We start from the raw sequence: 57671 nt of genomic DNA, 5'->3' as shown, positions 1-57671 counted from the left end.
GTGGTAGTAAAGTATCCCCCATTTTAATCCTTCCAAATATAAGGTTTGGAAGGATTATTATTTTATAAACTTTATGAAAATGAATTATTCCAAATTGTTTTTAGGGGAAAAAAATTCCTTAATGGTTATGCTTGTTAGAAGTTTCAAAAACTCACCTATTTCCTCTGCTTCTTCATCAGAAACAGGTTTATCTTCCTTTTCCATAATTTTCTTTATATTTTCAAGGTCTAACCCTTCTATTTCTATAAAACATGCATTAGTAAGCATTTCATAATTGTACCTCGTTTTTTTTCTCTTAGCCACAATAACAGGAAACAGGTTAAGTAATAAGACCTTAACAATAAAATTCGATTATTGTTCACATTTCATTAGAGCCGATAAAACTGATTTTGACTTATACGGTAACTGCACAGTAGTGTACGAATATTGACTTAATACTTTCAAATATTAAATAGCAAATAATTACACCATACATTAATTTAAATTGCTTTACAATCAAATTATAAACACATAAATATTATAAAAGAAACGCACGTATTGAATGGATGTTATTAGTAAAAAATATATAATGAATAATTAATAAGGAAATTAAATATTTCGCGACGTAGGGAAAAAATATTATATTTTTAAGATTGCTGATATCACTGGACCTGATAGTTTACGAACCTTAGTAATATATTTTTACCATGATAAAATCAATTTATGATACTATAGTAAAACGTATTGAAATTCAAGAGTACAAAATTACACTAGATAAGGAAAAGGCAATTAAAGAAGCTAACCAAATGACTTTTGTCCTCCAAGAATTACTTAATGAAACTAAAAATCTTGTCGCAGAAAAAGGATTTATTGATAAAAAACAGGAGATTAATTTTTTCAAGAACATTAAACCTCAGATTCTTGGAAAACTTATATACTACAATAAGATTTATAGGATTGAAACATCTTGTCCTGCCAAAGGTGGCGAGTTTTACAAAACGTATTTTGAAAATGAATTAGATAAATTAAACAAAGAGTTTAAAGAGCATTTCGTAGATTCAGATTTCTACCGATATATTAAATCAGGTCGAGAGGATCTTGATGAAAAGTATTTCTCGCTGGGGAATATAGATATTATGGAAGGCTTGAATAGTTTTGTATTTGAAATTGATCCACATTTTTCTACATACTACGATTACAAAGTTGCCCATATTATCGCAGATGAACTTTTATATAACTACATAAGAAACAGATTAAATCCTGAATCTGAAGGTCAATCGACGTCCTTAACTTACATAAATTATGATGATATGTTCTGGACCGATTCCAAAAATGCTTTGATAGAACTAATTTATGCTTTATATGCAGCAAGGTCTTTATCAAATGGAAGATTGGCTATATCAAAAATTAGTGCAATAACAGAAACACTATTTCAGATCGAATTGGGAGATTTCCATCATGCATTCCATCGCATGAAAGTTAGAGCCGGAAGTAAGACAGCATTTTTAGATTATCTAAAAGTAAGTTTGGAAGAATATATGAATAAAAATCTTTAATCATTCAAAATAACGGACAACCAAATGGTTGTCTTTTTTTTGCCAAGATCTGCCAAGGTCTACCAAGTTTCCTAATTTTTCTAGATCATTGGTGATACCTTTTATAATGAATTTTAGCAGTAATAAAAAAAATAAATATTTTTCATTTCTCTTGGTACTGCTGCCGTAAACTTGGCTGATTATATTTTTTATGTCGAAGAAATTTGTATCAGAACAAATAATTATGATCAGATATGAATATTGACAGATTAGAATTTATAGCCTGGATGGAACGAATCATGGATCGATTTGATTTGATTTCCCAAAGTGTAAGAGAAATGAAAAAAAATAATAATGCAATTGATGGAGAAGAATTACTTGACAATCAAGATCTACTTCAAATGCTGAAAATTAGTAATCGTTCTTTGCAACGATACAGGTCCGAAGGTAAATTACTCTATTACACTATTAGCGGTAAACTGTATTACAAATTGTCGGATGTTCACCAATTTATTCGGGACAGTTTCAATACTCCAACCAAACGTAAAAGGAAAATGACAGACGAATAGTTCCTTCTAATTCCAACATACAGGTTCGTATCAATATATAAAATACCTTGATCTGAGATTTTATAAAGTATTAATGTTATGAGCAATAATCAATCACCAACGCACAAATCAGATCAGGTAAATGATTTAACGGATACATTACTTGTGCATGATAAGGAGACCAATAAAATTATGGCTGTAAAGGGTATTAAGAAAAAATCTGGAGAGAAGGATGAATTAGAAACGGTAGATCCGACAAAAAGAAAGGAAAATTCATTTTTGAAAATTAATAAAAATGAAGATATGCTTTCCAATTTTTTAAGGAATTTCTTTAGCCAGATTAGTAATCCTACACGGTTTAATTTTTTTAAAGTCCCGATTCAGAGTGCGGTACTGATAGCAAAAAAAATGCAACAGTTTGTTAATTCCGCAAAACTTGAAGGAGCAGATCTTTTGAAAGGTCTTAAAGAAATTATAAACCCACAAAATAGTAATAATACTATGGCACAACAAGAAAACAAACCTGAAAATAGCAACCGCTATTCAGTGGACAAAATTGACTGGAAGAGTCTTCAAAATTTTGGTTGGACACGGGAAGATTTCGCCGAAACTGGTCTACTTGATTCTCTATTAAAAGGATTCAAAACAGCCGAAATGCTTCCAATATCAGTAAAAGTCGGAAATCAAAAACTCGATACAGAAGGCAAACTTTGGCTTGAAATGGGCAAAAATGGTAAGGCTGTCTTTAACATGCTTCCAAAGAAGAATGAAATAGAATTGGATAAACCGTTTTTTGGCCATCAATTTACAGATGAAGACAAGGCTAACTTGTTGGAAAAAGGAAACATGGGACGAGCTGTTAATCTGACGGAAGACGGTAAAACTCATCTGCCTCATTTAATAAGCCTTGATAAGGATACAAAGCAAGTGGTTGCTTATTCAGTAGCAAACATTCAAATTGATGATGTGATCAAGGGAGTGACAATTTCACCGGAGCAAAAAAAAGAGTTATTGGAGGGGAAATCAATATACCTTGAAGGAATGCTTTCAAAGCGTAATTCTTTGTTTAACGGAGAAATTCAATTTAATGCATTTAAAGGCCATATCGAGTTTCAGTTTGATAAAGGTAATGCTAAAATGCAAAATCAGGTAAATTCTCAAAGTCAATCCACTGAGATACCTAAAGTTTACAGAAGGAAAGAGTTTACATTCGACCAGTACAATAAGATTTCAAACGGCGAAACAGTATATATTACTGATTTTAAAAATGATTCAGGAAAAGAATATCCTGGATATGTTTGGCTTAATAAAGAGAGTGGGAAGTTAGACTTTAATTTTAAAAATCCCAATAATCTTAAGCAAAAGTCAACCCCTGCAGAAACTCAAAAAACGGAAGTTGCAGTTAATTCTGAGGGTAAAACAAATGTAGCTACAAAGAATATTAACGAGCCATTAAAGTCAGGACAAACATCACTTCGCAATAAAACGCAGCAGAATAAACAAAATGGGGTATCTAATGCTCCTAAAAAAAGAGGTCGCAGAGCATCATAAAAATCTAAAATATGAAAGCAGTAATAGCAGAAAAACCAAGTGTCGCCCGCGAAATAGCATCTCTTCTAGGGGCTACAGAAAAGCATGATGGATACCTCAAAGGCAATGGGTATGTGGTCACCTGGGCAATAGGTCATTTGATTTCCTTAGCAATGCCATCAGATTATGGGATAACAGGCTTTAAAAAGGAAAGTTTACCAATTTTACCAGATCCATTCAAACTTACAGTAAGGAAAGTAAAGAAAGATAAAGGGTATCTGGATGATCCAGGTGCAGTAAAGCAGTTGAAAATTATAGAAACGATTTTTGAAGAATGTGAAAGCATTATCGTTGCTACCGACGCCGGAAGAGAAGGTGAACTCATATTCAGGTATATCTATGATTATTTGAAATGTAAAAAACCATTTGAACGGCTTTGGATTAGTTCATTAACAGAAAAAGCCATCCATCAAGGTTTTGCTAGTTTAAAGCCAGGATATGATTTTGACGGATTATTCTTTGCCGCCCAAGCCAGAAGCCGTGCTGATTGGCTGGTAGGAATAAATTCAACGCAAGCACTTTCATTGCAAGCCCAAAATGGCATTTATTCTTTAGGGAGAGTTCAAACTCCGACATTGAGTTTAATTTGCAAGAGATACATAGATAATAAAAATTTTAAAGTTGAAACCTATTGGCAATTAGAACTTAAATATTCAAAAGATGGAATGAACTTTTCTAGCATCTCCAAAGATAAATGGAAAGATAAAGATAAAACGTTGGAGGTCATGAAATCCATCGAGCGTGTTGGAAATTCAGTTGTAAATTCTGTAACTACTCGTAATTCAAATGAACAGCCACCATTACTTTTTGATCTTACTGCTCTGCAAAAAGAAGCCAACAAGAAACTAGACCTTACAGCGGAAGAAACCTTATCGATTGCTCAAACCCTATATGAAAAAAAGTTCATTACATATCCTAGAACTGGCAGCAAGTATATTTCTAACGATATCTGGCCGGAAATACCAGATTTGGTAAGAGCGCTGGAAAATCGAGAAGGATATAAAGAACGAATAAACAATGTTAAATGGGGTCGATTTAATAAAAGGATCGTTAATGATCTAAAGGTTACTGATCATCATGCATTATTGATAACAGAAAAAATTCCTTCTGCTCTTTCAACTAAGGAAAATGCAATTTATGATATGATTGCCCTAAGACTCCTTGAAGCCATTTGCTATCAATGCACTAAAGAAATTACAGACATAAAACTTGAATCCTTACATTATGAATTCAATTTGAAAGGAGCACGAGTTATAGATCCCGGCTGGCGTGCGATACAAAATCATTTTCAAGATGAGGACACGCAGGAGGAAGTTTTAATGGACATTCCAATTTTAAAAGAAGGTGATTCACTCACTATTAAAGAAGGAAGTATTTTAGAAAAGAAAACTCGACCACCGGCACTGTATACTGAGGCTGGTCTTTTATCAGCAATGGAAAATGCAGGTAGACAGATTGAGAATGAAGAAGAACGAAAATCGCTTGATAATATTGGTATTGGTACTCCTGCCACGCGAGCAGCAATAATTGAAGTTTTATTTGATCGGAATTATATTTTACGAGACAAAAAAAATCTAATCCCTACCCAAAAAGGACTTCAAGTTTATGAACTTGTAAAGGAAAAGAAAATCGCTGATGTATCAATGACAGCCCAATGGGAATTAGCTCTTCAAAAAATAGAAAACAACGAATTGGATTCACAGGTATTCCAAAAGGAAATGGAGGATTACGCTAAAAGTATCACTTCGGAATTATCATCTACAACTATAGTAGCCAATACTCCAGCTTTAAAATGCCCAAAATGCAAAAATCATAATTTAATTTTTAATGATTATGTTGTTAAATGTCCTGATCAAAATTGCCAATGGATTCAATTTAAATCTGTTTGTGAGGTTACACTTAGTGATAAAGAAATAGAGAACTTGATTTTAAAAAAGAAAACATCCCTTATACGAGGAATGAAAAGCAGGTCCGGGAACAAGTTTGATGCGTATATTTTACTAGATGAAGATGGGAAGACATCATTTGATTTTGCAAAACCGAAAAAAAAGAGAAAATAATACAGTTTAAATGGTGGCTAAAATGTCACCATTTTATTTTTTATTCAAATTTCCGTGAAATTTTAAACGTAATGTTAATCAATGGTAGCACAAATCTAGCGGTGCTAATTCCTGAATTAGCACATTAAAGTGTTGCTTCACAATGAAATACAACTTTACATTTGTCTTGTTCACGATATGATTTTTCAATTGAAGGAAGCTTGTGAAATGAAGCCGAAAAGAAATAATTAAAGCATAATCCTTCAAAAATTAACAAATAAAGTAAGCCATGCGAAATAAAAGACTAATTATAGATATTGTTGTTCTGCTACTGGTGATATTGTTTCTTTATACAGCAGTGAGCAAATTTGTGGATTTTAAGGGTTTCACTTATGACTTAAATAATCAACCATTCCCAAACAGTTTAACCCCGATTCTGCGATGGTTAGTTCCACTTACTGAAATAGGAATAGTTTTAGGACTCATATTTGAAAAAACAAGGTTACTGGCATTATACGCATCATTAATTTTAATGAGCTTATTTACAATTTATACAGCGCTAGTTCTGTTTGATGTCTTTGAGTATGTGCCATGTTCATGTGGAGGTGTCATCAAAAATCTAACATGGCCACAACATTTAATTTTTAACCTTTTTTTCGTTGTAATCACTTTACTAGCTATTCGAGTAAACAAGAAAAATTCGTCCAATCATTTACTTTATAACCAGTTACAATAATTTAGATCAGTATAAGTGAATTAAAAATTATTGGGTCCAAAATAAGGGGAAGCTGAAAACCTTCAAATCAGAGTAAGCAACAAATCAAAAACTTTTTATTATGAAAAATTTTAAATTATTATTAGGTGCGGCAGTACTATTTGCCGTTGGAAGCGCTTTTACTACTAGCAACAAAGCTTTTGCAGGAGAATATGTGTTAATCGCTCCAAATACTTACGAGCTCAAAACAAATCGACCTGCTGGAGAATGCCGAGAAATGCCAAGTCAAATTTGTGATTATACCAAAATTAATCCATCTGGCAGTAATACAGATCCAAATAACTTCACTCCTAATACGAGAAATGCCCAATGGGTTGAAGGTGAAGAATAAAAAATATTTAAGGTGCTATCATAAATAGCACCTTAAATTTTTAGTGAATTTATTATTTCAATCTCTCTTATTTTAGAGTGCCTAGACGGATCTAAACTTGGGAGCTTTCCAAATTTGATATAATCAAAACTGTTGGATAGTCTTGGCCCGGAATAACCGATATATACACATGTTCTTGACCATTACATTAGTATATCGAGTTAGACCTCCTTTATGAGAATATTTTAAACTTCTAACGGACTGTAACTTTCCCATATTAATCTCTTTGTCACTATATTCCCCATCGTATCTTGAAGTGAAAAATTAAAAGTCGTACTAGCTACTAAAGAGCTATTTTGATATTTTTTCAATAAATCATTACAATATGATGATGCCACCGAAATTCGAGTAAACTAGAAAAATTATCCAATCATTTAATTTATAACCAGTTAGAATAATTTATATCAGTATAAGTGAATTAAAATTATTAGGTCCAAAATAAGGGGAAGCTGAAAACCTTCAAACCAGAGTAAGCAGCACACCAAAACTTTTTGTTATGAAAAATTTTAAATTATTATTAGGAGCGGCATTAATATTTGCCGTTGGAAGTGCTTTTACAGCAAGTAATAAAGCTGTTGCAGGAGAATATGTATTACAAGGTTCAACCTACGTACTGAAATCAACTTTACCCCCGGGTCATTGTGAACAATCGCAAAATATTTGTGATTATACAAAAACAAACCCTTCTGGTAACAATACAGATCCCGCAAATTTTACTCCAAATCAAAGAAATGCCTCTTGGATCTCGGAGTAAACTAAAGTTAACGGGGGCAGCAGCCCCCGTTACTTTCTATTCCAAAAAAAATCATAATTAATTGTCGCTGTAATTTTTATTTTAATATTCACAAAGCACTATTAATCAATTGAATAAGTTCAGATTTATGCTTTTCATCATATGGCCTAGGAGGTTTAGTACTAATTATTTTTCCTTCCTTATCGATTAGAATTAATGTGGGATACCCAACAATATTATAATGGCGGATTATTTCTGCATTTGAACCTAATCCATTCGTAAATAGATCAACACTACCTTTATGAGTATATTCTAAGGTTCGGAGTGAATTTTTCCATTTTTCCATATCTTTATCCACATTTACACTAATGAATTGTATGTTACTATTGTTACTATAATAGTTTACAATATCTGTCATCTGATTATTTAAAATCTTACACCCTCCACAACCTGTAAAGAAAAAGTCTAATAGAACTACTTTTCCTTTAAAATCGCTTTGTTTAACTGTTTTTCCTAATGAATCAACTAATGAAAATTCAAATGCTTTACTTCCAGGTGTAGAATTACCTTTCAAATTTTCAAGTAATGTTCTACAGTATGGAGTTTTAATACATTTAAGTGCATCAGTTGCAGCTAAATAATCATTATTTGAATTGATCTTTTTTCTAATTAAATAAATAGTAAGAAGTCGATCTCTCAAAATACCTGAGTAATTATTAATAATATACCTTACAACATTTAAAGAATTAAAAGATACTTTATTCTGAAATTTATGATTTCTTAGTTTTTCTGAGTGAAATTCCGTGACACTTCTGGATCGTGCAAAATTTTCACTAGTATTTATATTTTGATCTTTATAATAGTCATTGTAAATTTTATCAAGAATCATATAGCTTGAATCTACGTTTTCCTGCTTTTTAAAAACAACATAACCGATATCTGTATTAAATAATTGTAGATATTCAACATCAAGTTGAATAAGGTAATCTAATTTTAGAATATCATAAATTTTAGCAGATAAACGCGGTTTGTATTTTTCTAATAAATCTAATACAAGTTGTTTTTTTTCTTCGTTTATTTGCCTTTTATCTATTAGATCCTTCTTCATAGTATTTACATTAATTTCAGTAAAATCATTTGAGCCTTTTGACACTTGGGATAAAGAGTCTGCCCATTTTTGATCAAGAGTCTCAAATTGACATTTTACTTCTGATGCAAACTGATATTTTTCTTTTCCGATCCCATCAATTTCTATTTTTCCTTTTTGTACAGTAAAAATTATACTATCCCCAGGTTCAATTATATTTTTGCTAAAAATATAATTTCCTTCTCCAAGTGTAAGATTACCATAAATAAATGGGTCATCCTTTTTGAAAGTGATTATTAAATTTCTTCCTACTTTATTCTTCACCACACTTTTTGGAATACCATTGACATCTCCCCATTGGTTGTCTTGGTATATTAATAATACACTATCTTCAACTATATTTTCATTTAAAACAACTTTGAAATATGATCGTAGATCATTATTAAGCTTTTTATTTGATTGCGAGTGGACAATATTAAAAACGGCAAAAAAAGATATTATCGTAAGTAAAATTTTCATTATCTAATATTTTGAGTTAATGGATGAAAATTAATTTCTACAGGTGGAATTGGGAATATGTATCTTGAACTATTGGGTTCCAAATTGTAGTTTTGTCCTCCTATATTTCGATACAAAGTTTTTGCATATTTGCTATCAAGATTCAACCGTCTTAGATCCTCCCATCGTAGATTTCCAGTAAAGGGAAGCTCTTTCCTACGTTCTAAAATGATTAACGATAGCGCTTCTTCCGAATTCTTGGCCGACTTATTTTTATACATACTTATACCATTTTCCTTTTTCCAACGGTTCTTAAGTAGGAGATCCAAATCGTCCAATGCTTCTTGAAGGTTACCCATTCTTGCAGATGATTCTGCTCGAATTAATAGAATCTCATTTAGCGCTATCCCACAGAATAATGCACCTGCGCCTGAATATCTTCCACCAAAATTGACCGTACCATTTACGTTGAACTTGTAAAATACTATTTTGCGTAAATCATTTTCTTCATAGCTATCAAGCAGATCTTTAACAACTGCCATATTTTGACGACTATTTAAAGTATAATTGATTGTTTCAGCATAAAATAAAATCTCTGAATTATTATTTCGGATCGTAGGAAATGGAAAATTTGCTGTCGTGCTTAGAGTGTTGAAATCGATAAGCTCAGCAGTCTCTGTTAATACCTTATTGGCAAACTCTTGCGCTTTCTGATAATCTTGTATATTAAAATATACCTTAGCAAGCATTCCTTGTGCAGCAAACTTTGAAGGGCGGGTCTTGAAACTTACCTTTGATGGTAATAGTGATTCAGCATCATGCAAATCTTGAATAATTTGGTTATATGTTTCTTTTACTGTAGAACGGTCTGGTAAAAGATTGACATCTGAATTCAATTTTAAAGGCAAACCCAAATCGGTCTTGGCAGAGCTTTCTGTGTATTGTTTCGCATAAATTTGCGCTAATTGATAGTAAGCAAACGCTCTAAAAAACAAAGCAGTTCCTTTGATCTCTAATAATTTATTATCCGTAGTTTTAACATTCTCTACACCCTCAATCACCACATTAGCATATTCAATAACCCTATATGGTTTCGTCCAATCACTTGCAAATAAGTTCCCTTCATAAATGTCTTTAGCCCACTTATAAGCATTTCTCTCTGGTACTGTTCCAGAAGTTGTAGCAATTTGCTCTAAAACATAAGAATTATCCGCCCCAATAACACCTATTGCCGGATAACCTATATTCATTATATCTGTGTTATCCAACAGTGCTTGAAAATCATCGGCAGTTGACGGAATGATATCTGCTTTATTAGATTTTTTATTTAGCCAGTCATCCTGCTTTTTACAACCAGAAAGTACTAGTAAACCTATTGTGTAAATTATAATATTCTTCATCGCTTTGTTTATTTAAGTGTTGTCCTAATTCCAAATGAAACGGTAGTGGGGTTTGGGTACACGTTGTACCCATAATTATTGTACTCACTTATATCCGGATCAATACCTTTATTATTTTTACGCCATAATATTCCGATATTATTTATATAGCTGTAAAACTGCAATGTTGCGAATGGAAGATTTCGGAGGAATTCTTTATTAAAATCATAACTTAGACTAACATCCTGTAATCTTATATGGTCTCCTTTCTCAACAAGAGATTCGGAGCTTTGGTAAAAATTATCGCGATTATAGTTGAATTCGTATACGACTGATGGAACTGCGGTATGGCTTTCGTCTCCTGCTGCTTTCCATCTATCTATAAATTCTTGATTGGCATATCCGCTACTTACAACGTTTGAAAGATTTAATGGGGTAGATCTTCGGCGAAAATAATATCCAAATTTATATGTAATGTTAGCTGATATAGCGAGTCCCTTATAAGAAAAAGTATTACGCAATGAGCCAAAATTTCTCGGTCTTGATGAACCATGATATACAATATCTTCATAATTCGAACTTGTTATTATATTGAGGTAGTCCTTACTTATTTCACCATGTAAATATCCCTGAGGGTCTCCATTTGTTGGATCGAGACCCGCTGATTTAAAACTATATACTCCGAAAAGACTATTTCCTTCATGGATATATAATCCATATCGTGCAGGACCATCAATATTAAACCCTGTACTTGTTAGATATTGAGAAGTGTATTTTGTATCATAAGAGATTACTTTGTCTTTATTATAACTGAATAAAAAGGTCGTATTCCATCTAAAATTACCATTAAGGTTTACCGAATTTAAATTAATATCGACACCCCTTGTCTTAACAGTTGCTGCATTTCCTTTGTAAGAAGAAAACCCAGTTGAATGCGCTAATTGAGCATCTTCGATAAGATCAGTACCCAACTTATCATAAATTTCAAATGAACCATTTAATCGATTACCTTTAGTTGAAAAATCTAAAGCCACATTTTTATTTCTGATTTTCTCCCATCTCAGTTCTGAGTTTGGAGCGCTAGTAATTGTTGCAATTGGAAGCCCAGTAATCGGACTCACATCATAAGTTGCTGTCAAATACGAAGAGCCATTATATACATTTCCATTATATCCAAATGATGCCCTAAGTTTTAAGTAAGGTATTAATGGAAATTTATAGAAAGATTCTTTGCTGATATCATATGCAACACCTGTTGACCAAAGTGGTGTCATTTTATCATTTGTCTTCACTCCAAAGATGTTAGCACCATCTTTTCTACCGCTCAATGAGAAAGTATATTTACCTAAATAAGTGTACGCTCCGTTGGCATAATAAGAAATATACCTATTTGTATTACCAATTATTTTCCCCAATGGAGACGGAAGAACCGTTGATCCAAGTGCTGAAGGGTTGATTGGATAAGAAATATTATAATTTAAATTCGTTGCAGAAGTTCCAAACTCATCATTGTAGCCATATAACGCGTTGTCAGTACTCTCACTTACTATTTCTCTGATCTCAGCTCCCACAATTGCAGATACTAAATGCTTTTGTTCAAATTCTTTATTAAAGTTCAGTTGTGTTCTGAAATTATTGGAATAGAGTGTTCGGTCGGTTAAATAAAGAATTCCTCCTTTTGGAAAAGGGTATGTAAATGAGCCTTCATTGGAACGCTGGCTGTACATATTAACGAAGTTTCTTGCCTCATAACTTTCGGGACTTCTATAACCTCGATTATTGCCATTTTCGTTTTCGTGCTGATATTGAATTTCAGCATTTAAGAAATCAGTGAAATTATATCTTACAACACCTCGTATCAAGATATTATTAGTTTTACTACTTGTATTGTAAAGGTCTCTTTCTTGAATGGGCCTATATTTCCAATCCAAAAAGCCTAGGCTTTGTGCGTTGTTAAGATAACTATCCCTATTTCCATATGGAACTTCTAACGGATTTTTATTATCATCAACAAAACTTATATATGGATATGGAGAAGTGTATTGATATCCAAATTTGTTCTCACTCTTTGTATAAAATACAGAACCTGTAATTTCCAAATTTTTAATTGGATGGTATGTATTTGTAGAATTAATAGTAAACCTATTGTTTCCGGAACCAAACAATGTATTTCGGTTTTTGTCATATCCTATCGAAAGTGAATAAATAGCTTTTTCCGACCCTCCTCTAAAACCCAATGAATATTGTTGATTTATGCTGGGACGATAAAAATATTCGGATGTTTGGTCGCGAACATCCACATTTCTCAATCTATTTATTTGGTCAGTAATATTCTCATTTGAAGGATCGTTTTTTTGCTTCAATAAAAGCTCAACTACTGGTGATATTACAGGGTAGTAATTGTTGTCGTTTATATTGGGATCATAATAACCCCTATTAAAAAGAAACGTTTCAACATTAATAAATTCAGAAGATTTAAGAAAATTTCTTGAATATTTTAAATTTGGCCTTGCCCCTACGGTTAAATTTGAATTAAAATCAATCTTTAGAGGTTGATTAAATTTTCCTTTTTTTGTAGTAATTACAATAACACCATTTCCCGATCGTGATCCCCAGATCGAAGCTGCAGCAGCATCTTTAAGTACTGTGATGCTTTCAATGTCATTTGGATTTATATTATTAATATCACCATCATAAGGAAAATTGTCAAGAACTACCAAAGGATCAGCGCTAACTTTATCATCAATTGTAACCCTTCCTCTTATGCTTATTCCTAATTTTTCATTCGGAGGATTTAACCCTATTGGACCTGAAATTTTATTAAAGATCAATCCACTTGTAACACCGTCCAATCTGTCTAAAATATTCGTGCTAACACGCCTGTTTAATAATTGGTTATCTATTTGTACAAATGAGCCGGTTGCTCTTTCTTTAGGTATATTTTGATAACCTGTAGAAATAACATCAACGATATCAATGGTATTGTTTGAAGGATTCAAAAAAATGTTGTAAGCTGCGTTAGCGGATACTTCAGTTGTCGCATATCCGATGTATGACACCTGCAAAACTGCATTATTGTAATTGGCAGGTATTTCAAATCTTCCGTTTGCATCTGTAAAAAAATTTACGGTTGTACCTTTGATCCTGACAGAGGCGCCAGCAAGTGCTTCCCCTTTTTCATTGCTGACTTTTCCTTTGATGGGTTCCTGCTTTTTTTCTTCTGGAGTTTTTGATTGGGGTTCCTTACCCCTATCCACAGAAATTATCACCTTACCATCAATGATATAACCAAATGGTTGACTGTTAAATATTGCATTCAAAACTTCTTTAAGGTCTTTATCCTGTGCAGAAATTGTGACCGTTTTTGCCATGCGCATATGTCTGTCATTTATGGCAAATGAATAACCAGACTGTTTCTGAACCTGTTGGATGACATTTTTAAACGGGGTGTCTTTTGAGAAAAGAACAATCTTCTGTGCTGTTACCTTGGTACATGCCAAGAATAAGAGTAAGAACATATAGAAGATCGTAGTTTTCATGGCTGGTCTACTGTTAGAGTGTGTGACAATGTATTGCTGATCTTTTCTGGGAATAGACCGCCATTTACCATTGTCTTTAATGGTATAAATCATTACATTTGAGTTAGGGTTAGTTAATAGCTTTTATAAATTCAATTTTAACCCGCAGCCGTCCCGACTGGACCTCGGGACGGTATATTATTAAAAAACTACGGGCATAAACACATATGAAACGTCTTTACTTGATGAACACCTCCTTTCCTCGGATTTCGGTTTTGACACCATAAGTATTTTCTATTGCTTTCAGTACCGATGAAAGCTTTTCATTTTTATTGATGTTGATGTGCGCCTTTTCGCAGTTCTTAAAATTTCTAGGGTAAATAAAATCCACGTCGTACCAATTTTCTATATCGCTACCAATTACTTCCAGACTAACACTTGAACCAATAATATTACCGTCTTTCCATCCTACATAGTCGTTCACATCAGCTTTTTGTTTTAAAATGATGTGATCTTGGACAATGGCCTGCTCACCGGGTTTTAGTACTTCAGGAGATCCAGCATGATTTAAAGTGACTGATACACTACCACGAATAAGTGTTGTGAATTGTACTTCGGAATAAGCACGTAAATTGAAGGCAGTTCCAAGAACTTTGATCTGCTGCAAATCTGTTTTAACAATAAAAGGATTTGCCGGATTATGGGTTACTTCAAAATATCCTTCTCCTTTCAGTCGAACTTCTCTCTGTTTGCCTTTGAATGCTAAAGGGTACTGAAGAGAAGAATTAGCATTTAGCCATACTTTAGTGCCATCGGAAAGCGTAATCTGATATTGTCCACCTCTGGGTGTAATTAATGTAGCGGACTCAGCATTGGCCACGTTTGCTACGCTTGTGCCATCAGCATAGGAAAATCCAGCATCCGTAATACGGATTCCCTGATGGTTATCTAAATTTATGGATTGACCTGTTGAAAGTTTAATTATTGCTTTATTAGAACCGGGAAGGACGTCAGTTCCAAAGGCAGTAAGCGTTGATTGAGTTTCTTTATCCCTATTGTTTATGAAAACCCAAGTTCCTACACCAATGGATAAAACAAGGGCTGCTGCAACTCCTGCAACACGAAAAAACTTAATTTTCCTTTTTTGTCTGATCTTTCTCTCAACGAGTTTAAACTGGAAGCTTGTATCAGTACTGAACTGCTCTTTTATAGCAGTAGCAAGATTTTCATCATCTTTTAAATTCTCAAAAAAGATCCGATTTTTTTGATCCTTCTGTAACCAGTTATTAAACGCCTCGTGCTCATGGAATGTCAGAGGAACTTCCTGAACAACTTTTTTGAGTATCGTGCTTATTTCAAAACTATTGTAAATATCCTGCCTTTCCATTCGTCCTTTTTTTCTATAGAAACAGGAAACAGGTACTACAGGACTAAAAGAATTTTAAAAAATTATAAATTAATTAATAAAAATGCTATTCCAGCACCGCTGAGCCTCTTTTTGAGGATAGAAATCGCTCTGGCTTTTTGAGCTTTGACCGTACTTACAGTTATATTAAGATCCTCAGCAATTTCTTTTGCATTCTTATCTTCTTCAAAAAACTGTTTCATTATCTGCGCGCATTTTGTGGGCAATAAATCAATTTCGGAGCTGATTTCCCTTATTAATTCAGAATAGATAATGTTTTTCAAAATGTTATCTTCTGATTCATCAAACGATGCTATGTAATGGTCAAAGCGCCGTAGTCGCACTTTCTCTTTCGCTATCCTGTTCAGGCACGCATTTTTAGCAGATATATAGAGAAAAGCCTTTACGCTCTCCAGCGTTTTGAAAGAAGTTCTTTTTTCGTAGAGTTTTACAAATATGTCCTGAACAATTTCTTCAGCATCATTAAGATTATAAGATGATATAAGTCTGTTGGCAAAGAAGACAAGTGCTGGCTGGAATTTATGGAAGATTTCGCTAAAAGCATATTGATCCCCTTCTGCAAATCTTAGCGCCAAAAAATCCTGCGTCATATTTTCCAAGTTCTTCATCATTCAGGGGGTCAAGTAATATAAAATTACTGATTATTTTTCATAACCAAAAAATTTATGCAAAAGATTGACAGTAATTACTCTTAACAAAGACGCGGAAACGATGCTTAATTTATACCATTGAATGAATCAGTTTTATTAATAGAATCATTCATAGCCAGGTCTTTTTGTCGGTTTTTGATAAAATCTGTAGGGCGGATGCCATTAATTTCCTGAAAAAGCTTTGAAAAGTTGGATCTGGAAGCAATACCACATTTTTCCGCAAGAGTTGTAATTTTATAAGTAAGGAATTTTCGGTCCTTATATAGTTTTTCAGTAATGTACCCAATTCGCAGCGCAATCAAATATTTGCTGAAGTTCATTCCCTTGTGGTCATTAATTATTTGAGAGAGATATTTTACATTTGTATCAAATTTAGTGGCTAATTTTGCGATGGTAAGACCTTCCTCTAAAAATTCCTGTTTTCTTTCGAATTGCGTTAACTTATACAGAATGCCATCTTTAAGGCTTTCGTTAAGATCCTGCCTATCATACTCCTTCTGTTTAGTAGGAATATGCGAGGAGATATACTCCTCTTTAGCAAGAATGATCTGTTCGAGCGCTTTGTAGTTCTTCTGGATATGATATTCCCTTTTCCTATATTTTAAAGCGGTAAGAATTATTATAATACCAGCCGATATAAAGATGGAGATGTTAATCCAGGAGGCGCGTGAGGACTCTTTTTCTAATCTTTTCATTTCCTGGGTCAACCTTTTTGTATCATATTCTTTGTAAAGCTTAGAAAATAAATGTCTAAAGTCTAAGGAAAGAGAGGCATCAACCTTTAACAATTGTCTTGTATAAAACAGTTCCTGTTGGATGTTGTTTTCATCTTTATAATGATTAATCAGCAATTCGTAATTATCCCTCACTTCTGGCAATACGAAATTATGTTTTTGGAACACTGAATCGACTTTTTGAAAATATAATACCGCAGCAGGATTGTTTCCACTAGCAAGGTAGGATTTGCCAATAAAAGAGTAGCAAACTGTGATCCAAGCAAAATCGTTTACTGCAGAAATAGAACCAATTGATGATCTCAGTGAAGAAATCGCATTTTTATATTCCTTCTTTCTAAACTCCGCTATTCCCCGTTCCTTTAAGAAATACCCATACTCCTGCAAATACTCTTTACTCCCAGAAGTTTCAGATAGTCCAATAGATACTAGGGAATCTGCAGTTTTGTAATCTTTAAGATTGCGGTAACAAACGGCCATTTGATGTACACTATTCAGATAGCCGCGTATATTTGCGTACAGTAAGTTAGGATGCATCTTTTTTTTTGATTCAGCCTGAAAAAAAGCGCTTGTTTTCTTAAAGTGTTCTAAGGCATCGCCATAATAGCCAATATAACTCTTTACTATTCCAATAAAATATAACAACCTATTCCGGTAGAAGATATCGTTTCCATCTACTGAATATTCATATGCTCTAAGAAATTCGTCCAATGCCAATTGATATTTTTTAAACTGGAAATAATAGACAACCCCTTTTTCGAGATACGCAGAACTGATCATTCCTTGATCTCTTGTCATTTTTGATGCCCAAATTGTACTATCTGCAAATTTAAGCTTGTCGTTTGGCGACGGCGAAAATAATATAGCATCCAGATAACCTCTTACGAGCCTTTCATAATTTTTTTCCTTTTTCGCTTTTGCAATATACTTTTCTACGAACGGTTTAGCACTGGAATCGTTTTCAGGAAGGCCCTCATAATTTCTCCGCAGTATATAGTAATCACTAAATTTCTCAGTCTTTTGCGCAAAAAGGCATTCACCAAAAATGGTTAATAGAATAAAAAAATATTGGCTAGCCTTGGTTTTCATGGAAATAGGAAAGTTTACCATCAAAATTATAAAAATTCACTCAATTATGAATACGGTCATTATGTGTACTTCTTTTATTGATTAACGTCCACACAGTCACCATCATTAGTTATATTTTGAGGCGAGCGAATTCATGAATTAGCACGTGCGCATTCAGGAAAGAGCGCCACTAACGCTTTCCTACCACATGAAAGACCTATAATTTCGACATCAGAATTCTATTAATATCCGGGACCGGGATAATTCTTAAAACTATTTACAATGAAAAAGATTATCTCAATAATTTCAATTTTAGCGGGAATTGTAATTATACACTCCTGTACGCAGGAAGATGAAGAACCTGTAATGGCAGTAAAAAATGAAAGTTTAAAAACAATGGCTAAAGAAGGAAAGATTGGTGCTGATAGCATTAACCAAGTACAGATTTATCAAAGTGAAGTTGATGAGGGCGGAGCACTAGAAGACGATCCACCACCAAAAAACCAGGGACAATGGAGGATTAAAGATTAAATTTTATGGTTCGTTTATATGCAGTGCGCAATGCATATTTAAACGAATGTGATTCTCAATAATTGATTTTAAACGCCTTAAACAAAATCAAAGTCAAAGTACCAATATTTAAAGTCCCCAAGTGTCAAGTTTATCCTTTGGATGACAATAGATGCCTAGTTTAAAAAGATATTAATTTCCTTTTTAAGTTTATCCATCAATTAATCACAAAATTTAATGTGTATGGATATTTTAGTTAAAAACTTGTCTTATTTTCGATCAAGCCTTCAGGAATTGCTGGATACAAACTTTCCTGAAAAAGCTTATGATTCAAATTTCATTTCCAAACGTTCAAATTGGGCATACAAAGCTTATGAGGGGGCTCTGCAAGGAAAAAACAACGAAGAAGAAGCTGAAAAGATTGCAAATTCAATACTTTTTGAGCGACTATACTTTTCCAAATTCAACACTGTATTACAAGTCATTATTTATGAATTCGATACTTATTTCATGGACGAAGAATTAAGACCATTTGCTTTAAGAATGCTTAAAGAGTGTGAATTTGTATTTAAAAAATATGATTTAACGGATGACTTTGCATATAGTACTTCCTATGATTATCTTTATCAAGATCTAAAGAATAATATTACGGTCTGGTTAAAAAATAACCTAATTCCGTAATCCTAATTTCAAAAGGGAACCCTACATTACCAGAAAACAAAAGAAGAAACTGTTGTTAATTTTTAAGATTATCAGCAGTTTTTTCTTTGTAAAGTCATTATTGATTTTTAAAGAGTACTATTCTTTTTATCTTTATGTATGAAAGCTGAAATCAGAGTACCAGAGAACTTCAAGCTCTATCCTAGCAAAGGTCCATTATATCCAAATTTCGATAATAAATTGAATATGGATATTGCAAATGAAATATTGAATAAACCTCTAATTGCTGAATTTATAGCTTATCATTTTCATGGCTTAATTTGGTGAAACGATAAATAAGGTTTCTGCTGCGTCGAAGTTTCACAAAATAATCTTTACAATAGTTCTTACATGTCTGAAGACCTCTCTTCTCTAATCGATGAAGTGCATAGTATCTTTGACAAAGATTGAATCCTATCTCTTTCATTTTCATTAATACATCTTGCCAAAAGTAACCTTTAAATGCCTATGAAGGTCACATTAACAATCGGGTAATCATCACAATTACTTTCGCTTGCAACATTAATTACGTTGATATGCAAGGAGATGACGATTTAAGAGGATTAGCAAAAATTATTGCTTTTATGAGGGCAGTGAGTATTATTTTGATACTTATGCATTTTTATTGGTTTTGCTTCAGTGCGTTTGCTGATAAGGGGTGGACCATCGAGGTCGTTAATCGTATTTTGACTAATTTCCAAAGGACAGTAGGTTTATTTTCACATACCCTTTATACCAAAGCTTTTGCATTCCTGCTGCTTGCCTTAAGTTGTTTGGGAACGAAAGGTGTAAAAAATGAAAAAATTACCTGGACAAAAATTAATGCCGTTTTAATAGTTGGAACTGTTCTATATTTTCTAAACACATCTTTATTATTCCTTTCTCCCGAAATAGGTTTCTTTTTATACATTCTAACGACAAGTACGGGTTACATTTCATTGATGGTAGGTGGGATTTGGTTAAGTCGATTATTAAAGAATAATCTGATGGATGATGTGTTCAATAATGAAAACGAAAGTTTCCAACAGGAAACCAAATTGATGGAAAATGAATATTCAGTGAACCTTCCCACAAAATTCTACTATAAGCAAAAGTGGAACAATGGCTGGATAAATATTGTAAATCCATTCCGAGCAACGATTGTACTGGGTACACCTGGATCTGGTAAATCATATGCAGTCGTAAACAATTACATAAAACAACAAATTGAAAAAGGTTTTTCAATGTATATCTATGATTTCAAGTTTGACGACCTTTCTACCATTGCGTACAATCACTTACTGAGGAATACAGATAAATATAAAATCAAACCACAGTTTTATGTAATCAACTTTGATGATCCACGAAAAAGCCACCGTTGCAACCCACTTAACCCAGATTTTATGACTGACATTTCGGACGCTTACGAGGCTGCTTACACCATAATGCTTAATCTAAATAGGTCGTGGATCCAAAAACAGGGCGATTTTTTCGTCGAATCTCCCATTATTCTACTAGCAGCCATTATCTGGTATCTGAAAATCTATGATAATGGCAAGTACTGCACTTTCCCTCACGCAATAGAATTGCTGAATAAAAGATATGAAGATGTATTTACTATTCTTACCTCATACCCTGAATTGGAGAACTATTTGTCACCTTTCATGGACGCATGGCAAGGAGGAGCGCAAGATCAGTTACAAGGGCAAATAGCATCTGCAAAAATTCCCTTGTCAAGAATGATAAGCCCGCAATTGTATTGGGTAATGACCGGAGATGATTTTTCGCTGGATATCAACAATCCCGAAGAGCCTAAGATTTTATGTGTGGGTAATAATCCAGACAGGCAAAATATTTATTCTGCCGCATTGGGGTTGTACAATTCAAGAATTGTAAAACTCATTAATAAGAAAGGACAATTAAAAAGTTCGGTTATTATTGACGAGCTACCCACGATCTATTTCAGGGGACTCGATAATCTTATCGCGACTGCGAGAAGTAACAAAGTGGCGGTTTGCTTGGGATTTCAAGATTTTTCACAGTTAATACGTGATTATGGTGATAAAGAAGCTAAGGTCATCCAGAATACCGTCGGCAATATATTCAGTGGGCAGGTGGTTGGAGAAACAGCAAAAAGCCTATCGGAACGCTTTGGGAAGGTATTGCAAAAACGCCAAAGTATGACTATCAATCGTAACGATAAATCCACTTCAATTTCTACACAGTTAGATAGTCTTATTCCAGCTTCAAAAATTTCGACCTTAACACAAGGAATGTTTGTAGGCGCGGTCTCCGATAATTTCGATGAACGTATCGAACAAAAAATATTTCACGCGGAGATCGTCGTGGATAATGAAAAGGTAACCGCTGAAACCAAAGCATATAAAAAGATTCCGCAGATATTATCCTTCGCCGGTGATAATGGAGTAGATGGCATGAAAGAAGTTATTGAGCAAAATTATAGGCAAGTCAAACTAGATATTCTTGGAATAATTGAGAGAGAATTAGAGCGAATTGCAAATGATCCAGATTTAGTTCATTTACTAAAGAAGGAATAGTGGCATGTAGTATTGTTATGCTACAGTGTTTTGCATTATATTGATTATCAATATGTTTTATGGCATTTACTTCATACAATAATTTTATATTTTTTAGAAAACCAAAAATATTTCATTACTTAGTAGAATATTGGATTTTCTTTTCTATAAGAAATTTGTTGTACTAACTGGCCAATAATTATGAACACATATTTATTATCCCTGGTTGAAAGAACGGTTAAGGAGGCTATTGAAGAGTTCGCAACACTTCCCTGGGTCTTTCCTGCTTTTCACACTAATCGAATTGATGTCATTCAACTTCAGTTGAATAAACTCATGGATTATTATATTGATTTTTTTCAAAAAACTGGATTTCTGCCTACAGAACTGGATTTATTTAGAAAGTCTTGCGTTATTGAACGAAAAATAAAGAATTTTAAAAAACCCAAAAATGATGAAATTTTATCGGGTTTCTCATTTGTAATTGAACAGATTGAAGATAATGTAAAAAATCAGATAATTCCTATCCATGTCCAATATCCTAAGACATCAAATTTCGCATTATTGACCGGAATCGCTGCAACCGATCCATATGGTAAAAACATAACTTTTATGTTACATGAATTTACGATACCCAGGATTTTAATTGATATAATTCCCAAAGATCTTGATTACATTGACCGTTTCTTGGACTTATATGATGGAAAAGTTGGACGGTCATTAATGGACTTTGTTACATCGTATAATAGGAATTATAAGCAGTTTCAAAAAGATTGTAAGATTTATCTCGAAGATACGTTCTATCAATTTTATATGAAAAAAAAGATGATCGGGGCAAACCGGGATATTCTTTTTTCGGATATGACCCTGAAGGAAGTAGCATATAATAATCAATTCGGAGATTATTTAAATTTGTACAGATTATTTAATCAACATTATAAAATATCTCTGGATAAATTACCTAGATTCAAACAAATATTATATTATCGCTAAGAATATTCCTACTAGCAGGAATTTAATATAATAAAAAAGCATTTTTTTGAAATAGATTAGCTCCTTCTAGATGTTTTTTTTCACAAAAGGTTTTGGAAATTTGATTGTATATAATGATTAAACCGATTGTGATGAAAAAGTATTTAGTAAAAGACTATGCAAATATTGTTGCTTATTTTATAGCACTGCTTTTTGTATATGCTGCTATGAGTAAACTTTTGGATTTTGAAAATTTTGAAGTTCAGCTTGCACAATCCCCATTGTTAAGTGCTTATGCAGGGTTTATTTCCTATGCCGTAATATTTGTCGAGCTGCTTCTTGCATTATTACTTTGTCTACCCAATACTCAGATAATTGCATTGTATGGTTCGTTAGGACTAATGTCTGCTTTTACCATTTATATATACCTTATTTTAAAATATAGTGACTTTGTTCCTTGTTCATGTGGAGGAATATTAGAAAAGTTAGGCTGGACCGAACACTTGATTTTTAATATAGTGGTAGTGTTACTTATTTTTACGGCTATTCTTTACCGAGAGAGGAAACAAAATCCACTCAAAAAATTTACCTTACCCCTCTCCATTTCAGTTATTACCATCATAATTAGCTGTGGAGTTGTGGTTTTATTATTTTTAAGTTCGGAACATATTATTAAAAGAGAAAACAATTTTGTACGAAGATTCTTTCCTCATCCAATCGTGAAAACAGCCAGTTATGATCTGAAAGTTAATTCGTATTATTTTGCAGGTGTTGACAAGAATAGAATCTTTTTGGGAAACTATTCATCACCGCTTACTTTCACAGTACTGGATACAACACTGTCATCAATGAAGCAAATAAAAATACAGCTTGACAAGGCTGATTATAATTTCAAAAATTTGGAATTAAGAGTTAGTGCACCATTCTTTTACCTTTATGATGGAAGTGTGCCTGTAATATATAGAGGTAGGCTGGATGATTCCGTCGCAAAGGAGATCAGTTACAAAGATGCTTATTTCACACAATTGGCGGTGATAGACTCTACAAAATTTGCTTTGAGAACTCAAAATAGTAGAAATCGAAAATATGTAATAGCATCATTGAATTTAGCGCAAGCTTCAAAGGTTAAACAATATCCTGATATTCTTGAAAAGCAAAGGGATGGCGTATTCGATGTAGATGGAAGGCTTATTGGTAATATGGGAACTGATGAGTTCATTTATTGCTATTCTTATAGAAATCAGTTTATCATTTTGAACAAAAACCTGGACGTGTTAAGAAGGTTAAATACCATTGATACTATAAAAACTGCTCAAATTGTCACCACCAAGCTTAAAGACGGCAAACATAAAATGAACGCCCCTCCTCTGCAGGTTAATGATCTTGGGACGGCTTATAATAAAGTATTTTTTAACAAATCAAATTTAATGGGAAAACATGAATCCAAAAATTCATGGAGTAATTCAGCTGTTATTGACATGTATAATACTGATAAACAAGAATACTTTGGAAGCTTCTATATTGAAACGAAAAGAAAAACTGAAATATCGAATTTGCTGGCGTTTAATCAATTCTTCTTTGTGATTTCTGGAAAAAATTTAATTAAATATCAGTTTAGGAATACGATAACAAGATACTATCAATAAAGGGGAAGCCGAAAACCTAAGGAATAGAGTAGGCAAAAATTATAAGCACATAAATATGAAAAAATTATTAATTCCTGTAACCATTTTGGTAATGGGCGCAGGTGCAGCATTTGCTGGTCAAATCGCAAAAAGTTTTGCTCCGGCTCAAGGTCATCGCATTGGTGGCATAGGAGAACAGCCTTGTGTTGATGTCTCACAAACATGTAATACCACTCCTGGGGTCGCATGTTTATGGGAAGAAGATGATGCAACGCAACTTTATGCAGAAGGAGAAACAATGTGTGGGCAAGAACTATTTAAGCCTTAACAAAATGATGAAGGATGCTAAAATGCATCCTTCATTAATTGTTTCTTAATCCAGCCAATATCTTTTTTATCCTTTAAAAAATAGTCCCACCACTGCAAAACCCTAGTCTGCAAATCTTTTTTTTCCAATGAATTGTTACGAAATACGTGCCCTGCATCTGGATAAAATAGTGCAATCACGAAATTACTGTTCCTTTTCAATCCAATATAGAATTCCATCGTTCTTTCCCACGGAACGCGTCGGTCTTTCTTCCCCGTCCATAATAGCATGGGCTTATCTACTTGATCAACAAAATGGATTGGATTGTTTTTGAAGTATTTCCCCTTTAAGTCTTTAAATGTCCCTATTTTATAATTGCCAAAAATCTCAAAATCCCAATAGTATGGCCCTGGAAAATGATAATTGTAAGAAAAATAGGAATTGATCGGATCACTGTCTCCTGATCCAGACACATAAGTAGCAAAGCGATCGGAGTGAGTTGCAATAAAATCTGTCAGATATCCACCAAAGGAATGTCCGACAAGACCTATTTTCTTGAAATCAATCTGCTGGATGTTTTGAATAGCGTCTAAAGCTTTATGAACACATTCTAATCCAGACGCACCGGGGCCATCATTATTAATAATCGTATCTGGCAGAAAAACAAAATATCCTTTTTCAATTAAAGTCCTAATATCGATCCCATCTGGATTATTGTATCCTGGCTTCAGGAACCTATTAGCTTTGGTACTTTGTATCTGATAAACATGCACCACCATGGGATACTTTTTATCGGTTTTAAAATTTTTAGGATAGTAAAGAACAGCCTTCAAATGGGTACCATCATTTATGGTGTAATTTACTATATCAATTTTTAGGTCATTGCTACCGTAGCTGTTTAACAGAATTTTTTGTGGTTCTCCCATTTTTTTCGCCAACAGTCTTGGAGCAAACTGAAAATTTTGCTCTAAAGCATAAAAGTGGGCAAAGTTCCGACTGTAAGCTATTTCTTCAATTTGATTCGCTGTCGGTTCAATGACTATTTGCTGCTTACCATCTTTCCAAGTTAAATAGGATGTCCTATTATTTTGTAAATCTTTTATTCTTAAGATCAGTGGATTTTTAGCGGGAATAAAATTTATACTATTATGTTGACCACTTGGAGAATTTTTACGAATTGTATTAATAATCTCAATACATTTTTGAGGTGCAATATTCAACTGTGTCAACTTATTCGTAGAGAAATCATATTTCCATAAATCATTGTCACTTTCAAAAAAGGCTGTTCTCCCGTTTTCCGCAAAGACAGGGTTGTTCAGATTTTCTTTATCAATAAGCTGATGACTTAGATCATCCATATTTACAACAGACCATTTTTTATCATGAATACTTGTTAGTATATGATTTCCATTTGGGGAGGAAATAGTTTCCCCGGTTATTCGGGTACGGGAAAGGGGTTTTAAGGAGCCTAATGATAGGAATTTATTTCTGCTAATATCAAAAAGAAAAGTATCTTCAAGCTGCGGATCTAACATGATATAATTGTAGTTCTTTCGCTCTTGGTAAGCTAAAAAAACATGAGTATTATTTAAAGATTCAAAAGTTGAAAATTTGTCAGTTGGTAACCTTATAAATCGATGGTTCTGGGGATAGAATACCCAAAATAATTTTTTGATATTTCCATTAATCTTTTTTTCAAGATTAGTATCTTCTCCATACCAGATATCCACCAATTTTTCATCGACCTTGCTTACTAAATTTAAGGTGATAAAAAATGCCTTCCCTTTCTGAATTTCAGTTACTGAAAAATAATCACTTGAACTTTTTCCAAAGAAAGGAATCTGAATTACCTTACGATTGTGCAAATTCACAAATGATAGTTTATTTATCCCGATGGAGTCCTCCGTAACATATAGATTCTGTCCAGAACCGTCAATCTCAACCTTCTTGATCTCGTTCGCTGTTGTATAGAGTGGATCAGATATACCTATCGAAGTGGAAAAAATTGAACTTATTTCATTGATTTTTTTGTAATAATAAAGCTTTTTCGAGTCGGTTACAGGAAAATCCAAAACGTCACTTATATGAAATAGCTCTTTACCTTGCGTATCGTATAAACGTAAAACTTTATTGGCATCCAGAGTGGCAAATTGCTTAGACTCCTGGATAGGATATGTGACCCGAACATTTTTATAAACACTTCTTTGTTTCGTATTCAGATTTAGAAATTCAGCTCGATTGATTCCTGAGACTAAAATCCCATCCGATTTTAAAAACTCAATTCTCCCACCAAGTACAATTGAATTGTCAACAATGTTCCCATTCCGGGTATCAATAACAATAACGCTGTCTTGATTAGTTTGATATCTTTTTCGCAAGACAGCCCAGTTGCCATCATTTGTGACCTTAAGATTTACATATTCATAAAATTTTGCAGCCCACGCCTCTAAAGTATCCTTCTTTCCTTTTGCTGAAAATGATTCATTTGCAATAAGAAGTGCTATTAATAATATTAAATTCTTCAACATTTTAATAACCGGTATTTTGGGGATTCATATTTGGATTTAATGTCAATTCCTTTTGAGGTAATGGCCATAGATTATGGTAGCTTTTCCAATTTGGCTTTACCCCTATTAAAACATTTAAACGACCTGTCCTTTTGAGATCAAAAAAACGATGCCCGTGTTCTGTGAAGAACTCCCGTCTGCTTTCGAGCAAAATTTCATCTAATATTTCCGACTGCGTGAATTGACCTGCTAAATTTGTTAAGCCAGCTCTTTGTCGTATAGCATTGACGTAAGGTAGCGCTTCATCAATTTTATTTTGGTTGGCCAATGATTCAGCTAACAGCAAATATGCTTCTTCTAGCCTGAAAATTATTGAATATTCTGTCAGATTATTTGTTTGATTCTTGTACTTTGAGGGTCTAAACCATGTGTTGGAACCTACCGTTACACTGGAGATCCAATTTAATTTTCTTTTGTCCAGAGTAGAAAATGTATTCATTAAGCTAGGTGTAAGTGCAAAAGTATTTGGAGCAGAATTAACAAAAAAGTATAATTTAGCCTCTTTGGTTGCATCTCCATTATTTTTAGGTTTTAACTGCCAAATAATGTGTTTACCTGAATTTATAAATACCTTGGTGATATCATTTTGAAATGGATACAATGGATTCTGTACAATACTTTTGAGTGAAGCTTCGGCATCATTCCAACGGTTCTGTAAAAGATATATTTTCGCAAGCATTAGATCAGCAACTTTTCGATTCGGATATATTCTTTCATTATTCCGATAATCATCTGTAAGCATATTTCTACAGTCGTTAAGGTCTGTTACCAGTTTATTTAATACATCACCGGAGGAAGTTTTCCCTAAGCTTTGGTTTACCTGATAATCCGTGCTAATCGGCAATGGTATATCCCCAAAGGTTTGTTGTAAATAAAAGAACAATAAACTACGCACCAGTAATGCTTCTCCTTTAATTCTCGTTTTATCGGCAGAAGTTAAAGACATTGAATTGTCAACGCCTTCAATTATCGCATTTGCCATATAAACTTTTTGGTATGCAGCTGCCCAATAAGAATAAATTTTTGGGTTTCCAGCAATAAGTAAATTTGTATAAAGATCAAGTGTTCCATCTGTATTTGTGGGCGGGTAAAAGTCGAGATCATCGGTGTAGGCCCCCATGATACTTCCTGTCAGGTCTCCGGATAAAGGTGAATCATCATATAGACTGGCATATAATCCTGATAAGGCTGCATTTGCTGTTTGTACATCTTCAAATACTTTGATTTGGTCTATTTGATTATTTGGTATATCTACATCAATAAGTTTTTCGCAAGAGATTGGAATCTTACAAATAAGCAGAAATATAATAATTGTAGTAATTAGCTTTAAATTTTTCATGATATAAAATTTTAGAAGTTGAACTGAAAACCCAATGAATATGTTCTTAAGGGCGGAAGATAGCCCATGAATAAAAACTCGGGATCAACCCCGAAATACTTTGTCCATGTTATCAAGTTCTGTCCCTGAAAATAGATTTTAGCATTGCTAATACTTGTACTTTCCAAAGGAATGCGGTAGCCTATTTGAAGATTTTTTAATCGGATAAATGAGGCATCTGAAATACTGGCAGTGCTGTTCTGAAACTGAGTGTGGGCGGGACTGGAGCTTGGTCTATAAGGCATATAAAAACCAGTTGGGTTTTGGGGAGACCATACATCTAAGACTTCAATAGGTTGGTTGGTCATCCCTCCAGGAATAGGCATTATACTGTTATAATTTTTATTTCTTTGATTAACGAATTGAATCAGAAAAGAGAGATCCCAGTTTTTATAGCTAATAGTATTATTCCATCCTCCGAAAAACTTTACACCGATTTTCTCCACTACCTGATTATCCTCCGGTGAGGATATCTTACCATCTTTATTAAAATCTGTGAACTGATATAATCCCGTCTGCGGATTAATTCCCTCTAATTGGTAAACTTTAATTATAGAAATAGGCTGGCCTATTACATACTGATTTGAATAAGTTGATCCCTCTAATCCGGGAAATGAGATCAGTTTATTTTTAGGAATGCTCAGATTAAAAGATGATTCCCACTTAAACTCTTTACCAGAAAAAGGGCGCATTGTCAAGTCAAATTCCAGTCCTGTATTCTCAACTTCTGCATCAAGGTTGGCTAGAACAGTCGGAAATCCTGTGATTGCTGGCAATTGATAGCCTACCAGTTGGTTAGAGGATCTATTTCTATACCATGATGCTGTCACATTGATTTTGTTTTTTATAAATCCCAGCTCTAGGGCTGTTTCAAGTTTAGTTGTTTTTTCCCAGCTATAATCTGGATTAAACAATCTGGATGGTAAAAGTCCTGTGGTTGAATTATAAATTAATGAAGAAACAGTGTAGGTATTGATATATTGATAATCCCCAATATTATCACTACCAGCAGTTCCAAAACTAGCCCTCAGTTTACCAAAGCTTAACCATTGAGAATCGTTAACGAACTGTTCTTTTGAAAAGATCCATGCTCCACCAATTGCTCCAAAATTTGCGAATTTATTATTTGGGCCAAATCGACTACTACCGTCTCTTCTTCCCGTTATATTAAGAATATAGCGATCTTTGTATTTATAATGTATTCTTCCAAAAATTGCTGCATATTTATATTTGGTGTCAATTTGATCAAATATCGTTTTTGTTTGAGCAGCACCTATGTTACTTATGAATGAATTGCTTTCAAATCCTACACCTTCCATCGCTCCTTGGTTAATAGATTGTTTCTGGAATGTTCCACCAACAAGAAAGTCAATTTTATGATTATCTATTTGAAAGCTGTAGTTTATTTGTGGTTCAACTATGAATGAGAAAGTGTTTTGGTTATTTTTTGAACTCCTAGAATAGGCGCTTGACGATCCAACAACCAAAGCTGGATTATACATCGTGTTGGGCTGCAGGGCAATTTCATCAAATGTATTGTAATTAAAACCACCATTTAGTTTTAATCGGAAGTTTTTAATAACTTCATATTGTACATTGAGATTGGTAAGAAACTGTTTCGTCTGATTGGAATAGGTGCTATTGTATGCAGCAACTGGGTTCGAAAATGTATTATTTTCCCAATTGATACTTCCATCAACATTATATATGGCTGGCGCATTAGGGGATAAAGTAAAGGACAGTCTCGTGACATCCGCTCTTACTACATTATTTTTTTGAAAAGATACAATGTTGGATAAATTGAGTTGAAACCTATTATCAGCAGAATTATGGGAGATATTATTCGTTATATTATTACTTACATACCTGAAATCCCTGCCAAATACAGTTGTTTGCTCATTATGTCCCAAGCTCAATAGAAACTTCGTGTTATTATTACCACCATTTAAAGATAATTGAGTTGAAGAGAAGGATGCCGTGTTTCCAATTAAAGTTTTAGACCAATCTGTGTACCTATTTCTATCCCAGGCTCCATTGACATCGTATGCAGTGGAAGGATAGTTTATGGTTCCTACATTTGAGTAAGCTTGAGTTCTCATCGCATAATATTGTTCGGTATTCATCATTTTTAAGTTTGATAACACTGAACTTAAGCCATAAGAAGTATTGAAATTTAAACCTAATCTTCCTGATTTTCCTTTTTTTGTCGTTATAAGAATTACTCCATTTGCTCCTCGTGATCCATAAATTGCCGTGGCATCTGCATCTTTTAGAATTTCAATACTTTCAATATCATTGGGGTTTATACTGTTTAGCGGACTTATTTTTGCTCCTGGCAATATCACTCCCGAATATTTTGATGCGGTCTCATTTGCGACGGGAATACCATCAATAACATAGAGTGGCTGGTTGCCATCCATGTCACTATTGGACAGATTTCGGAGGCTGTTTCTACCTCGTATCTGAATGTCAAAACCTCCTCCAGGTACGCCTGTACCTTGGGTGATATTTACACCTGACATACGACCTTGGATCGTGGAAAGCACGTTTGTCACTGGCTGATTTTCAATATCCTTTGCGGTAACTTTTGCAATGCTTCCAGTTTGTTCTTTTGCCCTTACTGTATAATATCCGGCATTAACCACAATTTCATCTATTTTGTTGACCTCTGCAGTATTTTTTATTGTATCCCGCTTTGCTATGAGCATTGGAGAAAACTCTTCGTTAGTGGATACTGGCTTACTTTTCTTTTCACGGATAACTATTGAATTATTGTAAATAGATGTTTCCAATGGAAGGTCTTTGAACAGCTTTGCAAGGCAGTCCAAGACAAGTTCATTCTGGCATTTAACCCGTTGAACTTTGTAATTTTTTAATAATTCCTTTGAATAGGCAAATTGTTGAATTTTATTTTTCTTCAAAAAGAGTTCAATGGCAGCGTCCGCCGGAAGTGATTCAGCATCGTAATTTACTCTCATTTTAGGGAGATTTTGCTGAGCGCTAACGCTCTGCCAACCGATCAAAAAGAACACGGCGGCTTTGTACAAAATTTTCATATTTTTGTAAAGTATTTATATTAATATCTAGTCGTAGGTTTTAATTGAATACGGGACCGACGGTTGGCCCCGTCGGTCATTTTCTTAATTCAACTTGTACATAGTTTACATTATGTATCTTCAGTTAGAACTGGAGTAATAATACCCCAAAGTTTCTTATTCCAATTGAAATGTTTTATCATTATATTTCTTAAGATTTAAGTTTAATTGGTAAGCTAAGGTTTTTATAAATGCTTCTGCGGTAGTGTTGGTAGCGGAAATAGTAATCATTAAATCTTTTTCTTGATCCGTAACAGTCAATTTCACATCATATGTTTTCTCTATTATTTCAGCTACCTTTCCAAGCGAACATTCATTAAAAGATATAGTCGGTAAGGAATTAGTTTGGGCACTTTTCCCCGATGGTACAACTGTTGCAACCTGGGTGATTCCCATGTTTGAGAATGTTTCGTCAGGTTTAAGTATGAAAGTTTCATTGGGTTTGTCGGTTCTGGATACTGATACTTTGCCCTCATAAAGATTAACAATAAAGGTTTTTCCAGTCTGTATAACCTTAAAAACTGTTCCGTGTACCTTAGTATCATATTCATTTCCGTGAACAATAAACGGATGCGTTTTCGATTTAGATACTTTAAAAACCGCATCACCTTCAAGTTTCACATCTCTAGTATCTGCCGGAAAAGATTTCTCAACGGTGAGCTTAGCACCTTTTTGTAAAATGACCTCAGAATTATCCGGCAATAATACCTTTAATTTATTTGAATTGGCAAAATATACATCCGGTTTATTAAGGATATTAAAACCTAAAATACTACTGCTAAATAGTACTACGGCAGCCAATCCCCCGCATATTATATATCTTCGTTTTCTTTTTTGCTGTTCTTTACGACGAATTGTGATAAAAGCATTTGTCCATACTTTATTATCTTCTTCCTCTGTCAGATTAAATTTATCTTCCATAACAGTTCCTTTATTATATATAGGAGGAAGTAGAAAAATACCACATGGTTTTATAGAAAAATTAACTCTATTTATGGATTTTTAACAAATTTTAATAAATTTTCACCTTGTTTTTTAAGAAGATTATAGACTTGGATATATGCTGTTCAACAGTTCTTTTTGAGATATTTAAGGTTGTAGCAATTTTTTCTTGCGTAATTCCGTCCAACTTATTCATCTTGAAAATCTTCCTGCGAAGCGGTGGGATTAATTCTTCAATTGCTTTTTCGATTTCTAAAAGATTTTGTTCTTTTCTCTCCGCAATAAGTACATCTTCCATTGTAGTATCGGAGTGATCTAAAGGTAAAGCATCAGTTTGCGTTCTTTTTGTATTTCTATAGAAATGAGCTATCTCTTGTAAACAAGTCTTTACAATTATTCCCTCAATATTTTTAGAATCTAATTTTGATCTATACTGCCATATATGAATTATGACATTCTGATAAACATCCAATACATCGTCCCTATTCTTAATCTTTTTATATATGAGAGCAATTATTAATGGATGGAATTTATGAAGAAGCGTATAATATTCCTGTTCTTCAATTTTGATATGTCGGTTAGAAGACCACATTGTTTGAATAACAAAATTAGCAATATTTTAACAAATAATTAAATTTGAGGCAATATTTTTTTATTAAACAGAGATTACATACCACATTATACCGGAATTTAATAACCTGACATTGGTTGAAAATTAATAAAGACCAACAAAGAAATCTATTTTTCGAAAAAATTAATATATTAGCAGTCGGAATATTAATAGAATATAACGATATAAACGAGCGTAAGCTATCGAAAATTTAATCTAAGAAAACCGCTAATTTTCAAAAAAGATGCAATTCGATAGACTTACGCCTGTGCCAACTATTGGCATGGGCTAAGTCTTTTCGGCATCTGGGTTCTTAGCGGTACCTCTTAGACGATTGGCTTCAGTACCATGCCTTTCTTTGTTTATCCCCAATGAATACGTATGAAAGATATTTAAACTTCCCAAAGTTTAAAATGCGACAGGTTCTGACATTTTCCAGTAGTAATTTCGCTCTATATATTTTTTGAATGAGAATTTAAAAGTAAAATTTCCGTGAAAATACCTAGAGCAGAAAAACATAAATAGAATTAAATTGCAAATCCCTAAGACCAAAAACGCAAATTTAGAATGGTTTAACAAAGGATAATGGTTGGAAAGTGTTGAATCATGTTGAATAAAAAAAATTAATGCAGGTAGCCATGAAATTAGATGAAATTATAAAAGCAATTAGAAGAAATGCAATTAACGATTTCCTTATCGAAGAAATGAGTGACACGGACTATGAGAAAATCATCCTTTATGGAGAGTACTCTGTAGGAATCGATACAAATTATAGATTCTTCAAATTTAAAAGGGGAATGAAGGAAATACTCAACGATAATGGGATCACATATGAACGTCTTTGTTCGCTAAAAGAACTTGGCTTTCTAATAGATTATTATCTTTCAAAGTATGATCGAAAGACAGATGACGTACTTGCAATTGACATTATCGACCATATTCAAAATCCAGATTTTTAAATATACCCCATGTTGGGAACCAAAATTATGAAATACTTTTATCTCTCTTTATTGTAGGTTTAATCAAAGCCCTGGAGAACCAGTTTTATAACCACGCCTACCAGACTATTGATAATATGCTCAATGATAAGCAGAAATACAGTTTTAAAACTGCTGTTTTGAGTGTGGAAAATACATATTATCAGGGCAAACTAGATACAGTTTGAGCTTGACAGGAAAATCCGTTTTATGGCTAACTTTTGCAGAACAATTATTAAGAATCGGGATCTTACTTATAATGAAAAAGATAAGGAGACGATTAGCAAATATGCTGCGATTTTCTCGGTAATGTGCGAGGAACACCAATTTTATTAAACAAGGATACGATTCGCTACTTTTTCAATTATTGCTTGAAAAATATTTTTCTTAAAAAAAATGGTAAATAGATCACAGTTTTCTACGCTTACGTTTACTCTTTCTTTTCATACGGTTTTCAAAATCTACTTCCTCAAAATCTTCTCCCGGTGATCCTGGGATTATTGAACCCATTCCCTCAATAAAATTCTCTGTCAGATTGTTTAAAATCCCTTCATCTATGAAATCAAATAAATGATGGATCGGCAGGTCATTTATTTGATCAAGACCATCATCATTATTTATAGGCTTTGCTCCTATTGTCCAATACTCGTTAAAGAAATTTGCAGAAAGGTTCTTTCCTAACTGGGAGCCGTTCCAGACAGAATGACTTTCATGGTCGATAAAAGTAACACCATAGATTCTACCTTCATCATTTCTGCGTACTACAATATTGATTCCCTGTTTTGCCAATTGTTTTTTAAATTCTGCCTCGCTACTTGTAAGTGCTAGAACAGATTCACAGGTGTTTTTTAAAATAGATTTTGCAGGACTGGATTTCATAGCGATTTTGCTTTCGTCAAAATGACTGTGTAAAAATTCAATTCCTGCCTTTTTTCCGAATAATGAAGCTTTAAAAGGGTTGCTCGCCTTATTGCCTTTTTCATCCAACGCAAAATAAACAAGACCATTTTTTGGCTGTCCCTGAATTTCTCCTTTTACCTCTTCGGCTGTGATGTTAAATAATGATAAAAGCGCGTTAAATCCCCCAAAAGTCTGAAATTGGTAGTGTTGGGGTAGATATCGAACCACCGCTGAAATCTGACTCTTGATATTTCCTTTATTATATTTAACCGGTCTAAAATTAAGCTCATCTTTAGTTAATTTTTCAGTTGCGGGCAATAACCCATATTCCTTTTCAATATTTCTACAGATAGCCATTGATCTTTTGTGATCGTTGTAGTCTTGAATTTTCCTTCCGTCCGACCTGACACAAGTTGTGACAATATGAATGTGGGTTCGTTCTATATCGGTATGCTTAAATATAATGTAAGGTTGTTTTTCAAATTCCATTTTTGTCATATATTCATTTGCGATTGCTACCAATTTTTCATCATTTAGGTAATCAGATGGATCAGGATTTAAAGAAATATGACGGATTGTTTTCTCTGTTTTATGGTTCGCAGTAAGATATGGATCAAAACATTTCATCAGATAACTAACAGAATATGTTCCATTTAAACTTTCCGGCATATTATTGAGACCGAGAATCTGACCATTTTCGCTGGCTACTTTTTGAAAATTATAATTTATTACACCGTAAAGGTTTGCTCCTTTTCCAATTTTTGCAATCATTTTTGAAGATATTTTTTCTCGAATTCAAGTGTTAGATCTATAATTTCTCGACACAATTTCGCCAATTCCGAGGTCTGGTTTTCTAATTTATATAGATAGGCAGACGCTTTTTTCTCTGAAAAATTTCGGTACAAAATCTTCACTACCTGATTATAATTAACCCCTATTGATCTAAACTGGCTATACAAATTTGTTAATCGGGTATGATATTCTACTGCATTCATATCAATCTTTACTGTTCTGATGGCCTTGTCGAACATGCAAGCAGTGATAAAATGTGCCATAACCTTCATTCCTGATTTTTCAAATAACGACAAGAAACGATCATTTTCTTTATCGTTCAAACTTATTGTATATCGGTGTTTTGCCGGATCAATCTTGGGCTTGCGCCCAGACTTTTTTATTTGATCTTTTTTTTGATTATCCATTGTCAAAAATTATTGTTTTAATGAAAACCTCGACTTCGGAGAGTGTTTTTAAAGCCCCGCTAGGGCAAGTTGTTTTGAGCTGCGGAATTTATTTCGAGCAGCTCAAAAGATAACTTGCTCCTTTCCGATGAAAGGATTCCGCCATTATTGGCGGATTGAATAAAAACAATTCATGGATTATAGACTTATAATCCATTTAAAGTTAAAATTGCTTTATCCCTCCATACTAATTCAATACAAAGTAAAGGCAACATTTTTAAAGGCCAACCATACAAGCCAGAGCCAAAAAGTGCCGCATTTAGCCAATCAATTCCAGGCAGCTAAAATGGATTTATAATTACTTGTTCTTTGTGCAATCAAGCTAGATAAACTGATTGTAACCTGGATATCAGGCTTGCAAACAATTATGGGAACAATTCATCAGAGGGGCTATACGGAGAACAGGTTTTCAATCAGGCTAGAAAACCTGTTTTCAAGAGGACATGCCAATTAAGATGCTGTCCGATCTGAAAAATTTCCTGGAGTCAGTGAAGAAAGCAAAAATGAAAGAACGCATGACAGTTATAATTAAGATCAGCATGATTGATAGAAAGTCTGCCAGAAAGAATGAAAATCTGCAAGTTTTCATACATGAAGATTTCCTTTCAGGTTATAGGTCTATCATACTTTCAGGACAGAAAAGAAGATATATAGAAAGCATTCTGTAGAACCAGCGTGCTTGCAGGATTTACAAAATACAATAACATAAAAATTTTTAAAAATTAAAGAAAATGGAACAGAAGAAAAAAACATTATTTGTAGCCTTCTCCAGCCAAAAAGGAGGTGTAGGTAAAAGTACTTTCACAGCTATCTTAGCCAGTACATTACATTATGGACGTGGACTGAATGTAGCAGTTTTCGATTGCGATTATCCGCAACATAGCCTCGCTCAAATGAGACAGCGAGACCAGTCTGCAATTATGAAAAATGAAAGCTTTAAGAAATTGGCTTTCCAACAATTTAAGACTATAAATAAGAAAGCTTATCCGATATTTCAGTGCAAGCCAGAGCTGGCCTTAAAAGAGGCTGAACAGTATTTACAATTGTCACAGTTACCTGTTGATATTATATTTTTTGATCTTCCAGGAACAGTGAACACTCCGGGTCTTTTAAGCACTCTTGCTGGAATGAACCACATTTTTTCTCCGATCACAGCGGACCGTGTTGTGCTTGAGAGTACACTATCTTTTACGGATGTCATGACCAACGTTCTGATAAAAAATGGTCAAACTTCCATTAAAACAATCAGACTTTTCTGGAATCAAGTAGATGGAAGGGAGAAATCGGTTCTGTATGATCATTACGATAGAATCATTCATGAATTGGGACTGACATTAATGGAAACTAGAGTTCCTGACAGCAAACGTTTTCGAAAAGAAAGTGAATCAGAAGCAAAGACCGTTTTTAGGTCAACCTTGCTCCCACCGGATAGAAGACTTATAAAGTCTTGTAAAATGGATATGTTCATCGAGGAATTTTTGAAAACTATAAAAATGCATGATAATGGATAAAAATGAAAAAAAGGCGAATATTCCAGAGGTTGATGAAGAATATCTGATGCAAGTTATGGCTGAAGGAACACGTGATCCAAAACTTCCACTTGCCAATGACCCGCCCGTTGAAAATAAACCTGTGGTAAAAGAAAAGGCAAAAATCAAAAAGCAATCAGAAAAGACCTATGGAGAACTTTTTCTTAAGAATCATTCTATGAACCGAAGAGGTGAAAAGAGTATCTACATAAGGCAGGAGTCTCATGAACGTCTATCCAGGATTGTACAGGTTATTGGTGAAGACAAAATACCGCTTTATGCCTATCTGGACAATATTTTAAATCATCATTTTGAGCTTTTTGAAAAGGCGATTACAGATGATTTCAATGATAAGTTTAAACCTATTTTCTAATTAATTCATTTTGAAAGAATATTATCGCAATGAAAAAACAAGAACAGAACCAATCGAAAAAAACACTTCATATAGATGAATATGAATCCTCTTTTTTGAAGCCGACCAGCACGGTAGCCCGATGTGGAAAATCAGTTTATATATGCTCCGACTTCCACAAGAAATTGACCAGAATCGTCTGTATCCTTGGCGACGGTGAAATTACGCTAACCGATTATATTCATAACGTGTTAAAGCAACATTTTGAGAATTTCGGTGATGAAATAAACACGATCCATGCCATGAACCAGAAACCAATATTATAGCAATGGAAGTATTGATTTTAACATGCCTTTTAACAATAATTATTCTTTTGTTGAAAGATAAATTGGTCATAAATAAGATTACAAGAAATCCGGTCGTGGCTCCCAAGAAAGATCCGAAAGACATCATGGGTAAATCTAGGTATGTTAATGGCCATTCTGCGCCAACAGCATCCACAGAGAGCCAAATAAATGATGGAAACGATAAAGAGGATAATTTTGAAATGAACACCGAGGGAAAGGGGTTAGAACATCCAGTTCCAGAGAAAAATTCTGAGGAATATTCCGAAGAGGATATTGACTACGAGGAAGAAGAGGAAGAATTTAAAACCGTAGTGGATCCAAATGAGGTCAGAGGGTATGCCAAAGGGGTTTCCTTTCAGGAACTCAATGATGCCGGGCAGGTATTACGGAACAATGATCCTGATCCTGTTTCAATTAAAAAGGCAGTCGCAGTAGTTCGTAAAATTGAAGGTACCGATCTTTTCTATCTATTGGAAAATGCTATGGAAGGTTCTTCCCGCAAGATTGCAGATCTTTTGAATAAGAATTTGCCAGACGAGGTAGAACCTAAAACTTCTGAGAACGGTGATGATTTTGACATTGGGGATTTTATCTAAGATCCCCTTTGTCTTTTTAGTACTGTACAAAACTTTAAATAGTTATGATTAAATCAAATAATGATCCCAATTATATATTTGAGGAATATAAAGGATATATAATTGCCAGCCACAAAAATAATGTCGCCGAACGGCATGTGGATAATTTTATTCTAGTTTATAAAAAAGAGGAATTTCCAGACTATGGATTTTGTATTGGGCTGGACGATAGTAAATCTTCTGGGCGACGAATAATGGTACCTAACAATCTCGAAGATGCTAAATCGTACATCGATTGGCTAGGTGAACAGCGCTTGAAAAGTGATGTAAAAAAAACTGAAATTCCAAAGCAAAGGAAAGGGCCAAAATTATAATTCCCTGAATTGGCGAACTAAGCTTCCCAAGTGAGATCTCTGAAAAATATCTGCTTTTGATATGCCATCACTTGATTTTAGATGCATCCAGAAGTGTGTTGAAACCTGAATATTGCCAGTAACTGCCAAATAGTTCCTAAGAATTCAACTTTATCCAATGTCATTAATTTTCGGATCATTTTTACCCATAAAATAAAAAAGAAAATTATGGATAAAGAAAACAGAAAATTACCGGAGATTGAAATTGAGAAAACAATTTTTCAATTTGACATTGATAGGCTGGCGCTCATTGAAAAAGATAATCCTAGCAATACTATCAGCTTTGCCTATATGAAAGATCATGGTACGCATTATTCCTTTAGTTATAGCCCATTATATAAAACTCACGATTTTATAATGAAAGGTCCAAGTATCGATGAAATGATCGATAAGATTCTTGATCCTGCATTAAACCCTTCTGTAATGGTTACAGTTCCGCGGATTACCGAAATTGATCCTTTGGGTTTTAGCAATAAGTATAACTGTACTACCAAAGATATGGTTGAGAAAACTGACTTTGAATTAATGGTCAATCAGGAAGTATACAATAAAAGAATTGATGGGCATCCCGTAAAAGTAAACATTTGCGGCAATGAATATGTAGTTGATCCTGACAATGATATCTTATGGTCCATTGAAGGAAAACCTGATATTGAGCTTAAAGGTTTGCAAGATTATTATAGTGATAAAAATAGAGCATTTAATATATTATATGAACCCATAAGCGGGCGGGTTATTGATATAAAAAAACAAAGTGTCATGGATACCGAAACGGTAAAACTTGTAGAGATTCCAGACATACGTACCATTGACCCCATAGGGAAAAACCATGCTTCAAAATTGCCACTTAAATTTGGTCTCATATACCATGATTTAAAACTTGAATACGACCTTGCATATAGTCATGATCAAATTAGCCAAATTATACCGACTAACAGGAATGAGCAGGGACAATTGGAATTATTGATCGAGGGGACTACATTTATTGTTGATGTTAACACGTTTGAATTCCGAGATAAGTTCGATCCAAATAATGTAATTCCTTTAAAGGAAATGCAGGATTGCGGGGATGGATATCTGATTAAGTATAACGATAAAGATATTCACTTACCTGAATTTGTTGTACTTGATCCTGCAGCAATGGCAAAAAAATACAACGTCTCCATTCAGGAAGTGGAAGCGCATGATGACTTTCATTTTATGGTGGATCAAAAGGCATTTCACGACCGTATGCAGGGCAAACTTCCAACTATTGATATTGAAGGCCATACCTTTACTGTTGACATCAGGATGAATATGCTTCGCTCAGCAAGTGATTTCCTTTCCAAAGGGATAAATTTTGATGATATTGACCATTATTATTCTGATGAGAAAGATGCCTATCTCATTCCATACGATCCCAAAAAACATGAATTTCGTGAACTGGACTATGCTAATATTTCCAGCTTCCCCAAAGATCTGATTGCTATAGAATTTCCATTTCAAACAAAACTTGACCCGATTGGATGGAACCGTGAAGGTGGCTGGGATCTGAAAAGTGATTTAAAATGGGTTGGCGTACAGAGCCATTTTGAAGCCAAGAAAATTCCGTGGGAAAAAACGTTTATTGTTGATGTGATCAAAGAAAATAAGCAGAAACAACAACAAGGACAAAATAATCAAAAGACAAATAAGCCGTCAAATAATAGCAAAGGCCGAAAGATGTAATTTGGTTTAATTCAATAACCTAATTCCGAAAAAAAAGAGGCTGTCTCAAATTTATTTGGGACAGTTTTTTTGTTTAAAAAGTCTATGAGATAGATTTGTGTGTTGTTTGTTGGTTATTTTGGAAAAAGACTCATATGGAGGGGAAAAATGAACAAAAAGTAGCTTTTTAGGCCGCTTTTTTTCTTAGATTTTGTGCTATTGCCAATAATCCCCACTCTATGGACACTTTTTCTTTACCCCGGAGCATAAATCTTCGGAACCCATGGTTCTGTTTAATGTTTGCAAAGACAGGTTCGACGTCATAACACCTCTGTTTTCGTTTGGCTACACCTACATCGCTGTTGAGCAATTGGTATGCCCTGTTCCTGTAAACCTCAAGTTGCTTATTCACCCCGATGATCCTATTTCCCTGTGATTTGTGACAGGTACCATTCAACGGGCAGTTTGTGCAGTTTTTTGCCTGATACTTTTTGATTTCCTGCCGGAAGCCTGCGGAGGTCTTTTGGCTAAATGTACCTATACAATGCATTTCCTGTCCCATTGGACAGATATAGCAATCTTGTGAAGGATTATAATGTAATTTATCTACAGAAAATGGTTTCTTATCCCCACAGCTCTTTTTCTGCCCTTTGTCAAACATACCATATTTCACATAGCTCTCAATATTTTTTGCTGCCAGTAATGCATAGTTTTCTTCACTGCCATAACCGGCATCCGCGGTAAGGGTTCCCGGTGTTTTTCCAAAGCTGTCCTCATGTTGTTGCAAATGACCGGATAATGTTCTGGTATCTGTGGGATTGGAATGTATGGTGTAATTGACGATATATTGATTGGACGTGGATATCTGGATATTATATCCTGGTCTGAGCTGGCCATTTTTCATATGATCCTCTTTCATCCGCATAAAGGTGGCATCGGGATCTGTTTTGCTATAACTGTTTCTGTCTCCCAGAGTAGCTTCCTGCTCTTCATATTGTGCGATCTTCTCCGGATAGTTTTTGGTTACATAACGCAACTTTGCCTTCATCTTTTTATTTACCGAAGGTTTGTCGGATAAGACCCTGTTCAGCTTATCGACCGTAGCCCGCACTTTTTCGCTGTCAATTGTCGTCAGATCGGGAGGATCCGGGAGGTTGTCCTCCGACTTGGCGATACTTTGGGCGTAGTCCCATATATCTTTTAAGGCAGCTCTCATCTTTTCCTTATTGGTATGGATAGCTTTCTTCCAAACGAAAGTGTATCTGTTTGCATTAGCCTCTATCTTGGTGCCATCGGTGTAGACATCTTCTATGCTTAACAACCCTTCTTCGGCCAGGAGCTTAACAACTTCTTCAAATACACTGCGAAGTGCTTCTTTTAAACGGACACCACGAAATCTGTTGATGGTATTGTGATCGGGATAGCTCATGCCGCTCAGCCACATGAAGTTGATATTCTCCCGGCAGGCTGTTTCCAGTTTCCGACTGCTGTAGACATTGCTTACATAGCCAAACACCAGAACCTTCAACAGCATTTGCGGATGATAACTGGAACAGCCTTTTATCTTGTAGGCATCCAAAAGACCCTGTATGTTGATACGGTTGATCACATCGTTAACAATACGTACCGGATGTCCTTTGGAGACCAATTCGTCCAAAGTTGGGGGAATTGCCATAATCTGGTCCTGATAGTAAGGCTTAAAAGTAGGTCTTTGAGACGACATATATCTTCCTTTTACACTATAAATATATGAAAATCAATTAATTAAATCAAATTAAATGTCATGAAATAACATAAAAAAGAGGCTGTCTTTTTGAGACAGCCTCTTTTTTTTGAGGGGATGTACAGGCAAAAACCAATCAATTGTAAAACCTCTCCCAGACTTCCAAATGTTCAAAAATCTTAAATCTTTTATACATAAATCTAACCGCTTAAAGCCTCTGAACGCCAAATAATTCCTCTGATTTCCAGATTAAAAGGGTGCTTTTAATTCTATCTCACATTTGCCATGTAAGCCTGCACGGAGCAGGAAAAGAATAACAAAAAATTCGTTTAAATCATGGAAAAACAAAGAAAAAGAATTTTGCTGACAGCAGTATTAATGCTATCAACAGTTGGTGCATTTGCACAGGGGAACGGACAGGGTGGTATTCAGGAGGCAACCCAGATGATCACTGGTTACTTTGATCCAGCGACCCAGCTTGTATATGCGATCGGCGCTGTGGTCGGGTTGATAGGGGGTGTCAAAGTTTACAACAAATTCAGCAGCGGTGATCCCGACACCAGTAAGACTGCGGCAAGCTGGTTTGGCGCCTGCATATTCCTGATTGTTGCGGCTACGATCTTACGATCATTCTTCCTGTAGTCGGCCTTTCAAACCTTTAAATCACCAGATATGACTAGGAAAAATATAACTACTCCTCTTACTTACTATGGGGGTAAACAGAAACTTTCAAAGGTAATTATTCCACTTATTCCACCGCACAAAACATACGTTGAGCCTTTTGTAGGTGGCGGGGCTATATTTTGGTCAAAACCAATTACCGAGGTTGAAGTTATCAACGACTACAATAGAGAATTGATCAATTTCTACGAAATGGTGCAGAATCAGTTCGTAGAATTGGAAAAATTGATCAGAATAAGCCTTCACAGCAGATCATTACATAACGATGCGCTTGTCATTTATAACAACCCACATCTTTTTGATCGGCTGAAGCGCGCCTGGGCAGTATGGGTTCTCTGCAACCAATCCTTTAGTTCTATTATCGGGGACGCCTGGGGGTATGATAAAACAAGCTCCACAACCGCTAAGAAGATCAGTAATAAACGTAACTCATTTTCAGAAGAATATGCGATAAGGTTACAGAATGTACAAATTGAAAACACGGATGCGCTACGCATCATTAATTCTCGTGATCATATTTCTGCCTTTCATTACTGCGACCCACCATATTATAATTCTGATTGTGGGCATTACGATGGCTATTCGAGAGAAGATTATGCCTCCCTCCTTCAATGTCTATCCGAGATAAAGGGAAAATTTCTGTTAAGCAGCTATCCAAGCCCAGAGTTGAAGCAATATGTAAAAAATCATGATTGGTTCAGCATACAGCTGCAGGCAAATGTAATGGTTGATAATGCGCATGGAAAACCCCATAAAAAAAAGATTGAGGTCTTGACAGCGAATTATGACCTGAATGCTATTCAAGGAACTATAAACTTTTAAACCAAACCAATGAAAGTATTTAATATCAATAAAGGTGTGGGCCGGTCGGTTGAGTTTAAAGGACTTAAGGCCCAATATCTCTTCATTTTTGCTGCTGGTCTTCTGGGCATACTGATCCTTGTAATGATTATGTATATGATCGGCATTAACTCTTATGTATGCCTAATTCTTGGAGGTTCTGGATCATCAGTACTCATCTGGCAAACTTTCTCCCTGAATGCGAAATACGGTGAACACGGACTTATGAAAGTTGCTTCAAAAAAAAGGCATCCAAGATTCATTGTCAGTCAGAAGCGAATTTGTCGCTTACTAAAATCCAGGTTAAACTTCAAATCCAAAATATCATGAGGAATATGGCAAAGACAAGGACTTTGGAATCTAAATTTCCGCTCCTTGCAGTTGAAGAAAACTGTATTATCTCCAAGGAGGCGGATATAACAATTTGTTTTAAAGTAATCCTTCCAGAAGTATTTACAGTATCCTCTGCCGAATATGATGCAATGCACTCGGCCTGGCACAAAGCAATAAAAACTTTACCAGATTATTCGATTGTACATAAACAAGATTGGTTCGTTAGAGAAAGTTATGAGCCAGATCTTTCCGATGAAGCAATAAGCTTTTTGGGAAAATCCTATCAACAGCACTTTAACGAACGTCCGTTCCTGAACCACTACTGTTATCTTTTTTTAACAAAGACCAGTAAGGAAAGAATGCGAATGCAATCCAATTTTTCATCGCTATGCAAAGGGGTCTTGATACCGAAGGAAATACGTGACAAAGAAAATATCTATCGGTTCATGGAGGCGGTGGCACAGTTTGAACGGATTTTAAACGACAGTGGTTTCATAACTCTTGAAAGACTTACAGCTGAAGATATCACAGGTTCTGATAATCATCCGGGGCTACTTGACCAGTACTTTACCCTTTCGATGGAAAAAGATGAACCTTTGCAGGATATATCTTTAGGCAACGAGGAAGTCCGCATCGGCAATAAAAGGCTTTGTTTGCACACACTATCGGACACTGATGATCTTCCGGGTACAGTTTCAATAGATACTCGCTACGAAAAGCTGTCCACAGACCGAAGTGACTGTTTATTATCATTTGCATCCCCAGTTGGTTTACTGCTGAATTGCAACCACATTTATAATCAATACCTTTTTTTGGATAATTCCGATGATAACCTCAGGAAGTTTGAGAAATCCGCGCGGAACATGCATTCACTGGCAAAGTATAGCCGCAGCAATCAAATAAACAGAGAGTGGATTGAGAAATATCTGAATGAAGCGCATTCCTTTGGTCTTTCTTCCATAAGGGCGCATTTCAATGTGATGGCCTGGTCAGATGACGCTTCTGAACTTAAAAGGATAAAGAATGATACTGGAAGTGCCCTTGCGCTTATGGAGTGCAAGCCCAGACATAACACAGTGGATGTTGCCACATTATATTGGGCAGCAATGCCCGGTAATTCGGGGGACTTCCCAAGTGAAGAAAGTTTCTATACGTTTATCGAACCTGCAATCTGTTTTTTCACAGAAGAGACAAATTACCATGATTCGCCCTCGCATTTCGGGATCAAGATGGCGGACCGTCTTACAGGAAAACCGGTTCATTTGGACATTTCAGACCTTCCAATGCGGAAAGGAATTATCACAAATAGGAACAAGTTTATACTGGGGCCTAGCGGAAGCGGGAAATCATTTTTCACGAATCACATGGTTAGACAATATTGGGAACAGGGTTCCCATGTTCTGCTGATCGATACCGGAAACTCCTATCAAGGTCTTTGCGAAATGATAAAGGGGAAAACTAAGGGTGATGATGGTGTATATTTTACCTATACAGAGGATAACCCAATCTCATTTAATCCCTTTTACACGGATGATAATGTTTTTGATATTGAAAAGCGAGAAAGCATTAAAACTTTAATCTTAACACTTTGGAAAAGAGACGATGAACCTCCGAAACGTTCTGAAGAAGTCGCACTCTCCAATGCTGTGAGCGGATATATAGATCATATCAAGAACTTGGAAGGCAAGCCTTCATTTAATGGATTTTATGAATATGTAAAAAATGACTATAAAAAAGTGCTTGAAGCGAAGGAAGTGCGTGAAAAGGACTTTGACTTAGCCAACTTTTTAAACGTTTTGGAACCCTACTACCGGGGAGGCGAATATGATTACCTATTGAACTCTGAAAAAGAGCTTGATTTGCTAAATAAGAGATTTATTGTCTTTGAGGTGGACGCGATAAAAGATCATAAAATTCTTTTCCCAATAGTGACCATCATTATCATGGAAACCTTCATCAATAAGATGAGACGCTTAAAGGGTATCCGTAAGCTCATACTAATTGAAGAAGCTTGGAAAGCGATTGCAAAAGAAGGCTTCGCGGAATATATAAAATACCTGTTTAAAACAGTCAGAAAGTTCTTTGGTGAGGCAATTGTCGTGACCCAAGAGGTTGACGACATCATTCATTCTCCTGTCGTCAAAGAGACTATCATCAATAATTCCGATTGCAAAATTCTTCTTGATCAGCGAAAATACATGAATAAGTTCGATGATATCCAAGCGATGTTGGGATTAACCGAAAAAGAGAAATCCCAGATACTTTCTATCAATATGAATAATGATCCTGCCCGAAAATACAAGGAGGTTTGGATTGGGCTTGGGGGTACTCACTCAGCTGTGTACGCAACAGAAGTTTCAATGGCGGAATATTATGCCTATACCACAGAGGAAACTGAAAAATTAGAGGTCATGCAATTAGCGGAGAAACTTGGAGGAAACGTCGAGCATGCTATCAAACGTATCGTGCTTAAAAAGAGCGAAAATCAATATAATAATTAATCATTTAAAATTTTTAAAGCAATGAAAAAACTCATTTTCGCGGTGATGATGGTATTAACCTTTGCCATCACATCGCAAGCAAGAGCCCAGTGGGTAGTGACTGATCCCACAAACTTGGCATCCGGAATTGTCAACAGTGCCAACGAAATTGTTCAGACATCATCTACAGTTTCCAATGTGGTGAAGAACTTCAATGAAGTAAAGCGGGTTTACGAGCAAGGTAAAGAATATTACGACAAGCTTAAGGCGGTCAATAACCTAGTCAAAGATGCCCGAAAAGTTCAGCAAACGGTATTGCTTGTAGGGGATGTTTCAGAAATGTACGTCACCAACTTTGGCAAAATGATGAATGACCCCAATTTCAAACCAAATGAATTGGCTGCCATTGCAAACGGATATTCAGCACTATTGAACGAAAGTACTGAACTCTTAAAGGAGTTGAAGCAGATTATTACAGCCAATGGACTTTCGTTAAATGATAAAGAAAGAATGGAGGTAATTGACAAAGTATATAAGGAAGTCAAAGAATACCATGCCCTTGTCAAATACTTTACCAATAAAAACATTTCGGTAAGCATTATCCGAGCCAAAAAGAAAAACAATACAAAAAGAGTTCTTGAACTCTATGGCACTCCTGATCAAAAATATTGGTAATATCATGGAATACGAGAACTTACACGAAATCTTGCGCTCACTCTATGATGAGATGATTCCACTATCGGCAGATATGGCGGGAGTGGCAAAGGGCGTAGCTGGATTGGGCGCGTTATTTTATGTTGCCCTCAAAGTATGGCAGGCATTAAGCCGCGCAGAACCTATCGACGTTTTCCCTTTACTACGGCCTTTCGCATTGGGCATCTGTATAATGTTCTTCCCAACAATTGTGTTGGGATCTATCAATGCTGTTTTAAGTCCAGTTGTAAAGGGAACGCATGCCATGCTTGAAAATCAGGTCATTGATCTTAATGTGCTGCAGGAAAAGAAAGACCAACTGGAATATGAAGCAATGATCCGAAATCCTGAAAAAGCTTATTTGGTTTCTGATGACGAATTCGACAAAAAGCTTGAAGAATTAGGCTGGTCGCCGAGCGACCTTTCCACCATGACGGGGATGTATTTTGAGCGTGGCATGTTCCAATTGGGGCAGAAAATAAAAGATGCTTTCAGGGAACTATTGGAAATATTATTTAATGCAGCAGCGCTGGTCATTGATACCATAAGAACTTTTTTTTTGATCGTCCTTTCAATCCTTGGCCCAATTGCATTTGCCATCAGCGTCTGGGATGGATTTCAGTCTACATTAAATCAATGGTTTACCAGATACGTTAGTGTTTATTTATGGCTACCTGTTGCTGACCTGTTCAGCTCAATTCTCGCCAGGATACAGTCTCTGATTTTAGAGCGCGATATCGAGAATTTATCTGATCCTTCCTTTATTCCTGACACGACGAACACTGTGTATATCATCTTTATGATTATTGGGATAGTAGGATATTTTACTGTGCCTACTGTAACGGGCTGGATCATCCAGGCATCTGGTGCAACCAATTACACCAAAAAAATTCAGCAGGCGGCTAGTGTTGCAAGTGGTGGTGCGGGTGCTGTAGCAGGTAACATCGGTGGACAATTACTAAAAAAATAACAAACCTAAAAAATAAAAACATGGAATTTAAAACCCTCCGAAATATCGAAAATAGCTTCCGCCAAATCAGACTTTATGCGATAATTTTCGCTGTATTATGTACTGGTATAGTCGGATATGCTATCTGGAAGTCTTATAGTTTCGCGGAAAGGCAACGGGAGAAAATCTATGTTCTTGATCAGGGAAAATCGTTGATGCTGGCGCTAGCGCAAGACGCCAGCATCAACCGCCCTGTTGAAGCAAGAGAGCATGTGAGACGTTTTCATGAACTATTTTTCACCTTGGCCCCAGACAAAAATGCTATTGAGAGTAATATGAAAAGGGCCTTTAATCTCGCCGATAAGAGTGTTTTTGACTACTACAATGACCTGGCAGAAAAGGGCTATTATAATCGTATAATCAGTGGAAATGTACAGCAACGGGTCGAAGTTGATAGTGTAGTCTGCAACTTTGATTCTTACCCCTATTCTGTTAAGACTTACGCCACTCAATTTATTATCCGTTCAAGCAACGTAACAAAGCGTAATCTCGTGACTTCCTGTAATCTTCTTAACTCCGTTCGTAGCGACAACAATCCGCAGGGCTTCAATATTGAGAAATTCGCTGTTTTGGAGAACAGAGATCTAGAAGTTGTTGAACGTTAAATCTATCATTATGAATATTAGAACAAAAATCGAAAATCACATTAACGATCTAGATGACCGTTGGCGCGACTTACCCATAAAAATGCAACGAAAATATACTATTTATTTTTTCCTGTGCTATACCATTTTAACGCTTATTGTTGTTGCGAGCGTGTGTGTAGAAACGGGAGAAGTAGATCAGGAAGTCGCGATTCGGCATATTGAGAATCCTGTGGGGAAAACTGAAAAGTCCGGTAAAATGAGCACGGACAGTACTTCAATCAATCTAAAAAATGAGAATAATGGAAAATAACGAGAATAAAAGGATCAGTGTTCTAGTCGAAGAATCTGAGCAGAAATCTGAAGATTTAATTAGCGGGAATGAAAAGTCTAAGTTGGAAAAGTTAAAAAAGCCATTGATTTATCTTTTGATGGTAATCGTTTTCCTTGCCTGTCTCTATCTAATTTTTAAGCCTTCGGCCGATAAGAACGAAAATAAAGATTCAGGCCTCAATGGTGCTGTCCCGCAGGCAACAGAAATTGGAATGCAGTCCGATAAACAAAAAGCCTATGAACAGGCAATGATGGATGAGAAAAATCAGCAGAAAAAGACCATGCTAACATCACTTTCGGATTATTGGAATAGCGACAGTACTATGCAGGCCACCGATCCGAACTCCGGCTTAAATGGGAATGCAACGAATAATCCTTTAGGAAAAAGCTATCAAACTGAAAATACTGCTTTAAACTCCTATCGGAATGCGCAGGCGACTTTAGGTTCATTTTATAACAGTAACGAAAACTACGAATCGACGGAACTTCGCAAAGAGATTGCAGGATTAAAAAAGCAACTTGATGAAAGGGATGCGAACCCTGCTCCTTTAACAGTTAATGACCAATTGCAGCTCATGGAAAAATCCTACCAGATGGCGTCTAAGTATCTTCCAAGTAATGGTGGTGAGCAAAAAAAGACAGATAGTACAACCATTAGAAATACTGGAGTTCAGAAAGCATCTTTTGTCGCTTTTTCCCCTATGCGCACCAATGTGGTTTCTGCCCTTTATCGTGAACCTACCGATAGTGAGTTTTTGGAAAATATTAACGGAGAAAGAAACCGTGGATTCTACACTGTGGGTGTTACAGAACAGGTTTCCAAACCGAAGAATAGTATCGGGGCATGCATTCATGAGACTACTACCATAACCACTGATGGAACGGTGAAATTACGATTACTTGAATCTGCGAAAACACCAGATTTTACTATTCCTTCCGGATCTATCGTTACAGCAGGAGCAAAATTCAACAATGGCCGTCTACTGTTAAAGGTCTCATCAATAGAATTTGAGGGAAATATTTTCCCGGTTGATATCAACATTTATGATTTAGACGGCCAACCGGGATTGAGTGTTCCATATTCTGCTGAAATGAATGCTGTAAATGAAATAGTATCCAATATGAGCCAATCTTCCGGAACTTCTATCATGATGAGCAGGTCAGCAGGCCAGCAAATAGCGGGCGATCTCTCCCGTGGTCTGGTTCAGGGAGTTTCGGGGTATTTTTCAAAGAAAACAAGAACACCCAAAGTAATGTTAAAGGCCGGTCATCAAGTCTTTTTAGTTTCAAAAAAATAATACTAATCCTTAAATCAAATAGAAATGAAATCGATCATTAAAAAAATATTAATAACGATTTGTGCAATGCTTGGTTTTATTTATTCCCGTGCACAAACAAATACAGACTCACTAAATCATAAGGTTGATTCAGAGCAGATTGAGCCGTATCGTATTACTGTAACTTATAATAAAACAACGCACCTTATCTTTCCATCTGCGATCCGTTATGTTGATCTGGGAAGTGAATTTCTTACCGCGGGAAAAGCTGATGATGCGGAGAATGTATTACGGATCAAAGCAGCAGTGAAAGATTTTGAAGATGAATCCAATTTCTCTGTGATTACGGATGACGGAAAATTTTATAGCTTCAGTGTTTTTTACAGCTCTTATCCTGAGATTCTGACCTATAATCTTGATCCAAATGATAAATCCGTATCAAATTCCAGAGCCAATATACATCTGGAGGATCTGGGTTTTTCTCCTTCTATTCCCGATCAGCTCATGGAAGCTATCTATAAAAAAAATCGGAACAATATCAGGCACATCGCTTCCAGAAGTTTTGGAATTCTCTTTACTCTGAAAGGGATTTACATATACCAAGGGAAATATTACTTTAATACACAGATCCAAAATAAAACCAATGTTTCCTTCCAGATAGACTTTATAAATTTTAAGGTAGTCGATAAAAAAGTAGCAAAACGTACTGTATTTCAGGAGAAACCATTAAATATTGTCCGGACATACAGCGATATTGCCGAAGTACCGGACAATAAAACATGCCGTGAAGTTTATCTGCTGGATCAGTTCACACTTGATCATAATAAAATCCTTGTCATTGAGCTTTATGAAAAGAATGGTGGAAGGCATCAAAGACTTGAAGTTGAAAATGAGGATTTGATCCGCGCTGTACTATTAAAGGATCTACCACTGAAAATTAAATAACAATCTTATTTAAAACGATATGAAAAAGATATTAAGCATATTATTAATGAGTATATTACCGTTTACGTCGATTTTGGCGCAACGATTACTACCTTATCAAAAAGGTTTACAGGTCAGTGCTGGTATGTTTTCCAAAGACCAACCAAAGGACAATTATTTTTTGAATTTGGAGCTGACACAAAATCACAAAAGAGGAAACTATCATTTCATTTCAGCAGAATATCAGCGCAGGACAACATTTTACGCTGAAAATCCCATTCCCATAGAAACTTATTTATTGACAGGAGGATATAGTTTCCATCTTTTAGGCTTACCAAATAAAATTGTGAGTTTAAATTCAGGAATCGAAGCCAGTGGTGGTTATCAGCTGGTCAATCACAACATACTATTGCTAGCGGATGGTTCTCAAATCAACAATGAGAGCAGTTTTGTTTACGGTGCTGGAGGCAGGCTGACCATAGAGACATACCTTACCAATTTCATTATTCTGTCCATACAGGCCAGGGCGAAATACATTTGGGGAACGAATTTTAATCAGTTCCGTCCTTCAGCCGGTATTGGGCTTCGTTTTAATCTTTAAAATATATCCGTATGAAAACATTATTAGTAACAAAATTCCAGACTCGCTGGTTCATTTTACTTTTGAGTATTTGTTTATTATTCTCCTGTAAAAATGATGAACTTGATATTCAGCAGAACTTCCCATTTGAAGTTATCGTACTTCCTGTTAATAAGGCAATTGCAGTTGGTCATACAGAGGCAATCTCTATGAAAATTAAAAATACAGGAAGTTTTTCTGGCGTTCAATATTTCTTCCGGTATTTTCAATATGACGGAAATGGAAATTTGAACTATGAAATTGGTAAGACAGGTAAAAAAGCCTTTTTACCCAATAAAATATACTTTCTTTCCGATGCCAAAAGTTCGGAGATCACCTTCTATTACACATCACAATCCAACCTCCAGCAATCATTTGACATTTGGATACTTGATAATTTTGGAAATGAAAGACAATTGAGCTTTCAATTTAACAGTATTAAGTAGTGAAATGGGGCAGCTTTATGATCAAAGCTGTCTCATTTATTTTTTTTCCCATTAAACCTTAACGATGACGATTTCAGAAATCGATTATTTGCTCACAGTGGACTATCTAAAAAAAACACTTGATAAAGGTGACAAATATTTAGCCTATGGTTGGATAGCAGTATGCACCCTTGAAGACCTGAAATCACTTCCCACTTCCGGACTAATTGTGATGCGACAGAATATTGCTTTGAAAACACCACGGATCGTGATTTTGTGATTCAATTATCGGTAGAATGGATTTATAAAGCGATGCTGGAAGGCATTAAAGATCCTACCATACTTGTAAGAAAAGGAGATATAATCGATGTGGAGATGCCAGCTTTTTATTATGCTGACAAAGTGGAGAACGAACTAACAAAAACTGAAAATAAGGAGAACAGTAATGAAAAAAATAACGCAAAAGAAAAAACTGCTGAGCATGTCGGACGTTTTGAAAAAGAAAACCCAGTCACTCAGCAAAAAGATAAACAAGACAAAAGTCTTTCAGATCAGAAAAAGAACCGGAAACCGTAACGGAAAAAAGGAGGATTCAGGTTATAGATTAAATCAGGATTGCAGGATTATCCGGCTAGGGAAATGAAAATGGGGTTGTTTCACAATGAAACAACCCCATTTTGTTTAAGTTATATCTTATGAAGAAAATATTTTTTTGTATTTTTATAGAAACCAAATCACTGAATATGACACCGTTATTAGTTATGGGCATTAGCTCATTAATTCTTGGACTGGCGTTACGTTATTGGATAAACAGGCGTAAATTCTACCGTCGTGGTCCTGCAGGTGCAGAGGGCTTTTCCAGTTATGAGCGATCCGTCTTTATAACCTTAGCAGAAAGATTTGGCAAATGGATAGCGTATGCTCTGATCATTTTGGGTATTGGTTTTTTATGGACAGCAAAAACTTTCAAAAAAGATCAGGAAAGACGTCAGAAGAGTATTGAAGCCTATCAGAAATAAGCTTTTTTAAAGCCAAAGTTTCATATAATCATATCCTTATATCTCTGGTCGTAGAATTACGACAATTTCTCAAAAAGGTGGTGTAAAATTTTGTCATGAATTTTTATAGTTATATATTGGCTTTCCAAGTCACTAATTATTAACCTTTTAAAGCCGCTGATGAATCATTTATTTAATCTTCAAATCACCTCTTGTTGAGGTATTTCCGATAGTTTTTGCTATAATTATAAGCAAGTGAAATCAATGTAAACGAAACAGGGCCACCTATTTCTTTACAGTTGCCCTCAAAGAATCCCACCAGAAGGATTATATATTATTTAAACACAACCGAAAAAATTATTATCATGTTTCAAGAAGACAAGGATCTTTCCCATACCGGAAAGTATTCGGATAAGATGAATTATGAGAACGAATTCAAAAAAAATATAAACGTTGAAAACCTGAAGAACGATGCCTTAAAAGTCAAAGATGCTATAAGTTCAGGAAAACAGATGTTCAATAAGCCGATAACTCCTAATGTGGCGGAAATTTCCAACGAAAAGATCTGGAGCAATCAACCAACTTCAAAAATTTACAATGCCCAGGCAATACCGGAAAATGCAATTGCCGGTATTAACCGAGTTGTAAAACTTGACATTCACGTTGAAGGTAAACAAATTAAGCATTTTAAACATTTTAGATTAAAGCAGAAGGCATCTAACCATCATAAGTTTGAAATGGTTCTTGCGCACGATGCATTGGGAGATCCTGAAAACCATAATCTTGAAAACGCACAGAGCTTTCTAGGGAAAAGAATCACCGTTGTTTTTAAATATAAAGACGTGGATCAAAGCCCGGAGAGAAATTTTGTAGGTGTTATTACACAGATTGGCTTTTGTCAGGAAAGAGGAAGTTTAGGAAACATCGTTCTTAAGGGTTATAGTCCAACGATCCTATTAGACGCAGCTCCACATATACAAAGTTTCGGAGGTTCGCAACCGATAAGTTTGAACAGCGTAGCAAATGAAGTGATTAAAGAAGGCTTGGATCAAGGAAAATTTGATTTTCGTGTTGATGCTCTGCATGGTAATATTTCTTACAGTTGTCAATATGAGGAAACACATTTTAATTACCTTTCAAGAATTGCTGAAGCTTATGGTGAGCAGTTCTTTTATGATGGCGAGATTCTTCATTTTGGTAAATTGCCACCCCAGGAGAAACCAATAAAATTGGTTTATGGAAGCAATTTGAGTGATGTAAAGATCAAAATGAAGGCACAGCATGTTAAACCAACTTTTTATGGCTACAATAGTAGTAAAGATGAAAAGTTTATCGGAAGCAATTCAAAAATCACACATACTTCAGACATTGCAAAACGTGCTTATGAGATTTCAGAACGCACTTTTCAAACACCTTCTTTACGTGTTGCTCCTATCAAAGCGATATCTTTTATGGATATTGATGCTTCTCAAAAAGGTACAGCAGGGAGCAAAGCCGCTGAGGTACTCGTCACGTCTGGAAAAACAAGTTTGCCATTTCTTTATCCAGGATGCATAACTGATATAGAAATGCGTAAACCGGATTCCAATGAGACGACTTTCTTTACGAAATTAATGGTTATTGAAGCTCTTCATGAGGTGGATGCCAGAGGCTATTATGAAGGATCATTTAAAGCAATTGCCTCCGATACGGGCTTTCTTCCAAGACCAGAATATATCAATCCATTAGCGGAGCCACAGTTTGCAAAAGTAACATCCAATACCGATCCATTAAATCAGGGAAGAGTACAGGTACAGTTGGACTGGCAAAAAGGTCAGGATACCACGGAGTTCATCCGCGTTATGTCACCAGATGCAGGAAGCAGCGATAAAGTTGGAAAAAACCGGGGATTTATGTCCATACCAGAAGTTGGAGACCAGGTAATTGTCAATTATGTCCACCTGCATCCTGATCGTCCTTTTGTTATGGGAGGAATGTATCATGGAGGGATTGGCGCCGGAGGAGGAGAAGGAAATAATATCAAAAGTCTTAGTAGCAGAAGTGGAAATAAGCTAGAATTGAATGATGGTGAAGGATCTGTTTTCCTGACAGATCAAGGTGGGGCGAACATGAAATTTGATGGTGCTGGGAATGCGAACACCAATGCTACCAAGAATAAATCAGTTTCTGTGGGTGAAAAAAATACGGTAACTGTTGGAGATACTCACAAAACAGATGTTGGAAATGGTCAAAGTGTGCTTACAATGGGAAAAGATGGTGTCATTGATTTAAGCTCGCTGGAAAAGCTAACCCTGAAAGTTGGTGACAACAGTCTTGAAATCTCTACCGCAGGAATCAAGGTGAACGGAGCAAAAATAGAAATTACTGGCGAAGGTTCCTGGAGTGGTGGAAACGTATTTATTAATTAAGGTTATCTGAATGGAATATATAAATTTTAAGACCTTAAGTAATAAGAAATACCTCGTCAACATAATTAGCAATATGCTTCTAAATGGGATGGTGAGTGAAACAGAAGTGGAATTAAGGTGGATGCTTACACTTAAAGAAATAGGCTCCCACTATTATACTTTTGAACTTATTACGCTTGATCACCGTATGGTCAAAGCGGACAACATGGGATACATAGAAATTCACAAAGTTGTCACTCAATTACAAAAGGCTCTCAATGAAATCACTTTTACCGTAGATAAGCAGGGTAAACTTCTGCAGGTTAAAAATTTGGAACAGATAAAGGAACGATGGGAAGACGTAAAAGCCGAGACAATTGAATACAATAAGGCCAATACCTCATTGGTTGAGTTGTTTAAAATCCAAGATGAAGCTTTTGAAAAAATTGGCGGTGTCGATGCTATGGTCAAGGCTATGGAATTTTTTGACATATTTTTAAATAATATTTATGGCAGAGATTTTTTTGGTAGAATTAAAAAAACTATTCCTAATCTATTTAGGTCAGGTTCAATCCCTTTTGAGGTGAAGTATGATGGGAATAAAAGTCAGGATAAGGAAAATATCTACAATATCAAGATTGATGGGTATCCAAATATCGTAGCAGAGAATCATCTAAAAGATTTATATGGCGGGTTCCCGATTTTGGATTTTGATGCTTTAAAACCGGTCTATCTGTATAACGCACAATACAATATAGACCTATTGAGTGGATTTATTATTGATGGGGAGGTGAATTTTTCAGAGGCGATCAATGATAAATTTGGAGGTGAAGTTCATTATAAAATTAAACAGTATGAGTGAATCAGGACAAACCGGCTACGTAGCATTAACCAGTGATATGTATTTTACCTGTTCTTCTGGTCTTGCGCCGGCAAAGATGTACCCGACACAAACAAACCACGGGACAAAAGATAAATTCTATTATTTAGTTAAAGATGATACTGCAACACAACAGATGGGAGATTTCTGTTGTCGTTGGACAGTGGTCATAGCTGCGGCAATAGCGGCAGCTGGCATTGTTACGGGAGGTGCAGCATTGGTTGTATTAGCTGCCGTCGCTGTGGCAGCGAGTGCTGCACTTTGTGGAGGTCTGGCTGCTCCTTTCAGGAAGTGGGTAGGTTACTCCACGTTAAATGC

Annotated in this window: 55 protein-coding genes (2 of these 55 running past the window's edge); 40 read left to right on the top strand and 15 right to left on the bottom strand. The window is 35.2% G+C overall.

Going from position 1 to position 57671, the window contains the following annotated elements; translation table 11 throughout:
• Positions 1–7, top strand: the 3' end of a protein-coding gene (locus tag DRF60_RS06775) for a helix-turn-helix domain-containing protein (protein WP_116011336.1). It extends 332 nt beyond the left edge of the window; the window shows 7 of its 339 coding nt (coding positions 333–339); its start codon lies off the left edge, out of view; it ends in the stop codon at positions 5–7.
• Between the two features lie 77 nt (positions 8–84).
• Here DRF60_RS06775 and DRF60_RS06770 read toward each other — a convergent pair whose 3' ends face one another.
• Positions 85–303, bottom strand: coding sequence for a hypothetical protein (locus DRF60_RS06770; protein ID WP_123902654.1), 219 nt, complete (start codon positions 301–303; stop codon positions 85–87).
• Positions 304–686: 383 nt separating this feature from the next.
• Here DRF60_RS06770 and DRF60_RS06765 point away from each other — a divergent pair, with 383 nt between their 5' ends.
• From DRF60_RS06765 to DRF60_RS06735, 7 genes are all read left to right on the top strand, one after another.
• Entirely contained in the window at positions 687–1535 is an 849-nt protein-coding gene (locus tag DRF60_RS06765) for an RteC domain-containing protein (RefSeq protein WP_116011334.1), read from the top strand.
• 233 nt (positions 1536–1768) lie between these two features.
• Positions 1769–2083 carry a helix-turn-helix domain-containing protein gene (locus DRF60_RS21550; protein ID WP_111959399.1) on the top strand — a complete coding sequence of 105 codons (315 nt, stop codon included), beginning with the start codon at positions 1769–1771 and terminating at the stop codon, positions 2081–2083.
• Positions 2084–2161: 78 nt separating this feature from the next.
• Positions 2162–3613 carry a DUF4099 domain-containing protein gene (locus tag DRF60_RS06755; protein ID WP_116011333.1) on the top strand — a complete coding sequence of 484 codons (1452 nt, stop codon included), beginning with the start codon at positions 2162–2164 and terminating at the stop codon, positions 3611–3613.
• 11 nt (positions 3614–3624) lie between these two features.
• A complete protein-coding gene (locus DRF60_RS06750) occupies positions 3625–5712 on the top strand; it encodes a type IA DNA topoisomerase (RefSeq protein WP_116011332.1) in 2088 nt (695 codons plus the stop codon).
• A gap of 268 nt (positions 5713–5980) precedes the next feature.
• Positions 5981–6427 carry a MauE/DoxX family redox-associated membrane protein gene (locus DRF60_RS21880; RefSeq protein WP_116011331.1) on the top strand — a complete coding sequence of 149 codons (447 nt, stop codon included), beginning with the start codon at positions 5981–5983 and terminating at the stop codon, positions 6425–6427.
• Between the two features lie 100 nt (positions 6428–6527).
• Positions 6528–6797 (top strand): DUF6520 family protein, encoded by a 270-nt coding sequence (locus DRF60_RS06740; RefSeq protein ID WP_116011330.1) that lies wholly within the window; start codon positions 6528–6530, stop codon positions 6795–6797.
• A gap of 535 nt (positions 6798–7332) precedes the next feature.
• The gene (locus DRF60_RS06735) at positions 7333–7590 is read left to right on the top strand and encodes a DUF6520 family protein (protein WP_116011329.1); all 258 of its coding nucleotides are present in this window, start codon (positions 7333–7335) and stop codon (positions 7588–7590) included.
• Positions 7591–7678: 88 nt separating this feature from the next.
• Here the strand turns inward: DRF60_RS06735 and DRF60_RS06730 are convergent, their stop codons facing one another.
• From DRF60_RS06730 to DRF60_RS06705, 6 genes are all read right to left on the bottom strand, one after another.
• Positions 7679–9175, bottom strand: coding sequence for a TlpA family protein disulfide reductase (locus DRF60_RS06730; RefSeq protein WP_116011328.1), 1497 nt, complete (start codon positions 9173–9175; stop codon positions 7679–7681).
• A complete protein-coding gene (locus tag DRF60_RS06725) occupies positions 9175–10554 on the bottom strand; it encodes a RagB/SusD family nutrient uptake outer membrane protein (protein ID WP_116011327.1) in 1380 nt (459 codons plus the stop codon). Before DRF60_RS06725 ends, DRF60_RS06730 begins: the two co-directional genes overlap by 1 nt.
• An 8-nt stretch (positions 10555–10562) precedes the next feature.
• Complete coding sequence (locus tag DRF60_RS06720) at positions 10563–14072, bottom strand: SusC/RagA family TonB-linked outer membrane protein (protein WP_157967939.1); 3510 nt, start codon at positions 14070–14072, stop codon at positions 10563–10565.
• A gap of 217 nt (positions 14073–14289) precedes the next feature.
• Positions 14290–15438: a FecR family protein gene (locus tag DRF60_RS06715; protein WP_116011325.1), complete on the bottom strand. Its 1149-nt coding sequence runs from the start codon at positions 15436–15438 to the stop codon at positions 14290–14292.
• 62 nt (positions 15439–15500) lie between these two features.
• Positions 15501–16067 (bottom strand): RNA polymerase sigma factor, encoded by a 567-nt coding sequence (locus tag DRF60_RS06710; RefSeq protein ID WP_157967938.1) that lies wholly within the window; start codon positions 16065–16067, stop codon positions 15501–15503.
• A 125-nt stretch (positions 16068–16192) separates the two neighbouring features.
• Entirely contained in the window at positions 16193–17950 is a 1758-nt protein-coding gene (locus DRF60_RS06705; RefSeq protein WP_157967937.1) for a helix-turn-helix domain-containing protein, read from the bottom strand.
• Positions 17951–18211: 261 nt separating this feature from the next.
• On the opposite strand from DRF60_RS06705, the gene DRF60_RS06700 reads away from it, so the two are divergent.
• The 6 genes from DRF60_RS06700 (at position 18212) to DRF60_RS06675 (ending at position 24579) form a co-directional block, all read left to right on the top strand.
• A complete protein-coding gene (locus tag DRF60_RS06700; protein ID WP_116011322.1) occupies positions 18212–18460 on the top strand; it encodes a hypothetical protein in 249 nt (82 codons plus the stop codon).
• A gap of 222 nt (positions 18461–18682) precedes the next feature.
• On the top strand, positions 18683–19120 hold the full coding sequence (locus tag DRF60_RS06695) for a DUF1896 family protein (protein WP_116011321.1): 438 nt from the start codon (positions 18683–18685) through the stop codon (positions 19118–19120).
• Between the two features lie 554 nt (positions 19121–19674).
• Positions 19675–21675 carry a conjugal transfer protein MobC gene (gene mobC, locus DRF60_RS06690; RefSeq protein ID WP_116011320.1) on the top strand — a complete coding sequence of 667 codons (2001 nt, stop codon included), beginning with the start codon at positions 19675–19677 and terminating at the stop codon, positions 21673–21675.
• Positions 21676–21855: 180 nt separating this feature from the next.
• On the top strand, positions 21856–22647 hold the full coding sequence (locus DRF60_RS06685) for a helix-turn-helix transcriptional regulator (protein ID WP_116011319.1): 792 nt from the start codon (positions 21856–21858) through the stop codon (positions 22645–22647).
• Positions 22648–22778: 131 nt separating this feature from the next.
• On the top strand, positions 22779–24272 hold the full coding sequence (locus DRF60_RS06680) for a MauE/DoxX family redox-associated membrane protein (protein ID WP_116011376.1): 1494 nt from the start codon (positions 22779–22781) through the stop codon (positions 24270–24272).
• 55 nt (positions 24273–24327) lie between these two features.
• The gene (locus DRF60_RS06675) at positions 24328–24579 is read left to right on the top strand and encodes a DUF6520 family protein (RefSeq protein ID WP_116011318.1); all 252 of its coding nucleotides are present in this window, start codon (positions 24328–24330) and stop codon (positions 24577–24579) included.
• 17 nt (positions 24580–24596) lie between these two features.
• Here the strand turns inward: DRF60_RS06675 and DRF60_RS06670 are convergent, their stop codons facing one another.
• The 5 genes from DRF60_RS06670 to DRF60_RS06650 all read right to left on the bottom strand — a co-directional run bounded on the left by DRF60_RS06670 (position 24597) and on the right by DRF60_RS06650 (position 33132).
• Positions 24597–27086: an alpha/beta hydrolase family protein gene (locus DRF60_RS06670; protein WP_116011317.1), complete on the bottom strand. Its 2490-nt coding sequence runs from the start codon at positions 27084–27086 to the stop codon at positions 24597–24599.
• A 1-nt stretch (position 27087) separates the two neighbouring features.
• Entirely contained in the window at positions 27088–28464 is a 1377-nt protein-coding gene (locus DRF60_RS06665; protein WP_116011316.1) for a RagB/SusD family nutrient uptake outer membrane protein, read from the bottom strand.
• 11 nt (positions 28465–28475) lie between these two features.
• Positions 28476–31559, bottom strand: a complete 3084-nt coding sequence (locus DRF60_RS06660; RefSeq protein WP_116011315.1) for a SusC/RagA family TonB-linked outer membrane protein — start codon at positions 31557–31559, stop codon at positions 28476–28478.
• Positions 31560–31715: 156 nt separating this feature from the next.
• A complete protein-coding gene (locus tag DRF60_RS06655) occupies positions 31716–32519 on the bottom strand; it encodes a FecR family protein (RefSeq protein WP_116011314.1) in 804 nt (267 codons plus the stop codon).
• 91 nt (positions 32520–32610) lie between these two features.
• Complete coding sequence (locus DRF60_RS06650; RefSeq protein ID WP_116011313.1) at positions 32611–33132, bottom strand: sigma-70 family RNA polymerase sigma factor; 522 nt, start codon at positions 33130–33132, stop codon at positions 32611–32613.
• Positions 33133–33788: 656 nt separating this feature from the next.
• On the opposite strand from DRF60_RS06650, the gene DRF60_RS06645 reads away from it, so the two are divergent.
• Entirely contained in the window at positions 33789–34109 is a 321-nt protein-coding gene (locus DRF60_RS06645) for a hypothetical protein (protein ID WP_123902652.1), read from the top strand.
• A gap of 426 nt (positions 34110–34535) precedes the next feature.
• On the opposite strand, the gene mobB is transcribed toward DRF60_RS06645, so the two are convergent.
• Together mobB and mobA are read right to left on the bottom strand one after the other, a co-directional pair.
• Positions 34536–35798: a conjugal transfer protein MobB gene (mobB, locus tag DRF60_RS06640; RefSeq protein WP_116011311.1), complete on the bottom strand. Its 1263-nt coding sequence runs from the start codon at positions 35796–35798 to the stop codon at positions 34536–34538.
• The gene (mobA, locus tag DRF60_RS06635; RefSeq protein WP_116011310.1) at positions 35795–36226 is read right to left on the bottom strand and encodes a conjugal transfer protein MobA; all 432 of its coding nucleotides are present in this window, start codon (positions 36224–36226) and stop codon (positions 35795–35797) included. Before mobA ends, mobB begins: the two co-directional genes overlap by 4 nt.
• A gap of 554 nt (positions 36227–36780) precedes the next feature.
• Here mobA and DRF60_RS21100 point away from each other — a divergent pair.
• From DRF60_RS21100 to DRF60_RS21545, 7 genes are all read left to right on the top strand, one after another.
• The gene (locus DRF60_RS21100) at positions 36781–36933 is read left to right on the top strand and encodes a hypothetical protein (protein WP_157967936.1); all 153 of its coding nucleotides are present in this window, start codon (positions 36781–36783) and stop codon (positions 36931–36933) included.
• A gap of 63 nt (positions 36934–36996) precedes the next feature.
• A complete protein-coding gene (locus tag DRF60_RS06625) occupies positions 36997–37776 on the top strand; it encodes a ParA family protein (protein ID WP_116011308.1) in 780 nt (259 codons plus the stop codon).
• Positions 37769–38167, top strand: coding sequence for a DUF3408 domain-containing protein (locus DRF60_RS06620; RefSeq protein WP_116011307.1), 399 nt, complete (start codon positions 37769–37771; stop codon positions 38165–38167). Before DRF60_RS06625 ends, DRF60_RS06620 begins: the two co-directional genes overlap by 8 nt.
• Positions 38168–38196: 29 nt before the next feature.
• Positions 38197–38472 carry a DUF3408 domain-containing protein gene (locus DRF60_RS21875; RefSeq protein ID WP_116011306.1) on the top strand — a complete coding sequence of 92 codons (276 nt, stop codon included), beginning with the start codon at positions 38197–38199 and terminating at the stop codon, positions 38470–38472.
• 2 nt (positions 38473–38474) lie between these two features.
• Complete coding sequence (locus DRF60_RS06610) at positions 38475–39089, top strand: conjugal transfer protein TraD (RefSeq protein WP_116011305.1); 615 nt, start codon at positions 38475–38477, stop codon at positions 39087–39089.
• A gap of 44 nt (positions 39090–39133) precedes the next feature.
• Positions 39134–39442, top strand: a complete 309-nt coding sequence (locus tag DRF60_RS06605; RefSeq protein WP_116011304.1) for a hypothetical protein — start codon at positions 39134–39136, stop codon at positions 39440–39442.
• A gap of 207 nt (positions 39443–39649) precedes the next feature.
• Positions 39650–41188, top strand: coding sequence for a hypothetical protein (locus DRF60_RS21545; RefSeq protein ID WP_238640071.1), 1539 nt, complete (start codon positions 39650–39652; stop codon positions 41186–41188).
• A gap of 166 nt (positions 41189–41354) precedes the next feature.
• Here the strand turns inward: DRF60_RS21545 and DRF60_RS06595 are convergent, their stop codons facing one another.
• A complete protein-coding gene (locus tag DRF60_RS06595) occupies positions 41355–42890 on the bottom strand; it encodes an IS1182 family transposase (RefSeq protein ID WP_116011303.1) in 1536 nt (511 codons plus the stop codon).
• A gap of 336 nt (positions 42891–43226) precedes the next feature.
• Between DRF60_RS06595 and DRF60_RS06590 the strand changes: the two genes are divergently transcribed.
• The 18 genes from DRF60_RS06590 to DRF60_RS06505 all read left to right on the top strand — a co-directional run.
• Positions 43227–43532 carry a DUF4134 domain-containing protein gene (locus tag DRF60_RS06590; RefSeq protein WP_116011302.1) on the top strand — a complete coding sequence of 102 codons (306 nt, stop codon included), beginning with the start codon at positions 43227–43229 and terminating at the stop codon, positions 43530–43532.
• Between the two features lie 30 nt (positions 43533–43562).
• Complete coding sequence (locus DRF60_RS06585; protein ID WP_116011301.1) at positions 43563–44393, top strand: DNA adenine methylase; 831 nt, start codon at positions 43563–43565, stop codon at positions 44391–44393.
• A gap of 9 nt (positions 44394–44402) precedes the next feature.
• A complete protein-coding gene (locus DRF60_RS06580; protein ID WP_116011300.1) occupies positions 44403–44741 on the top strand; it encodes a DUF4133 domain-containing protein in 339 nt (112 codons plus the stop codon).
• Complete coding sequence (locus tag DRF60_RS06575) at positions 44738–47245, top strand: TraG family conjugative transposon ATPase (RefSeq protein ID WP_116011299.1); 2508 nt, start codon at positions 44738–44740, stop codon at positions 47243–47245. The genes DRF60_RS06580 and DRF60_RS06575 overlap by 4 nt, the downstream gene beginning before the upstream one ends.
• Positions 47246–47266: 21 nt before the next feature.
• Complete coding sequence (locus tag DRF60_RS06570) at positions 47267–47899, top strand: DUF4141 domain-containing protein (protein WP_116011298.1); 633 nt, start codon at positions 47267–47269, stop codon at positions 47897–47899.
• Between the two features lie 4 nt (positions 47900–47903).
• Positions 47904–48887, top strand: coding sequence for a conjugative transposon protein TraJ (gene traJ, locus DRF60_RS06565; RefSeq protein ID WP_116011374.1), 984 nt, complete (start codon positions 47904–47906; stop codon positions 48885–48887).
• Between the two features lie 20 nt (positions 48888–48907).
• Positions 48908–49531, top strand: a complete 624-nt coding sequence (traK, locus tag DRF60_RS06560; protein WP_111959494.1) for a conjugative transposon protein TraK — start codon at positions 48908–48910, stop codon at positions 49529–49531.
• Between the two features lie 82 nt (positions 49532–49613).
• Positions 49614–49823: a hypothetical protein gene (locus DRF60_RS06555; RefSeq protein WP_123902650.1), complete on the top strand. Its 210-nt coding sequence runs from the start codon at positions 49614–49616 to the stop codon at positions 49821–49823.
• A complete protein-coding gene (traM, locus tag DRF60_RS06550) occupies positions 49813–51141 on the top strand; it encodes a conjugative transposon protein TraM (RefSeq protein ID WP_116011296.1) in 1329 nt (442 codons plus the stop codon). The genes DRF60_RS06555 and traM overlap by 11 nt, the downstream gene beginning before the upstream one ends.
• 24 nt (positions 51142–51165) lie before the next feature.
• Positions 51166–52065 (top strand): conjugative transposon protein TraN, encoded by a 900-nt coding sequence (gene traN / locus DRF60_RS06545; protein WP_116011295.1) that lies wholly within the window; start codon positions 51166–51168, stop codon positions 52063–52065.
• Positions 52066–52111: 46 nt separating this feature from the next.
• Positions 52112–52645, top strand: a complete 534-nt coding sequence (locus tag DRF60_RS06540; protein WP_157967935.1) for a conjugal transfer protein TraO — start codon at positions 52112–52114, stop codon at positions 52643–52645.
• 11 nt (positions 52646–52656) lie between these two features.
• Complete coding sequence (locus DRF60_RS06535; protein WP_116011293.1) at positions 52657–53109, top strand: TraQ conjugal transfer family protein; 453 nt, start codon at positions 52657–52659, stop codon at positions 53107–53109.
• Positions 53110–53173: 64 nt separating this feature from the next.
• Positions 53174–53368, top strand: coding sequence for a hypothetical protein (locus tag DRF60_RS06530; RefSeq protein WP_116011292.1), 195 nt, complete (start codon positions 53174–53176; stop codon positions 53366–53368).
• On the top strand, positions 53365–53664 hold the full coding sequence (locus DRF60_RS06525; protein WP_123902649.1) for a hypothetical protein: 300 nt from the start codon (positions 53365–53367) through the stop codon (positions 53662–53664). The genes DRF60_RS06530 and DRF60_RS06525 overlap by 4 nt, the downstream gene beginning before the upstream one ends.
• Positions 53665–53783: 119 nt before the next feature.
• Positions 53784–54107: a molybdenum ABC transporter permease gene (locus tag DRF60_RS06520; protein ID WP_449384865.1), complete on the top strand. Its 324-nt coding sequence runs from the start codon at positions 53784–53786 to the stop codon at positions 54105–54107.
• A gap of 344 nt (positions 54108–54451) precedes the next feature.
• The gene (locus DRF60_RS06515; protein ID WP_116011290.1) at positions 54452–56494 is read left to right on the top strand and encodes a type VI secretion system Vgr family protein; all 2043 of its coding nucleotides are present in this window, start codon (positions 54452–54454) and stop codon (positions 56492–56494) included.
• 10 nt (positions 56495–56504) lie between these two features.
• Positions 56505–57335, top strand: coding sequence for a hypothetical protein (locus DRF60_RS06510; RefSeq protein ID WP_116011289.1), 831 nt, complete (start codon positions 56505–56507; stop codon positions 57333–57335).
• On the top strand, positions 57328–57671 hold the 5' portion of the coding sequence (locus DRF60_RS06505) for a hypothetical protein (protein ID WP_123902648.1). Its footprint extends 1063 nt past the window's final position; 344 of the gene's 1407 nt are visible here — the first part of the coding sequence; the start codon lies at positions 57328–57330; its stop codon lies beyond the right edge, outside the window. Before DRF60_RS06510 ends, DRF60_RS06505 begins: the two co-directional genes overlap by 8 nt.

The sequence above is a fragment of the Chryseobacterium elymi genome, assembly GCF_003385495.1.
In the GTDB taxonomy this organism is placed as follows: Bacteria; Bacteroidota; Bacteroidia; order Flavobacteriales; family Weeksellaceae; genus Chryseobacterium; species Chryseobacterium elymi.
Note: the sequence above shows the minus strand (reverse complement) of the source record. Positions and strands in the feature narration are given on the sequence as shown.

What these genes read in the sequence shown, in the direction of transcription:
- DRF60_RS06765 (WP_116011334.1), top strand. Translation starts at nt 687, where the DNA reads ATGATAAAATCAATTTATGATACTATAGTAAAACGTATTGAAATTCAA.
- DRF60_RS21550 (WP_111959399.1), top strand. Translation starts at nt 1,769, where the DNA reads ATGAATATTGACAGATTAGAATTTATAGCCTGGATGGAACGAATCATG.
- DRF60_RS06755 (WP_116011333.1), top strand. Translation starts at nt 2,162, where the DNA reads ATGAGCAATAATCAATCACCAACGCACAAATCAGATCAGGTAAATGAT.
- DRF60_RS06750 (WP_116011332.1), top strand. Translation starts at nt 3,625, where the DNA reads ATGAAAGCAGTAATAGCAGAAAAACCAAGTGTCGCCCGCGAAATAGCA.
- DRF60_RS21880 (WP_116011331.1), top strand. Translation starts at nt 5,981, where the DNA reads ATGCGAAATAAAAGACTAATTATAGATATTGTTGTTCTGCTACTGGTG.
- DRF60_RS06740 (WP_116011330.1), top strand. Translation starts at nt 6,528, where the DNA reads ATGAAAAATTTTAAATTATTATTAGGTGCGGCAGTACTATTTGCCGTT.
- DRF60_RS06735 (WP_116011329.1), top strand. Translation starts at nt 7,333, where the DNA reads ATGAAAAATTTTAAATTATTATTAGGAGCGGCATTAATATTTGCCGTT.
- DRF60_RS06730 (WP_116011328.1), bottom strand. Translation starts at nt 9,175, where the DNA reads ATGAAAATTTTACTTACGATAATATCTTTTTTTGCCGTTTTTAATATT.
- DRF60_RS06725 (WP_116011327.1), bottom strand. Translation starts at nt 10,554, where the DNA reads ATGAAGAATATTATAATTTACACAATAGGTTTACTAGTACTTTCTGGT.
- DRF60_RS06720 (WP_157967939.1), bottom strand. Translation starts at nt 14,072, where the DNA reads ATGAAAACTACGATCTTCTATATGTTCTTACTCTTATTCTTGGCATGT.
- DRF60_RS06715 (WP_116011325.1), bottom strand. Translation starts at nt 15,438, where the DNA reads ATGGAAAGGCAGGATATTTACAATAGTTTTGAAATAAGCACGATACTC.
- DRF60_RS06710 (WP_157967938.1), bottom strand. Translation starts at nt 16,067, where the DNA reads ATGACGCAGGATTTTTTGGCGCTAAGATTTGCAGAAGGGGATCAATAT.
- DRF60_RS06705 (WP_157967937.1), bottom strand. Translation starts at nt 17,950, where the DNA reads ATGAAAACCAAGGCTAGCCAATATTTTTTTATTCTATTAACCATTTTT.
- DRF60_RS06700 (WP_116011322.1), top strand. Translation starts at nt 18,212, where the DNA reads ATGAAAAAGATTATCTCAATAATTTCAATTTTAGCGGGAATTGTAATT.
- DRF60_RS06695 (WP_116011321.1), top strand. Translation starts at nt 18,683, where the DNA reads ATGGATATTTTAGTTAAAAACTTGTCTTATTTTCGATCAAGCCTTCAG.
- mobC (WP_116011320.1), top strand. Translation starts at nt 19,675, where the DNA reads ATGCAAGGAGATGACGATTTAAGAGGATTAGCAAAAATTATTGCTTTT.
- DRF60_RS06685 (WP_116011319.1), top strand. Translation starts at nt 21,856, where the DNA reads ATGAACACATATTTATTATCCCTGGTTGAAAGAACGGTTAAGGAGGCT.
- DRF60_RS06680 (WP_116011376.1), top strand. Translation starts at nt 22,779, where the DNA reads ATGAAAAAGTATTTAGTAAAAGACTATGCAAATATTGTTGCTTATTTT.
- DRF60_RS06675 (WP_116011318.1), top strand. Translation starts at nt 24,328, where the DNA reads ATGAAAAAATTATTAATTCCTGTAACCATTTTGGTAATGGGCGCAGGT.
- DRF60_RS06670 (WP_116011317.1), bottom strand. Translation starts at nt 27,086, where the DNA reads ATGTTGAAGAATTTAATATTATTAATAGCACTTCTTATTGCAAATGAA.
- DRF60_RS06665 (WP_116011316.1), bottom strand. Translation starts at nt 28,464, where the DNA reads ATGAAAAATTTAAAGCTAATTACTACAATTATTATATTTCTGCTTATT.
- DRF60_RS06660 (WP_116011315.1), bottom strand. Translation starts at nt 31,559, where the DNA reads ATGAAAATTTTGTACAAAGCCGCCGTGTTCTTTTTGATCGGTTGGCAG.
- DRF60_RS06655 (WP_116011314.1), bottom strand. Translation starts at nt 32,519, where the DNA reads ATGGAAGATAAATTTAATCTGACAGAGGAAGAAGATAATAAAGTATGG.
- DRF60_RS06650 (WP_116011313.1), bottom strand. Translation starts at nt 33,132, where the DNA reads ATGTGGTCTTCTAACCGACATATCAAAATTGAAGAACAGGAATATTAT.
- DRF60_RS06645 (WP_123902652.1), top strand. Translation starts at nt 33,789, where the DNA reads ATGAAATTAGATGAAATTATAAAAGCAATTAGAAGAAATGCAATTAAC.
- mobB (WP_116011311.1), bottom strand. Translation starts at nt 35,798, where the DNA reads ATGATTGCAAAAATTGGAAAAGGAGCAAACCTTTACGGTGTAATAAAT.
- mobA (WP_116011310.1), bottom strand. Translation starts at nt 36,226, where the DNA reads ATGGATAATCAAAAAAAAGATCAAATAAAAAAGTCTGGGCGCAAGCCC.
- DRF60_RS21100 (WP_157967936.1), top strand. Translation starts at nt 36,781, where the DNA reads ATGACAGTTATAATTAAGATCAGCATGATTGATAGAAAGTCTGCCAGA.
- DRF60_RS06625 (WP_116011308.1), top strand. Translation starts at nt 36,997, where the DNA reads ATGGAACAGAAGAAAAAAACATTATTTGTAGCCTTCTCCAGCCAAAAA.
- DRF60_RS06620 (WP_116011307.1), top strand. Translation starts at nt 37,769, where the DNA reads ATGGATAAAAATGAAAAAAAGGCGAATATTCCAGAGGTTGATGAAGAA.
- DRF60_RS21875 (WP_116011306.1), top strand. Translation starts at nt 38,197, where the DNA reads ATGAAAAAACAAGAACAGAACCAATCGAAAAAAACACTTCATATAGAT.
- DRF60_RS06610 (WP_116011305.1), top strand. Translation starts at nt 38,475, where the DNA reads ATGGAAGTATTGATTTTAACATGCCTTTTAACAATAATTATTCTTTTG.
- DRF60_RS06605 (WP_116011304.1), top strand. Translation starts at nt 39,134, where the DNA reads ATGATTAAATCAAATAATGATCCCAATTATATATTTGAGGAATATAAA.
- DRF60_RS21545 (WP_238640071.1), top strand. Translation starts at nt 39,650, where the DNA reads ATGGATAAAGAAAACAGAAAATTACCGGAGATTGAAATTGAGAAAACA.
- DRF60_RS06595 (WP_116011303.1), bottom strand. Translation starts at nt 42,890, where the DNA reads ATGTCGTCTCAAAGACCTACTTTTAAGCCTTACTATCAGGACCAGATT.
- DRF60_RS06590 (WP_116011302.1), top strand. Translation starts at nt 43,227, where the DNA reads ATGGAAAAACAAAGAAAAAGAATTTTGCTGACAGCAGTATTAATGCTA.
- DRF60_RS06585 (WP_116011301.1), top strand. Translation starts at nt 43,563, where the DNA reads ATGACTAGGAAAAATATAACTACTCCTCTTACTTACTATGGGGGTAAA.
- DRF60_RS06580 (WP_116011300.1), top strand. Translation starts at nt 44,403, where the DNA reads ATGAAAGTATTTAATATCAATAAAGGTGTGGGCCGGTCGGTTGAGTTT.
- DRF60_RS06575 (WP_116011299.1), top strand. Translation starts at nt 44,738, where the DNA reads ATGAGGAATATGGCAAAGACAAGGACTTTGGAATCTAAATTTCCGCTC.
- DRF60_RS06570 (WP_116011298.1), top strand. Translation starts at nt 47,267, where the DNA reads ATGAAAAAACTCATTTTCGCGGTGATGATGGTATTAACCTTTGCCATC.
- traJ (WP_116011374.1), top strand. Translation starts at nt 47,904, where the DNA reads ATGGAATACGAGAACTTACACGAAATCTTGCGCTCACTCTATGATGAG.
- traK (WP_111959494.1), top strand. Translation starts at nt 48,908, where the DNA reads ATGGAATTTAAAACCCTCCGAAATATCGAAAATAGCTTCCGCCAAATC.
- DRF60_RS06555 (WP_123902650.1), top strand. Translation starts at nt 49,614, where the DNA reads ATGCAACGAAAATATACTATTTATTTTTTCCTGTGCTATACCATTTTA.
- traM (WP_116011296.1), top strand. Translation starts at nt 49,813, where the DNA reads ATGGAAAATAACGAGAATAAAAGGATCAGTGTTCTAGTCGAAGAATCT.
- traN (WP_116011295.1), top strand. Translation starts at nt 51,166, where the DNA reads ATGAAATCGATCATTAAAAAAATATTAATAACGATTTGTGCAATGCTT.
- DRF60_RS06540 (WP_157967935.1), top strand. Translation starts at nt 52,112, where the DNA reads ATGAGTATATTACCGTTTACGTCGATTTTGGCGCAACGATTACTACCT.
- DRF60_RS06535 (WP_116011293.1), top strand. Translation starts at nt 52,657, where the DNA reads ATGAAAACATTATTAGTAACAAAATTCCAGACTCGCTGGTTCATTTTA.
- DRF60_RS06530 (WP_116011292.1), top strand. Translation starts at nt 53,174, where the DNA reads ATGACGATTTCAGAAATCGATTATTTGCTCACAGTGGACTATCTAAAA.
- DRF60_RS06520 (WP_449384865.1), top strand. Translation starts at nt 53,784, where the DNA reads ATGAAGAAAATATTTTTTTGTATTTTTATAGAAACCAAATCACTGAAT.
- DRF60_RS06515 (WP_116011290.1), top strand. Translation starts at nt 54,452, where the DNA reads ATGTTTCAAGAAGACAAGGATCTTTCCCATACCGGAAAGTATTCGGAT.
- DRF60_RS06510 (WP_116011289.1), top strand. Translation starts at nt 56,505, where the DNA reads ATGGAATATATAAATTTTAAGACCTTAAGTAATAAGAAATACCTCGTC.